This window comes from Catenulispora sp. MAP12-49 (assembly GCF_041262705.1).
Lineage (GTDB): Bacteria > Actinomycetota > Actinomycetes > Streptomycetales > Catenulisporaceae > Catenulispora.
The window spans coordinates 169,477-227,147 of sequence record NZ_JBGCCP010000016.1 but is presented as its reverse complement, the minus strand read 5'-3'; the positions used below and the strand labels follow the sequence as shown (position 1 = coordinate 227,147).

47 protein-coding genes and 1 tRNA gene (1 of these 48 running past the window's edge) are annotated in these 57,671 nt (G+C 71.7%); 28 read left to right on the top strand and 20 right to left on the bottom strand.

What is annotated here, in order from left to right; translation table 11 throughout:
• From mtrA to ABIA35_RS27450, 7 genes are all read left to right on the top strand, one after another.
• Positions 1-425, top strand: the 3' portion of a protein-coding gene (gene mtrA / locus ABIA35_RS27480) for an MtrAB system response regulator MtrA (RefSeq protein WP_194894868.1). It extends 253 nt beyond the left edge of the window; only the last 425 of its 678 coding nucleotides appear in the window; its start codon lies off the left edge, out of view; the stop codon is at positions 423-425.
• A 16-nt stretch (positions 426-441) separates the two neighbouring features.
• A complete protein-coding gene (gene mtrB, locus ABIA35_RS27475) occupies positions 442-2,289 on the top strand; it encodes an MtrAB system histidine kinase MtrB (RefSeq protein WP_370342109.1) in 1,848 nt (615 codons plus the stop codon).
• Entirely contained in the window at positions 2,289-4,358 is a 2,070-nt protein-coding gene (locus tag ABIA35_RS27470) for a hypothetical protein (RefSeq protein WP_370359815.1), read from the top strand. The genes mtrB and ABIA35_RS27470 overlap by 1 nt, the downstream gene beginning before the upstream one ends.
• Before the next feature lie 74 nt (positions 4,359-4,432).
• Positions 4,433-5,194, top strand: a complete 762-nt coding sequence (locus ABIA35_RS27465; protein ID WP_370359814.1) for a ComF family protein — start codon at positions 4,433-4,435, stop codon at positions 5,192-5,194.
• Positions 5,195-5,775: 581 nt separating this feature from the next.
• Complete coding sequence (gene hpf / locus ABIA35_RS27460; protein WP_370342105.1) at positions 5,776-6,504, top strand: ribosome hibernation-promoting factor, HPF/YfiA family; 729 nt, start codon at positions 5,776-5,778, stop codon at positions 6,502-6,504.
• Between the two features lie 132 nt (positions 6,505-6,636).
• Positions 6,637-7,347: a response regulator gene (locus ABIA35_RS27455; protein WP_370342103.1), complete on the top strand. Its 711-nt coding sequence runs from the start codon at positions 6,637-6,639 to the stop codon at positions 7,345-7,347.
• A 48-nt stretch (positions 7,348-7,395) separates the two neighbouring features.
• Positions 7,396-8,223 (top strand): hypothetical protein, encoded by an 828-nt coding sequence (locus ABIA35_RS27450; protein ID WP_370342102.1) that lies wholly within the window; start codon positions 7,396-7,398, stop codon positions 8,221-8,223.
• Between the two features lie 141 nt (positions 8,224-8,364).
• Here the strand turns inward: ABIA35_RS27450 and ABIA35_RS27445 are convergent, their stop codons facing one another.
• Positions 8,365-9,576, bottom strand: coding sequence for a winged helix-turn-helix domain-containing protein (locus ABIA35_RS27445; protein ID WP_370359813.1), 1,212 nt, complete (start codon positions 9,574-9,576; stop codon positions 8,365-8,367).
• A 29-nt stretch (positions 9,577-9,605) separates the two neighbouring features.
• Positions 9,606-10,235, bottom strand: coding sequence for a GNAT family N-acetyltransferase (locus ABIA35_RS27440; protein WP_370342097.1), 630 nt, complete (start codon positions 10,233-10,235; stop codon positions 9,606-9,608).
• Positions 10,236-10,406: 171 nt separating this feature from the next.
• Between ABIA35_RS27440 and secA the strand changes: the two genes are divergently transcribed.
• The gene (gene secA / locus ABIA35_RS27435) at positions 10,407-13,190 is read left to right on the top strand and encodes a preprotein translocase subunit SecA (RefSeq protein ID WP_370342132.1); all 2,784 of its coding nucleotides are present in this window, start codon (positions 10,407-10,409) and stop codon (positions 13,188-13,190) included.
• Between the two features lie 141 nt (positions 13,191-13,331).
• The gene (locus ABIA35_RS27430) at positions 13,332-14,135 is read left to right on the top strand and encodes an Rv3235 family protein (RefSeq protein ID WP_370359812.1); all 804 of its coding nucleotides are present in this window, start codon (positions 13,332-13,334) and stop codon (positions 14,133-14,135) included.
• 18 nt (positions 14,136-14,153) lie between these two features.
• Here ABIA35_RS27430 and ABIA35_RS27425 read toward each other — a convergent pair whose 3' ends face one another.
• Positions 14,154-15,956: a bifunctional lysylphosphatidylglycerol flippase/synthetase MprF gene (locus ABIA35_RS27425; RefSeq protein WP_370359811.1), complete on the bottom strand. Its 1,803-nt coding sequence runs from the start codon at positions 15,954-15,956 to the stop codon at positions 14,154-14,156.
• Positions 15,957-16,138: 182 nt separating this feature from the next.
• Here ABIA35_RS27425 and ABIA35_RS27420 point away from each other — a divergent pair, with 182 nt between their 5' ends.
• The 4 genes from ABIA35_RS27420 (at position 16,139) to pruA (ending at position 20,194) form a co-directional block, all read left to right on the top strand.
• Positions 16,139-17,131 carry a patatin-like phospholipase family protein gene (locus ABIA35_RS27420; protein ID WP_370342094.1) on the top strand — a complete coding sequence of 331 codons (993 nt, stop codon included), beginning with the start codon at positions 16,139-16,141 and terminating at the stop codon, positions 17,129-17,131.
• Between the two features lie 65 nt (positions 17,132-17,196).
• Positions 17,197-17,691, top strand: a complete 495-nt coding sequence (locus ABIA35_RS27415; RefSeq protein ID WP_370342093.1) for a hypothetical protein — start codon at positions 17,197-17,199, stop codon at positions 17,689-17,691.
• 105 nt (positions 17,692-17,796) lie between these two features.
• Positions 17,797-18,450, top strand: coding sequence for an HAD family hydrolase (locus ABIA35_RS27410; protein WP_370359810.1), 654 nt, complete (start codon positions 17,797-17,799; stop codon positions 18,448-18,450).
• Positions 18,451-18,535: 85 nt separating this feature from the next.
• Positions 18,536-20,194, top strand: coding sequence for an L-glutamate gamma-semialdehyde dehydrogenase (gene pruA, locus ABIA35_RS27405; RefSeq protein WP_370342089.1), 1,659 nt, complete (start codon positions 18,536-18,538; stop codon positions 20,192-20,194).
• Between the two features lie 13 nt (positions 20,195-20,207).
• On the opposite strand, the gene ABIA35_RS27400 is transcribed toward pruA, so the two are convergent.
• Positions 20,208-20,687, bottom strand: coding sequence for a MarR family winged helix-turn-helix transcriptional regulator (locus ABIA35_RS27400; protein ID WP_370359809.1), 480 nt, complete (start codon positions 20,685-20,687; stop codon positions 20,208-20,210).
• Positions 20,688-20,771: 84 nt separating this feature from the next.
• On the opposite strand from ABIA35_RS27400, the gene ABIA35_RS27395 reads away from it, so the two are divergent.
• Both ABIA35_RS27395 and ABIA35_RS27390 read left to right on the top strand, forming a co-directional pair.
• Positions 20,772-22,229 carry an MFS transporter gene (locus ABIA35_RS27395; RefSeq protein ID WP_370359808.1) on the top strand — a complete coding sequence of 486 codons (1,458 nt, stop codon included), beginning with the start codon at positions 20,772-20,774 and terminating at the stop codon, positions 22,227-22,229.
• A gap of 159 nt (positions 22,230-22,388) precedes the next feature.
• Positions 22,389-24,827, top strand: coding sequence for an ATP-binding domain-containing protein (locus ABIA35_RS27390; RefSeq protein ID WP_370359807.1), 2,439 nt, complete (start codon positions 22,389-22,391; stop codon positions 24,825-24,827).
• 30 nt (positions 24,828-24,857) lie between these two features.
• On the opposite strand, the gene ABIA35_RS27385 is transcribed toward ABIA35_RS27390, so the two are convergent.
• The 15 genes from ABIA35_RS27385 to ABIA35_RS27315 all read right to left on the bottom strand — a co-directional run bounded on the left by ABIA35_RS27385 (position 24,858) and on the right by ABIA35_RS27315 (position 45,282).
• Positions 24,858-25,799 (bottom strand): zinc-binding dehydrogenase, encoded by a 942-nt coding sequence (locus tag ABIA35_RS27385; RefSeq protein ID WP_370342084.1) that lies wholly within the window; start codon positions 25,797-25,799, stop codon positions 24,858-24,860.
• A 138-nt stretch (positions 25,800-25,937) separates the two neighbouring features.
• Positions 25,938-27,092, bottom strand: a complete 1,155-nt coding sequence (locus tag ABIA35_RS27380) for a ribonuclease inhibitor (RefSeq protein ID WP_370359806.1) — start codon at positions 27,090-27,092, stop codon at positions 25,938-25,940.
• Positions 27,093-27,106: 14 nt separating this feature from the next.
• Complete coding sequence (locus tag ABIA35_RS27375; RefSeq protein WP_370359805.1) at positions 27,107-28,549, bottom strand: SDR family NAD(P)-dependent oxidoreductase; 1,443 nt, start codon at positions 28,547-28,549, stop codon at positions 27,107-27,109.
• Positions 28,550-28,782: 233 nt separating this feature from the next.
• Positions 28,783-28,865: transfer RNA gene (locus ABIA35_RS27370), tRNA-OTHER, on the bottom strand.
• A 2-nt stretch (positions 28,866-28,867) separates the two neighbouring features.
• A complete protein-coding gene (locus ABIA35_RS27365) occupies positions 28,868-30,634 on the bottom strand; it encodes an AAA family ATPase (RefSeq protein ID WP_370342130.1) in 1,767 nt (588 codons plus the stop codon).
• A gap of 233 nt (positions 30,635-30,867) precedes the next feature.
• Positions 30,868-32,289: a hypothetical protein gene (locus ABIA35_RS27360; RefSeq protein WP_370359804.1), complete on the bottom strand. Its 1,422-nt coding sequence runs from the start codon at positions 32,287-32,289 to the stop codon at positions 30,868-30,870.
• Positions 32,286-33,698, bottom strand: a complete 1,413-nt coding sequence (locus tag ABIA35_RS27355) for a hypothetical protein (protein ID WP_370359803.1) — start codon at positions 33,696-33,698, stop codon at positions 32,286-32,288. The genes ABIA35_RS27360 and ABIA35_RS27355 overlap by 4 nt, the downstream gene beginning before the upstream one ends.
• Positions 33,695-36,250, bottom strand: a complete 2,556-nt coding sequence (locus tag ABIA35_RS27350) for a hypothetical protein (RefSeq protein WP_370359802.1) — start codon at positions 36,248-36,250, stop codon at positions 33,695-33,697. The genes ABIA35_RS27355 and ABIA35_RS27350 overlap by 4 nt, the downstream gene beginning before the upstream one ends.
• A gap of 196 nt (positions 36,251-36,446) precedes the next feature.
• A complete protein-coding gene (locus ABIA35_RS27345; RefSeq protein ID WP_370359800.1) occupies positions 36,447-37,268 on the bottom strand; it encodes a PadR family transcriptional regulator in 822 nt (273 codons plus the stop codon).
• Complete coding sequence (locus ABIA35_RS27340; protein ID WP_370342073.1) at positions 37,269-38,150, bottom strand: DUF4097 domain-containing protein; 882 nt, start codon at positions 38,148-38,150, stop codon at positions 37,269-37,271.
• A gap of 137 nt (positions 38,151-38,287) precedes the next feature.
• Complete coding sequence (locus tag ABIA35_RS27335) at positions 38,288-38,461, bottom strand: DUF6104 family protein (protein ID WP_370342071.1); 174 nt, start codon at positions 38,459-38,461, stop codon at positions 38,288-38,290.
• A gap of 104 nt (positions 38,462-38,565) precedes the next feature.
• Positions 38,566-42,381 carry a multifunctional oxoglutarate decarboxylase/oxoglutarate dehydrogenase thiamine pyrophosphate-binding subunit/dihydrolipoyllysine-residue succinyltransferase subunit gene (locus ABIA35_RS27330; protein ID WP_370359799.1) on the bottom strand — a complete coding sequence of 1,272 codons (3,816 nt, stop codon included), beginning with the start codon at positions 42,379-42,381 and terminating at the stop codon, positions 38,566-38,568.
• Between the two features lie 264 nt (positions 42,382-42,645).
• Positions 42,646-43,860 (bottom strand): ATP-binding protein, encoded by a 1,215-nt coding sequence (locus ABIA35_RS27325; protein ID WP_370359798.1) that lies wholly within the window; start codon positions 43,858-43,860, stop codon positions 42,646-42,648.
• Positions 43,857-44,681 carry a response regulator transcription factor gene (locus ABIA35_RS27320; protein WP_370359797.1) on the bottom strand — a complete coding sequence of 275 codons (825 nt, stop codon included), beginning with the start codon at positions 44,679-44,681 and terminating at the stop codon, positions 43,857-43,859. Before ABIA35_RS27320 ends, ABIA35_RS27325 begins: the two co-directional genes overlap by 4 nt.
• A gap of 94 nt (positions 44,682-44,775) precedes the next feature.
• Positions 44,776-45,282, bottom strand: coding sequence for a tetratricopeptide repeat protein (locus ABIA35_RS27315; RefSeq protein WP_370359825.1), 507 nt, complete (start codon positions 45,280-45,282; stop codon positions 44,776-44,778).
• 116 nt (positions 45,283-45,398) lie between these two features.
• On the opposite strand from ABIA35_RS27315, the gene pgi reads away from it, so the two are divergent.
• The 13 genes from pgi to rdgB all read left to right on the top strand — a co-directional run bounded on the left by pgi (position 45,399) and on the right by rdgB (position 56,682).
• The gene (gene pgi, locus ABIA35_RS27310) at positions 45,399-47,060 is read left to right on the top strand and encodes a glucose-6-phosphate isomerase (protein WP_370359796.1); all 1,662 of its coding nucleotides are present in this window, start codon (positions 45,399-45,401) and stop codon (positions 47,058-47,060) included.
• A gap of 150 nt (positions 47,061-47,210) precedes the next feature.
• Positions 47,211-47,309: a putative leader peptide gene (locus tag ABIA35_RS27305; RefSeq protein ID WP_317623733.1), complete on the top strand. Its 99-nt coding sequence runs from the start codon at positions 47,211-47,213 to the stop codon at positions 47,307-47,309.
• A 124-nt stretch (positions 47,310-47,433) separates the two neighbouring features.
• Positions 47,434-47,706 (top strand): MoaD/ThiS family protein, encoded by a 273-nt coding sequence (locus tag ABIA35_RS27300; protein WP_370342065.1) that lies wholly within the window; start codon positions 47,434-47,436, stop codon positions 47,704-47,706.
• Positions 47,707-47,740: 34 nt separating this feature from the next.
• Positions 47,741-48,688, top strand: a complete 948-nt coding sequence (locus ABIA35_RS27295) for a PLP-dependent cysteine synthase family protein (RefSeq protein ID WP_370342063.1) — start codon at positions 47,741-47,743, stop codon at positions 48,686-48,688.
• A gap of 112 nt (positions 48,689-48,800) precedes the next feature.
• Positions 48,801-49,658, top strand: coding sequence for a hypothetical protein (locus ABIA35_RS27290; protein WP_370359795.1), 858 nt, complete (start codon positions 48,801-48,803; stop codon positions 49,656-49,658).
• A gap of 98 nt (positions 49,659-49,756) precedes the next feature.
• Entirely contained in the window at positions 49,757-50,953 is a 1,197-nt protein-coding gene (locus ABIA35_RS27285; RefSeq protein WP_370342061.1) for a hypothetical protein, read from the top strand.
• Positions 50,954-51,024: 71 nt separating this feature from the next.
• Positions 51,025-52,041 carry a 3-methyladenine DNA glycosylase gene (locus ABIA35_RS27280; RefSeq protein WP_370359824.1) on the top strand — a complete coding sequence of 339 codons (1,017 nt, stop codon included), beginning with the start codon at positions 51,025-51,027 and terminating at the stop codon, positions 52,039-52,041.
• A 120-nt stretch (positions 52,042-52,161) separates the two neighbouring features.
• Complete coding sequence (murI, locus tag ABIA35_RS27275) at positions 52,162-53,058, top strand: glutamate racemase (protein WP_370342060.1); 897 nt, start codon at positions 52,162-52,164, stop codon at positions 53,056-53,058.
• Positions 53,055-53,828, top strand: a complete 774-nt coding sequence (locus ABIA35_RS27270; protein ID WP_370342059.1) for an MBL fold metallo-hydrolase — start codon at positions 53,055-53,057, stop codon at positions 53,826-53,828. The genes murI and ABIA35_RS27270 overlap by 4 nt, the downstream gene beginning before the upstream one ends.
• A gap of 73 nt (positions 53,829-53,901) precedes the next feature.
• Entirely contained in the window at positions 53,902-54,393 is a 492-nt protein-coding gene (locus ABIA35_RS27265) for an indole-3-glycerol phosphate synthase (RefSeq protein WP_370359794.1), read from the top strand.
• A 182-nt stretch (positions 54,394-54,575) separates the two neighbouring features.
• Positions 54,576-55,307, top strand: a complete 732-nt coding sequence (gene rph, locus ABIA35_RS27260; protein ID WP_370342057.1) for a ribonuclease PH — start codon at positions 54,576-54,578, stop codon at positions 55,305-55,307.
• An 80-nt stretch (positions 55,308-55,387) separates the two neighbouring features.
• Positions 55,388-55,990, top strand: coding sequence for a hypothetical protein (locus ABIA35_RS27255; RefSeq protein WP_370342056.1), 603 nt, complete (start codon positions 55,388-55,390; stop codon positions 55,988-55,990).
• Between the two features lie 74 nt (positions 55,991-56,064).
• Complete coding sequence (gene rdgB / locus ABIA35_RS27250; RefSeq protein ID WP_370342054.1) at positions 56,065-56,682, top strand: RdgB/HAM1 family non-canonical purine NTP pyrophosphatase; 618 nt, start codon at positions 56,065-56,067, stop codon at positions 56,680-56,682.
• A 119-nt stretch (positions 56,683-56,801) separates the two neighbouring features.
• On the opposite strand, the gene ABIA35_RS27245 is transcribed toward rdgB, so the two are convergent.
• The gene (locus ABIA35_RS27245; RefSeq protein ID WP_370359793.1) at positions 56,802-57,632 is read right to left on the bottom strand and encodes a DUF4190 domain-containing protein; all 831 of its coding nucleotides are present in this window, start codon (positions 57,630-57,632) and stop codon (positions 56,802-56,804) included.
• Positions 57,633-57,671: the final 39 nt, after the last annotated feature.

Genomic DNA, 57,671 nt, shown 5'->3' with positions numbered 1-57,671 from the left:
CGGTCGACGTGGTGGTCGGCCTGGAGTCCGGCGCCGACGACTACGTGATCAAGCCGTTCAAGGTCAAGGAGCTGGTGGCCCGGGTGCGCGCCCGGCTGCGCCGCGCCGACGAGCCCAAGCCCGAGACCCTGGCCATCGGCGACCTGTCGATCGACGTGGCCGGCCACTCGGTCAAGCGCGACGGCCGCCAGATCCCGCTCACGCCGCTGGAGTTCGACCTGCTGGTCGCCCTGGCGCGCAAGCCCTGGCAGGTGTTCACCCGCGAGGTCCTGCTGGAGCAGGTCTGGGGCTACCGCCACGCCGCCGACACCCGGCTGGTGAACGTGCACGTGCAGCGGCTGCGCAGCAAGATCGAGGTCGACCCGGAGAACCCGGAGATCGTGGTCACCGTGCGCGGGGTGGGTTACAAAGCCGGTCCGGCTTAACAGCGCGGGGAAGTAGATGCGGGTCTCGAAGTTCACCGGCGGTGCCCGGCGTTTCGGCCGCGCCGTCCTGGAACTGCCCGGGACCTGGCGCGGCTCGCTGCAGTTGCGTGTGGTGTCGCTCACCCTGCTGCTGTCGATCGTCATCGCGTTCATCCTGGGCTGGGTGCTGAACAGCAAGATCCGCGACGGTCTGGTGCAGGCCAAGGAGAGCTCGTCGCTGGCCATGGTCAGCAGCGGGTTCAGCGAGGCCAGCGCGTCCATCGCGGGGGCCTCGGAGGGGTTCCGGCAGGCCGGTGCCGCCACCGGCGGTGTGCCCCTGCACGACGCCGGCAGCGGCGCCTGGGTCAACAGCCTGGCCGACATGGTCCGGAACCTGTGCACCGGCGCCAACAGCGACACCTACCAGGTGATGCTGACCACGGACGGGTCCTCTCTCCCGGTGGCCGGCTACACCTGCGGCGGGATCCTGCCCAAGAGCATCCCGGACAAGCTGAGCAGCAAGGTCCAGGGCTACGGCTCGGACGGCTTCCAGGCCCAGATGCTCACCACGGACCTGGAGTACGGCGTCCAGACGGCCGGCGGAGACGTGGTCATGCTCGACGCCGCCTCCGGCGCCGGGGCGACCGACCACAAGACCCCGGGGCTGCTCTACGGCGGGGCCTTTCAGCTGCCGGGCCCGGGCGGCAGCACGGTCAAGCTCTACTACGCCTTCCCCTTCACCACCGAGAGCCAGGCCCTCAACTTCGACAACGAGATGATCGCGATCGCCGGCGCGGTGCTGGTCCTGGCCCTGGCCGGGGTCGCCTGGTTCATCACGCGGCTGGTGGTCACCCCGGTCCGGCAGGCCGCCGGGATCGCCGAGCGCCTGGCCGACGGCCGGTTCGACGAGCGGATGCGGGTGCGCGGCGAGGACGACCTGGCCGGGCTCGCGACCTCGATCAACACCATGGCCGGCAACCTGCAGCGGCAGATCCGCAAGCTGGAGGAGCTCTCGCGGGTCCAGCGCCGGTTCGTCTCCGACGTCTCCCACGAGCTGCGCACGCCGCTGACCACGGTCCGGATGGCCGCCGACGTCCTGCACGACTCCCGCCAGGACTTCAGCGGCCCGACCGCGCGCTCGGCCGAGCTGCTGCAGACCCAGCTGGACCGCTTCGAGGAACTGCTGGGCGACCTGCTGGAGATCAGCCGGTTCGACGCCGGCGCCGCGGTGCTGGACGCCGAGCCGGTGGACCTGCGCCTGCTGGCCCGCCGCGTGGTCGACAGCTGCGCGGTGCTGGCCGAGCGCAAGGGCTCGGACGTGCGCATCGTGGCCCCGGACAGCCCGTGCGTGGCCGAGATCGACCCGCGCCGCATCGAGCGGATCCTGCGCAACCTGGTGGTCAACGCCATCGAGCACAGCGAGGGCCGCCCGGTGGCGGTCAAGGTGGCCGCCTCCGGCGAGGCGGTCGCGGTCGCGGTGCGCGACTACGGCGTCGGCCTCAAGCCCGGCGAGTCCTCGCTGGTCTTCGGCCGCTTCTGGCGGGCCGACCCGGCCCGGGCCCGCACCACCGGCGGCACGGGCCTGGGCCTGGCGATCTCGCTGGAGGACGCGCACCTGCACCACGGCTGGCTCCAGGCCTGGGGCGAGCCGGGCGGCGGCTCGCAGTTCCGGCTGACGCTGCCGCGCACCGCCGGCGTGGAGCTGGTGCGCTCGCCGATCCCGCTGGAGCCGGACGACTCGCGCCACCACAAGCGCCAGGCCGAGGCCGCGCGGCTGGCCGCGGAGGGCGCGGTCGCGACCGCGGCGGCCCCGCGCCACACCGGCCCGGACCTGACCGGACTGACCGGGACCGGGCGCGGCTCGGACCGACTGGGGGAGCGTTGATGGCCACGGGGAATCCGGACGGCCGGGCGGCCGCCGGGGCGCGCCGCGCCGCCGGGAACCGGGTGGCCCGCTGGGCCGCCGGGCTGCTCGCCCTGATAACCGTGGCGGGCACCGCGGCGTGCGCGGGTCCGCCTTCCAAGGGCGACGTCCACGGCGTCACGCTGAACCAGAGCCGCAACAACGTCTTCATCCTGGCTCTGGAACCCAGCGCCGGCATGGCCCCGACGACGCTCGTGTCCAGCTTCCTGCAGGCGCTGACCGGCGACCAGAAGGACCCCACCTTCAGCGTCGCCCAGGAGTACCTCACGGCCCACGGCCGCTCCCAGTGGGACCCCGCCGCGACCACCACCCAGGTCGTGAACTACTCGACGTCGGCCCTGACCGCCGATCAGGGCTCGGACCAGAGCTCGGAGCACAGCGCGCATCCGGACGCCGCCGCCTCCAGCGCCCCGCAGGCCGTCCCGGCGACGCCGCCCGTCGGCACGGTGACGTCGGTGACGGTGAAGGGCAACGAGGTCGCCCAGATCGACCGCTACGGGTTCTTCCAGTACGTGAGCCAGCCCGTCACGCAGGTTTTCTCGGTGAAGTACCTCGGTGCGGACACCGGGTGGCGGATCGACAACGCGCCGAGCTACCGGTGGGTCACCCCCGACGCGTTCAAACGTGCCTACCAGACCTACCAGTCCGCGCTGCCGGTCTATCTGCCCACACACAGCGGGACCTCGCAGCTGGACCAGGTGTACCTGACCCAGGACACCGCCAAGCCCGACACCACCTACGACGCCCTGGCCCGTGCCGTGCTGCACGGCCGGTACCCCTCGCAGAACACCCGCCTGGAGCTGGCGGGCCCGGTGATCGTGGCGAACGGCGTGGCCCAGGTGGCCCTGAAGTCTCCGCCGGCCGGGATCACGGACATCGGCACCGTGCAGCACGCCCTGCTCCAGACGTTCCTGGCCGCCTCGGAGACCCAGCAGCTGCTCTCCCCGACCCCGCTCGGCTTCGTGAGCGTCACCTATCCCGGCTGCTCCGCGTGCCGCGGGGAGCCGGTCAACCCGGCGAACTCGGCGTCGTCGCCCACGGTGTACTGGGTGTGCCCGCAGCAGGGGCAGAGCGCCAGCGACGCGATCGTCGCCAAGCCGCTGACCGGTACCGCGAGCGTCTGCCCGCAGAACGGCGGGAAGGTCCCGTCGGTGGTCGGCCTGGCGAATCTGCAACTGGAGAAGAACGCGCCGATCGCGGTGATGCAGACCCCCGACTCCGCGGACGTGAAGACACCGTCCGGCACCACCGCGGTGGCGGCCGTCGAGCGCGACGGCTCGGTGGTCGTGGTCAACGACAAGAACGCCGACCAGCGGGTCTGGTACACCGCGAAGGACGCCGGGAAAGTGACGGACCTGGAGTGGGACCCGTTGGACGGCTCGCTCTGGGTGGTCGACGATTCCAACCTGTACCACGTGCAGGATCCCGGCGAAAAGGACTCCGAGGGCCAATACCAGCAGGCGATCCTGGTCCCCGGCGGGACGCTGACGCGTTTCAAGCCCTCGCCGGACGGACTGCGCGCGGTCGTGGTGAACGGGCAGGCCAAGGCGAGCAACCCCGCGGCCGTCGGCAGCCCGCTGCCGGCCTCGATGGTGGCCATCGACCGGTCCGGAACCACGCCGATCCTGGCCATGGACACGTTCTTCCAGCTGATGGAGGGGCCCCAGCAGACCGGGGACAGCCAGTCGGCCGCGCTGCAGAACGTCACGGACGCGGCGTGGGCCGACGGCCGCACCGTGGTGCTCCTGGGCACCCCGACCGACTCCAGCACGCCCAAGCTCTACAAGGTGTACCTGGACGGTTCGCAGGACTCGACGATCATCGACCCCGACGACGCCCAGCCCGGGGCGCGGCACATCGCCGCGGTGACCGGCATCGCGAACGGGCACGCCGCCCTGTGGACCTTCAGCGACGCCCCGGCGCTCAACGATCCGTCGAGTACGGTCACGTACTTCAAGCGCAGCGGCGGCCCGGACAGCTACACGGAGATCGGCTCCAGCCCGGTGGTCGCGACGGAGACCGCGGACTGATTCCGGTGGCGCACCGGGTCGGGCATAGCGGATAATTCCGCCACATTCCGACCACAGCGCACACCGGGGGTCCGATGCCGCTCGTCCGCCCGCTCTGGGCCGCCCTGATGGATCTGGCCGCCGAGCGCGACTGCGGCGGCTGCGGGCTTCCCCAGCCCTCAGGGGACCCGCTGTGCCCCGACTGCGACGGCCTGCTGGCCGAGAGCGGGCCGTGGCGCACGCTCGCCGCTGTGCCCGGCACGCCGCGCACGCACGCGGTGGCCCGGTACGAGGACCCGGTGCGGACCATGCTCATCGGCTACAAGGAGCGCGGGCGGACCGATCTGCGGCGGGTGCTGGGGCGGGCGCTCGCGCGGGCTGTCGCGCAGACGCTTGAGGCCGGCGAGATGGCCGGCGAGGCGCGGCCCCGCGTGGCGCCTGGCGCACCGCCGTGGGCCCCCGGGATGCCCGGGACGCCCGTGGCCCTGGTCCCGATGCCCTCGCGCCGCAAAGCCGTCCGCGACCGCGGCCAGGACACCACCGCCCGCTTGGCCGGGACCGCGGCGCGGGCCCTGCGCGAGGTCGGCGTGCCGGTCCGGGCCGTGTCCGCGCTGCGCCACGTCCGCTCGGTCGAGGACCAGGCCGGCTTGTCCCGCGAGGAGCGCTCCGCGAACCTCTCCGGGGCCCTGCGGGTCCGTCGCGCCGCCGCTGCCGCCCTCGCCGGATCCACCGTGGTCCTCGTCGACGACATCAGTACCAGCGGTGCCAGCCTGGCCGAGGCGGCCCGCGCGTTGCGGGCGGCAAGGGCGCAGGTGGCGGGTGCGGCCACGATCGCCGCCGCGCGGGTACGCATGTGATGCGCGAATCGGGTTATCCAGAAGGCGTGTCTCGTTCAATGAACCGCCGAAGAACCGCCGAAGAACCGCCGAAGAACCGCCGAAGAATCGGTACGAAACCCCGCACAAACCCCGGTCGAACACCGTTCCGATCACTCGAACGGTCCAACGCCGCCTTTGGCCTCTTCCGCCGGGCGCCATCGAGGGCTAGTTTTCAGCCATAGGCACTCGCCCACCGAACAGTGAGCAGGCACGATGCGCACCAGCACGCTCATAATCGGCCACCTTTAGCAGGTGGCTCCGGCCACCTTCGGGCCCGGCCCAAACCCCTCGAACACTCGCGTCGCGGCCGTACCCCCGGCGACTCCCGTCGGAACCCGTACCGGCTGTGACTTCCTCCACTCGGAAACCCGGGCACGAAGCGCATCCGGCGTACGTTGGAGATCTACAAGTCGATATCGAGCCGGAAGGTTCGGTATCGATCAACACAAGAGCAGTCCCCGATCACTTCGCGGAGGCGCCGCTGGTTGAACTCTCATCCGACGCCGAAGCCGGTAGCCCTGAGCCCGGCACAGATCTGAACGCGAGATTGGAGAACGCGCGTGGACATCGTCGTCAAGAGCCGCCATCACGAGGTGACCGACCGGTTCCGCCGGCACGTGATGGAGAAGTTGGCCAAGGTCGAGGAGATGGACGGCAAGGCCATCAGCCTCACCGTCGTGCTGGGCGAGGAGAAGAACCCCCGCCAGGCCGAGCAGAAGGACCGGATCGAGCTGACGCTGGACTGCCCCCGCTCCCCGGTGATCCGGGCCGAGGCGTGCGCCGGCGACCCGTATTCGGCGCTCGATCTGGCCGCGGCCAAGCTCCAGGCGCAGCTCCGCCGGGTCAAGGACCGGCGGAAGATCCACCGCAACCGCAAGGCGATCGCCGATTCCATCAAGCACATCCCGCCGATGGCCGATCTGCCCTCCGGCACCCAGCCGCTGCTCACCGCCGACGGCGCGACCAGCGACAACCCCGAGGTGGACCTGCAGCCCTACGGGGTTCCCGGCCAGGCCGGCGAGGGCCCGATGGTGGTCCGGGAGAAGACGCACGCCGCCTCCCCCATGACGCTCGACCAGGCGCTGTACGAGATGGAACTCGTCGGTCACGACTTCTACCTCTACGTGGACAAGGACTCCGGCCTGCCGGCGGTCGTCTACCGGCGCCGGGCCTACGACTACGGTGTGATCCATCTCGAAGCCTCCGAGGAGATGGCCGACGCGATGATGAACGGGTCGGCGATGAACGGTTCCTCACCCTCGGACCGGATGGCCGGCGCCAGGCGCTGATCGGCCGCCGCCCCGGCCGGTCCTTGATCGACAGGACTCTGATCTCAGGAAACTCCCGCGCGGAGCCGGTATCGCCGGCTCCGCGCGGCGGGTCCTCCCCTCAACGGGGTTCAACGATCACTCGGATGGGTAATGTCATGTGTCCTTCCGAGGTGTCATCATGGTTCTGTGTCGGAAGCCATAAGAGTCCTCATAGCCGACGACCACACGCTCCTGCGGCGGGGCCTGGCCGTCGTGCTCGACACCGAGGACGACATCGAGGTGGTGGGCGAGGCGTCGGACGGCGCCGAGGCCCTGCACAAGGCCCAGGAACTGGTGCCCGACGTGGTGATCCTGGACGTCCGGATGCCCGACACCGACGGCCTGGCCGCGTGCGCGGCGATCAAGCGCTCGGTCCCGGGCACCAAGGTCATCATGCTGACCTCGAGCGACGAGGAGACCGACCTGTACGAGGCGGTCAAGTCCGGCGCCTCGGGGTACCTGCTCAAGAGCGTGCTGCCGCACACCATCCCGGACGCGCTGCGCGCCGTCCAACGCGGTGAGTCCCAGGTCAGCCCCTCGATGGCGGCCAAGCTGATGACCGGCTTCGCCGCTCTGGCACGCGGCGCGGACGCCGCCCCCGCGGGCCCGTCGGCCCCGGCGCCCAAGCTCACCGACCGGGAGATGGAAGTCCTCAAACTGGTCGCCACCGGGCGCAACAACCGGGAGATCGCCAAGGAACTGTTCATCACCGAGAACACGGTGAAGAACCACGTCCGCAACATCCTTGAGAAGCTGAACCTGCACTCCCGCATGGAAGCCGTTGTCTACGCCGTGCGCGAGAAACTCCTGGAGATCACCTAGCGTTAGCGGCTTGACATGGCAAGACGCCTCCCGCGTAGGTTCGTGACCATGGACATATCCGTGACGTTGCGAGACGCCGCGGACGGCGGGGTGATAGCGCGCACGACGGTTCCGACGCAGAACCTTCCCCCGGCGTTCGACGGAACCCAGTTGCTGGAGGCCGCGGGCCGGGTGTGGCGGGTGGTCCGGGCCGAACCGGCCTTCCGCGAGGAGTACGAGCTGATCGGCGAACTGGAGCTCACCCTCCGCCTGGTCGAACAGGAACCGCGGGTCGACCTGCTGCCGGCCCGGGACATCCACTTCAGCATGTCCAGCATCAGCGACCGCCTGCCGGATATCGCAGGGCCCTTGGACGGCCGCACGGTCCTGCTGGTCAAGGACGACCTGTGGCGCGACGTGGAACTGGTCGGACCGCACGGCGCCGCCGCGGTCGAGGAGAACCTGCTGGCCATCCGCCGTATCCAGGAGGAGTTCCGCTCCGGCCCCGGCTTCACCGAGATCCACCTGCGCGAAACCCCGGCCGACCCGCTGGCGGGCGTGACGCTCACGGTCGAGGACCTGGCCGCGGGCCTGGGCACCACCACCCACTTCGTCCGCCCGGTCGCGATCGAGGGCCGCGGCGTGGTGCTCGGCGGCTTCGCCCTGACGGTCGCGGACGGCGTGCACGTCTACGGACTCGTCGACACCGCGAGCCGGGTGACGGTCGCCGGCGTCCACCGCACCGGCATCGCCGGACCGGAGGTCGCCGGCGCGTTCGGAGCGCTGCTGCGGGAGCGCGGCCTGGACCTGGTCGACTGGCGCGGCGGGCTGCGCACCGACGACGCCGAAGTGCTGGTCGCCTGGTTCGGGACGCCGCCGCAGCCGTTGTGGCGCTAGGGGGAACAGCTCGGCTTGGCTCAGCGCGATCCGCAGTGCCGCCGCCGCATCGGCAGGCGCTCGCGCGGCGCCAGTACGTCAACTCGGCTCGGCCCGCAGCGCCGGTGCCGCACCGGCAGGCGTTCGCGCGGCGCCGGACCGTCAGCTCACCGCGGCCCGCAGCGCCGCCGCCGCACCGGCCGGCGTCACCTGCTCCACGGCGACCGCGTCGCAGCCGACCCACCCCGCGGCCTCGCGGAGCGCGTCGGCCATCGGCTGGATCGCGTTCGCCGTGTCCAGTGACACCTTGCGCGCCACCAGTGTCTTGCCCTCGCGCTTGGGGTCCACGCGGCCCAGCAGCTTGCCGCCGGCCAGCAGGGGCATCGCGAAGTAGCCGTGCACCCGCTTCGCGGCCGGGGTGTAGGCCTCGATGCGGTGGACCATGCCGAAGATGCGCTCCATCCGGTCGCGTTCCCAGATCAGGGAGTCGAACGGGGACAGCAGTGTGGTCCGGTGGCGGCCGCGCGGGCCGCCGGCGGCGAGCAGGGTCAGGGCCGCGGGATCGGCCCATGCCTGCTGGCTCCAGCCCCGGACCGTCACCGGGACCAGGCCGGTCTGGTCCATCAGGGGCTTGGCGTCAGGGATCTTCAACCGGTAGTAGTCCGCCAGGTCGCCTATCGTGCCCACGCCCAGGCGCCGGCCGGCCTGGGCCAGCAGGCGGACATGCGACTCCTCGCGGGTCGGTTCCGGGGCGTCCAGCACGGCCTTGGGCAGGGCGCGCTCCGGCAGGTCGTAGACCCGGCGCCAGCCGCGCCGCTCGACACACACCACGTCGCCGGTCGCCAGCATCTTCTCGACCGCGACCTTGCTCTCCGACCAGTCCCACCACTCCGCGCTCTTGCGCGCTCCGCCGAAGTCCGAGGTCATGCAGGGGCCTTCGTCACGCAGCTTGCCGAGCACCATCGCCTCGGCCTCGCCGGTGGTCGGCATGCCCCAGCCGCCGTTGGCCCGGTTGCGGTAGTTCGTGCGGCGGTAGGCGAAGGTCGGCCACTCCTCGACCGGCAGGATGCAGGCGGCGTGCGCCCAGTACTCGAAGGTCGAGGCGCCGTGAGTCTCGTGGTTCCAGTACGCCTTCTCGATCGCCTCGCGTCCGACCGCTCCGAGGCGGGCGTAGGGCACCAGCTCGTGCGAGCGTGCCAGGACGCTGATGGTGTCCAGCTGGACCGCCCCGAGGCTGTGCAACACGCCGGAGACCCCGCCGCGGCGGTCCGGCGCGCCGATCAGTCCCTGCGCGTGCAGGGCCAGGCGGCGGGCCTCGTCGGCGGACAGGTCGGCGTGCGGAGCTGGTACTGGTACGGACGTCACATCCGTCACGCTAGCGGTCGCCGCCGACAGGGGCGGCCCTACCGCAGTTCGCCGGGCAGGATGTCCGCCAGCCACATGTCGCGCAGCCGGCCGCGGTGCGCGTGCGAGGAGCGCTGGCGGCCGACGATCGTGAAGCCGGCCTTCTCGATCACTTTGCGTGACGCCGCGTTGCCGTCGAAGGCCTGCCAGGTGATCCGGCCGAGCGCGGCCTCTTCGAAGCCCCACCGCACGACTTCGCGCACACCCTCCGTGATGTAACCGCGCCCGCGCGTGTCGGGGTTGGCCCAGTAGCCGATCTCCGCGGCGCGCATTCCGCGGTTCGCCACGGAGGCCGTGATCCCGGCGAGTCCGATCGCGCCGGCGACTTGCCCGGTGTTTTTTACGAAGATCCCGAACGTCGCCTCGTCTCCGCTCTGGAATCCCCTGGGCGTGTGGTCCCGGACGAACCATTCCGCGTCCTTCATCTGATAGGGGGACGGCACGGTGGTCCAGTGCTGGACTTCCGGGTCCTGGCAGATCCGGAAGATCTCCGGGATGTCCGCGTCGCGCCACGGCCGCAAGAGCAGCCGCGCGGTCTCCAAAGGGCCCTGGGGCAGCGGCGGAGCGGCCGGAACGAGACCCGGTACGGGAACCGGTTCGGGGCGCTCGCGCGTTCGCTGTATGTCCATCGCCCCACCGTAGGCGAGCCGGATCGGCCGTCTCCAGGGAATATGCCGATGATCATCACGCCGCGGTCTTCCCTTGGAGTGCGGGCCGTCGCATAACATGTTGGAAAAGGCGGGGCACACACCTGCCTGCCCGGAGCCGTAATCGAGGAGTTGTCTGCCGTGGCGCGTCTGATGGACAAGGTCTTGCGGGCCGGCGAGGGGAAGATCCTGCGCCGGCTCGAGGCCATCGCCGACCTCGTCGAGGAGATCGAGGACGATTACGTCCAGATGAGCGACGCCGAACTGCGTGCTCAGACCGACGAGTTCCGGGCCCGCCTGGAAGACGGCGAGACGCTGGACGACCTGATGCCCGAGGCCTTCGCGGTGGTTCGCGAGGCGGCCAAGCGCACCCTGGGCCAGCGCCACTACAAGGTGCAGCTGATGGGCGGCGCCGCGCTGCACCTGGGCAACATCGCCGAGATGCGCACCGGCGAGGGCAAGACGCTGGTCGGCACCCTGCCGGCGTACCTGAACGCGCTGGCCGGCGAGGGCGTGCACATCGTCACCACCAACGACTACCTGGCCGAGCGCGACTCGTCCTGGATGGGCCGGGTGCACCGGTTCCTGGGCCTGCAGGTCGGCGTGATCCTGGCGAACATGACGCCGGCCGAGCGCCGTGAGCAGTACAACTGCGACATCACCTACGGCACCAACAACGAGTTCGGCTTCGACTACCTGCGCGACAACATGGCGTGGTCCAAGGAGGAGATGGTCCAGCGCGGCCACTTCTACGCCTGTGTCGACGAGGTCGACTCGATCCTCATCGACGAGGCCCGGACCCCGCTGATCATCTCCGGCCCGGCCGACCAGGCCACCAAGTGGTACACCGACTTCGCCAAGATCGTGGACCGGCTGGCCCCGGACGCCGACTACGAGGTCGACGAGAAGAAGCGCACCGTCGGCATCCTGGAGCGCGGCGTGGAGCGGGTCGAGGACCTGCTCGGCATCGACAACCTCTACGAGTCCGTGAACACCCCGCTGGTCGGCTACCTGAACAACGCCATCAAGGCCAAGGAGCTGTTCAAGAAGGACAAGGACTACGTCGTGATGAACGGCGAAGTCATGATCGTCGACGAGCACACCGGCCGCATCCTGGCCGGCCGCCGCTACAACGAGGGCATGCACCAGGCCATCGAGGCCAAGGAGCAGGTCGAGATCAAGGACGAGAACCAGACGCTCGCCACGATCACCCTGCAGAACTACTTCCGACTGTACGACAAGCTGGCCGGCATGACCGGTACCGCGATGACCGAGGCCGCGGAGTTCCAGCAGATCTACAAGCTGGGCGTGGTGCCGATCCCGACGAACAAGCCGCTGGTCCGCATGGACCAGCAGGACCTGATCTACGTCTCGGAGGAGGCGAAGTTCGAGGCGGTCGTCGAGGACATCGCCGAGCGCAGCGCCCTGGGCCAGCCGATCCTGGTCGGCACCACCTCGGTGGAGAAGTCCGAGCGCCTCTCGCAGATGCTGCGCAAGCGCGGCGTCCCGCACGAGGTCCTCAACGCCAAGTACCACGAGCGCGAGGCCGCGATCGTGGCCCAGGCCGGCCGCAAGGGCGCGGTCACCGTGGCCACCAACATGGCCGGCCGAGGCACCGACATCCAGCTCGGCGGCAACCCCGACGACATGGCCAACGCCGAGCTGATGCAGCGCGGCCTGGACCCGGAGGGCACCCCGGACGAGTGGGTGGCAGCGCTGCCCGACGCGCTGGAGAAGGCCAAGCGCAAGGTGAAGGCCGAGCACGACGAGGTCCAGGACCTCGGCGGCCTGTACGTGCTGGGCACCGAGCGCCACGAGTCCCGCCGCATCGACAACCAGCTGCGCGGCCGTGCCGGCCGCCAGGGCGACCCCGGCGAGACCCGTTTCTACCTCTCCCTGGGCGACGACCTGATGCGCATGTTCAAGGCCGGCATGGTCGAGCGCGTGCTGGCCATGGCCAACGTCCCGAAGGACGTGCCGATCGAGCACAAGATGGTCACCCGGGCCATCGCCAGCGCGCAGACCCAGATCGAGCAGCAGAACTTCGAGATCCGCAAGAACGTCCTGAAGTACGACGAGGTCCTCAACCGCCAGCGTCTGGTGGTCTACGAAGAGCGCCGCAAGGTCCTGGACGGCGCGGACCTGGAGGACCAGGTCCGGCTGATGATGGACGACACCATCGCCGGCTACGTCGACGCCGCCACCTCCGAGGGCTACGCCGAGGAGTGGGACCTGGACAAGCTCTGGACCGCGCTGGAGACGCTGTACCCGATCTCGGTGACGGTCGAGGAGATCGAGGACGCCGCCGGCGGCGCCGACAAGGTCACCCGCGACGTCCTGTCCGACGAGCTGACCGCCGACATCCGCAGCGGCTACGACAACCGCGAGGAGCAGCTCGGCGAGCAGATCACCCGCGAGCTCGAGCGCCGCGTCGTCCTGTCGGTCCTGGACCGCAAGTGGCGCGAGCACCTGTACGAGATGGACTACCTGCAGGAGGGCATCGGCCTGCGCGCCATGGCGCAGCGCGACCCGCTGGTGGAGTACCAGCGTGAGGGTTTCGCGATGTTCCAGGCGATGATGGACGCCATCAAGGAGGAGTCCGTCGGCTACCTGTTCAACCTCAAGGTCGAGGTCGAGGCCGTGAACCAGGACCCGGAGGCGCAGGCCCAGGCCGTGGCCACCGCGAACGCCCTGGCCGGCGGCCAGAACGGGGTCCAGGACGCGGTCCCCGGCGCCCCGCACCTGCTGGCCAAGGGCCTGGAGGCCCCGCGCCGCCCGGACCACCTGAGCTACACGGCCCCCACGGTCGACGGCGAGGGCGGCGTCCTGAAGCGCGACGTGACCTTCAGCTCCGACTACGGCGACGACGTGGTCCCCGAGCCGGTCGAGGACGAGGCCCCGCGCCGCCGCTCCTCGGGCAAGCGCAAGAAGCGCTGAGGTAATCCCGTGCCCTGAATGCGTCAGGACACGGCGAAGCTGGGCCGAACGGCTGACTTTCCCCGGGAAGTCAGCCGTTTCGCATGGTCCTGTGATCTGCTGGGACCTCGGTTCCGGCACGACAGGGGGAGGCGGTGGCCCGTGGCGCCGGTGCGTGCGGTCGGGACGGTCGAGGTCGGCGCGCGCTGGCGGCGGGATAACAGGCCAGACTTCCCGGGCGTCGCGGTGTGGGTGGACGCGGTCGCGGAGATCGAGATCGCCGCGGAGTGCTTCGAGGACCTCGGCAGGGTCGGCGAGGTCGGCGGCCGTTCGCAGGGCTCGATGCCGTGGGGCGTGGAGTCAGACCTGGCCGTGGACCTAGACCTGGGTCTGGACCTGGACCTGGACCTGGACGTGGACGTGGACGCGCCGTCGCCGGAGTGGGGGACGGTGTGGAGTCCGCTGTCGGGGAGCGGCCGGGAACCGCGTCCCGGGCTGTTGCTGTCAGTGGTGCGGGCCGGAGCAGTGGTCGCCTATCCGACACCGTTGCCCGACCCGCCGGCCGGTGTGCTGGCACGGTCCTTGTCCGGCCTGCGGCCGATCGCCGAACACCGGTCCGATGTGCTTCCCGTGGAAGCGGTGCCACCACGACCCCGCCGCGCCGCCACGCCCCAGAAGGCTCATAGCGACGTCAGAGCCCTGGTAGGCGTCCTGGTCGAGATCCTCGTCGGCCGACGCGCCGCAGTCCACGCGGCCCGCTGGACCGCTCCCGAGGTCCGCGGCAAGCTCCGTATCCCGCGCTACGCCCGGACCGCGGCGCTGAAATCCGTCCGCCTGGCCGAGAGCGGCGAGGGCGTCGAAGCCCTCGCGCTGCTCCAAGACAGTGGCCGTACTCGCGTCATCGCCCTGCGCTTCGACCGGAGCGAGGATTCGCGCTGGCAGTGCACCGCGCTTCAGGCCGGCTGAGGTACGCGACCGGGCCGGCTACCAGCCCCGCCGCCGCACAGCCTGCCCGACGGCGTCCTCGTCCCGGACCGCTCCGTCGCCGTGCGCGCGGCCTCGAGCCCGCGCCCGCGCTTCTTCTCCGGCCGGCGCCACCCGCCGCCGGTCCAGCGGCAGCGAGAACTCCATCGCCAGCGCCGAGGCGGCCAGCCAGCCGACCTCGCCCCAGGACCGGAACATCACGGATCGCGGTTGCCAGCCGGGCCGGAACTTGGCATTGAACCGGTACAGGCTCTCCAGCATGATCCACGGGTCCAGCAGGTGGATCGCGCGATACGCGGCGCTCTGCAACGGCGTGCGGTCGCTGCCGGCGTCCAGGATCGGGCGGAAGGCCGCGAAGTTCAGCGAGATCTCGGCGACTCCGCGCTCCCGGGCCCAGGCGGCCAGGTCGACGATCAGGCGCTCGTTCACGCCGTTCGGGCTCTGCGGGTCGCGCGGCATCACGTCCAGCGACAGCGCCGTCGGACGGCCGGAGGGCTGGTCGGCGCCGACCGGGTGGTAGCGCTGGAAGCCGACCGCGCGGCCGTCGGCGTCGTAGGCGACGATCAGCAGCGCTTCGGGGTGCCGGGCCGAGGTGATGGCGTCCAGGTTCATCGCGAAGCCGTGCTCGGCGTGCCCCTTCAGCCAGCGCTGGTGGATGCCGAGCAACTGGTCGGCCTCCTGCTCGTCCAGCGCCGTCTCCCGCAGCACGCGCGTGGTGATCCCGGCCTTATGCGTGCGCCGCACCGCCTGCCGCACGTTGCGGATCGACCGGCCCTCCAGCGAGAAGGCGGCCACGTCCAGCATGACCTCGTCCCCGATCCCTATCGCGCGGCGCATCCCGTGCTCCCGCCACAGCGGCAGCAACTCCTCGCGCGCGCCCAGGACGGCGGGCCGCCACCCCCGGCGCCGGCACAGCGCCAGGAACTCGGCCACCGCGGCCTCCCGTGCGTCCGCCGCGCCGAACGGGTCGCCGCCCACCACCGCGGTGCCCAGGAAGACGCGGTACCCGATGGCGGCCCGGCCGTCGGGGGAGAAGACGTAGGACTTGTCATGGCGCAGCGCGAAGGGGGCCAGCGTGTCCGAGTCCGGATGCTGCACCAGCCGCCGTATCCGGTCGCGTTCGGTGTCCGTCCCGGGAAGCGGAGCGCGCGCCGGCGCCAGCAGGAACGTCAGCACCAGCAGCAGCGTGACCCCGCCGAGCAGTGAGAGCCCGTGCAGGAACCACGAGCGCCCCTCGATCGTCATCGGCTCGGAGTTCGCGGTCAGGCCGTCGAACAGCTCGCGCCCCAGTCCGACCGGGGTCAGCGAGGAGCTGAGCCGGCCGCGCTGCAGGAAGATCCCGCCGCCCCCGACTACGAGCGCGACGATGCCGAACCCGAGGAGCCAGTGCAGCGCGGTGCGTACCCGCGCGGCGTCGGGCACGGCCGTGAACCGCATCCGCGCGCCCCACAACGACCACGCGAAGGCCGCCATCGGCACCAGCCGCCACGGCTGGTCCCAGGTGATCAGCGACATCGCCGTCGACCACACGACCGCCGCAGAAGTCAGATACAGCGCCATCAGGCGCCGCATGTACAGGCCGCGTCCCAGAAGCAGGAAGGCGAGGCCGATGTGCACCGCGTGGCCGCCGGAGGGCGTCGTGCCGACGATCACGATGACCGTCCTGGCGAGCCAGGACGGCGGGCCGGAGACGGCCGCGTACCCGAACAACGTCGCCGCCGCGGCCAATACCAGGGCGGCGAACGGCCACACCGTCAGCCGGTCCTCAGGGACCGGCACCTCGCTTCGATTCCGGGCAGCCATGGGCACTACCTCCCGCGACACACGAACGGCCCCGCCTGTCACGGTATTCCCGCTAGAAACCGCTGTGTATCCGACTTTTGTCGGTATCGGCGGCGGGAAGAGCTCCGTTCGCGCCGTTACAGTCAAGGGAAGTCCGGGGAAACGGATCACAGGAGCGGACCACCGGCGAGGGGAGAGACACCATGGCCTCCACGGTGCGGCGCGGCCTGATCCTCGGCGGCGGCGGCATGCTCGGCGCGGCCTGGATGGTCGGGTCGTTGTCCGTGCTCAGCGAGGCGATCGGCTGGGACCCGCGCGAGGCCGAGATGATCGTCGGGACCTCCGCCGGCTCGGTGCTGGCCGCGCTGATCGGCGCCGGCGCCGGCCCCGCGGACCTGTACGAGCACCAGCTGACCGGGCGCATCGAGCGGGGACCGCTCACCGGCCTGGAGTTCGACTACGCCACCGCGGCCGGCGGCGCGCACCCGGAGCGGCCCAAGCTGCGCCTGGGGTCCGGCCCGCTGCTGGCCCGGACCGCACGCCATCCGCGTTCCGTGCCCCCGACCGCCGTCATGGCCGCCGCGATGCCGCCGGGCCGGGGCTCGCTCGGGGGCGTCGGCGAGCTCGTCGAAGCCCTGCCGCACGCCGCCGACGGCTGGTCGCCGCACAAGGCGCTGCGGATCGTGGCGCTGGACTTCACCACCGGCGAGCGCGTCACCTTCGGCAACCCCCGGGCCCCGCACACGACGCTGGCCGAGGCCGTGACCGCCTCCTGCGCGATCCCCGGCTGGTTCGCCCCGATCATCATCGACGGCCGCCGGTACGTCGACGGCGGCATGTGGTCGGCGACCAACGTGGATGTGGCCGCCAAACAGAGCTTCCAGGAGATCGGCGAACCGCCCCTGGACGAGCTCTACGTCCTGGCGCCGATGGCGGTGCGCGGCTTCAACGGCCCGCCGCACAGCGTCATGGAACGCGTGGCACGCCGCTACCGGCGGGGCGTGACGCGGCGGATGCTGGTGGAGGCGCAGCGGGTGCGCGCGGACGGCACCAAGGTCATCGTGTTCTGCCCGACCGCGGACGACTTCGAGGCCATCGGCCTGAACGTGATGGACGGCGACCGCCGCCCGCACGTCCTGGAGACCGCGATGCGCACCACCCGCGAGCAGATAGAAGCCCAGCGGACCCTGGCGTAGAAGTTCGCTGTAGCGCTCCCCGGCGCGGCGCGCTCCACCGCACCGCCGAAGGGGATAATGGCGCAATGCGCGTCTACCTTCCCGCGACCCTGTCAGTGCTCGCCGAGCTCCACAAGACGGGGGTGGTCGCCCCGGCTCCGCTGACGGCGTACGCCGTCACGCCGGCACTGCGCGAGTGGTACACCGAGGGGGACAGCGAAGAGCTGGAGTACGCCGCCATGACCGACGCCGCGCGCGCCTCGCTGCGTCTGCTGGCCGACGCCCCGGACGCGCCCCGCCGCCGCGTGGTGGTGGCCGCCGAGGTGCCCGACGCGCACGCCCAGCCGGTCCTGGAGGGCGCCGAGCCCGGCCTGGTCCGGGTCGCCGCCGAGATCCCGCTGTCCTGGGTGGCCTCGCTGCACGTCGACGACCCCGCGGTAGTCGACGAGGTGGCGCTGGCCGTGGTGCTGCTCGGCGCGGCCGAGGCCGGGGACGAGGACGCGTCGTTCACCGTGGACGGGATCGACGACCACGAGCTGCTGTGGTACGCCACACAGGAGCTTCCTGACCTGCTGGGTTAAGGAGGCCGCCATCCCCGCTCCACAAAACCGGTTGGCCTCCGCCGATAGCCTGTCCGGGTGACCGTGCCGCAGATTCAGAAGCCATTGCACCAGGTTCAGAAGCCATTGCACCTCGTCTGGGACTGGAACGGCACCGTCCTGAACGACTTCGAGATCATCCTGCGTTCGACGAACGACTCCTTCGCCGACCACGGCCTGCCGCCGATAACGGCCGACCAGTACCGCACGCAGATCAAGATGCCGATCCGGGCCTTCTACGCCGACATCATCGGCCACGAGCCCGAGGACGAGGAATGGGAGGCGCTCGACGCCACCTTCCACAAGTACTACGTCGCCTACGAGCGCGAGGCGCGGCTGTCCGACGGTCTGCCGGACCTGTTCAAGGACTGGTCCGGGCGCGGGCACTCGCAGTCGCTGCTGTCGATGTACCACGACGACAAGCTCGTCCCGGTGGTCCGGCACCACGGCATCGCGGGCCACTTCGCGCTGGTCCAGGGCACCACGCCACCGCGTCCGGCGCGCAAGGGCCTGCACCTGCTGGACCACCTGACCCGGCTGGACATGGACCCGGCGCGGGTGGTGCTGATCGGCGACTCGCCGGACGACGCGGCGGCCGCCGCCAGCGTCGGCGCGCAGGTGATCCTGTACTCCGGCGGGTTCGCCGCCGCGCAGTCGCTGCAGGCCGCCGGGGCGCCGATCGCGGACAGCCTGACCGCCGCGGTGGCGCTGATCGACGAGGTCATGGCCGCGCGCGACTGATTCCACCGGTCCATCGATTTCCATCGGTCCATCGATCGGCGCACCCGTGTGGCAGCCCCAGCGGCGCCGCGATGGGATGCGGATCATGGCCGCGCACGCGAACGAGGACGTCACCGGCGTCACGAAGGTCCCCGTCCCCTCGAACGAGCCGGTGCTCGGCTACGCGCCCGGCAGCCCCGAGCGCGCGGCGCTCACCGCGGAGCTGGCCGGGCTCTCCGCGCTGCGGCACGACCTGACCGCGACCATCGGCGGCCACCAGCGCCACGGCGGCGGCGAGCCGGTCGACGTCGTCCAGCCGCACAACCACAAGGCCGTCCTGGGCACCCTGCACAACGCCACGCAGGACGACGCCCGCGCCGCCGTCGCCGCCGCCCGGGAGGCCGCCCCGGCCTGGCGCGCTCTCTCTTTCGACGACCGCGCCGCGATCCTGCTCAGGGCCGCCGACCTGCTGTCCGGGCCTTGGCGGGCGAGGCTGAACGCGGCGACCATGCTCGGCCAGTCCAAGACCGCGGTGCAGGCCGAGATCGACAGCGCCTGCGAGCTCATCGACTTCTGGCGCTTCAACGCCGGGTTCGCCCGGCAGATCCTGGCCGAGCAGCCGCCGGAGAACGCCCCCGGCGTCTGGAACCGCACCGACCACCGGCCGCTGGACGGCTTCGTCTACGCGATCACGCCCTTCAACTTCACCGCGATCGCCGGCAACCTGCCGACCGCCCCGGTCCTGATGGGCAACACGGTGATCTGGAAGCCGTCGCCCACGCAGCAGCTGGCCGCGCACTTCACCATGCGGGTGCTGGAGGCCGCGGGGCTGCCGCCCGGGGTGATCAACATGCTGCCCGGGGACGGCCTGGCGGTCTCCGAGGTGGTGCTGGCCGACCCGCACCTGGGCGGCATCCACTTCACCGGCTCGACCGCCACCTTCCAGCACCTGTGGCGGACCGTCGGCGAGAACATCGCGGCCTACCGCGCCTACCCGCGCATCGTCGGCGAGACCGGCGGCAAGGACTTCGTGCTGGCGCATCCCAGCGCGGACAAGGCGGTGCTGAAGACGGCGCTGACCCGCGGTGCGTTCGAGTACCAGGGCCAGAAGTGCTCGGCGGCGTCGCGCGCGTACGTCCCTCGTTCCATCTGGAAGGACCAGGGGCTGCGCGAGGAGTTCTCCGCCGAGGTCGACGGACTGAGCATGGGCGACCCGACCGACCTGGCGAACTTCATGGGCGCGGTCATCGACGCGCGGGCGTTCGCCAAGCACCGCCGGGTGTTGGACATCGCGCACAGCGACGACACCATCCGCATCACGGCCGGCGGCAGCGCCGACGACTCGGTCGGGTACTTCGTGCGGCCGACGGTGATGGTGTGCTCGAACCCCGAGCACGAGATCTTCTCCACCGAGTACTTCGGCCCGCTGCTGTCGGTCTACGTGTACGACGACAACGACTACGACCGCGTCCTGCACGGCGTCGAAGGCGTCACCGACTACGCGCTCACCGGCTCGATCATCGCGCAGGACCGCGCGGCCGCGGCCGAGGCGATGAGCGTGCTGCGTTTCGCCGCCGGCAACTTCTACATCAACGACAAGCCGACCGGCGCGGTCGTCGGCCAGCAGCCCTTCGGCGGCTCGAAGTCCTCCGGTACGAACGACAAGGCCGGGTCGGCGCAGAACTTGATGCGGTGGACGTCCACGCGCTCGATCAAGGAGACGTTCGTCCCGCCGACGGACTACCGCTACCCGTCCATGGGCTGAGCGGCCGGGAGCGCTATGCGCCCCACTCCTTCGAGGCGTCCTTGGCCATGGCCACCACGGAGGTCAGGAAGTCCGCGATGGTCTCCAGCTGCGGTGTGTCGTAGCGGTCCAGCATCTCGGTCGCCAGGTTGTTCATCCCGGCGAACAGCCGCACGATCTCCCCGACGCGCTCGCGGACCGGCTTGATCAGCACCACGCGGCGGTCGTCGGGGTCGCGCTCGCGGGTGACCCAGCCGGCCTTCTCCAGCTTGTCCAGGATCCCGGTCATGGTCGCGGGGTGCATGCCGAGGCGCTGGCCGAGGGCCTTGGCGCTCATCGCGCCGTCGCGCATCAGGACGTCCAGGGCCTTCATCTCGACGTCCCGCAGCCCCACCTGCTCGCCGGCCCGCAGGTTGAGCACCGTCATCACCACACCCATCTCGCGGATGGTGTCCGTGATCTGGTTCATCGTGCGCCGGCGCTCGCGGGAGCCCGCGGCGTCGGGCTCCGGCATCCGGCTCGATGATACGGAACTCATATGATACCTTCTTCGTAACGTACGAAACTCAAAGTAAAAGCGTACCGGAGGGGGTCTCCCGTGTCTGCATCCTTCCTATCAACCGGCAGAGGCAAGCTCATTCTGCTGCTCTTGTGCGGTGTCGCGTTCCTGGATCTGGTCGACGCCTCGATCGTGAACGTCGCGCTGCCCTCCATCCGCCAGGATCTGCACTTCAGCACCCAGGGTCTGCAGTGGGTGCCCAGCGGCTACCTGCTCACCTACGGCGGGTTCATGCTGCTCGGCGGGCGTGCCGCCGACCTGTTCGGCCGGCGCCGCGTGCTGGTCACGGGGACCGTGGTGTTCGGAGTGGCGTCGCTGGCCGGAGGCTTCGCCGACAGCGCCGGCCTGCTTGTCGGCGCCCGGCTGGTCCAGGGCGTCGGCGCCGCCTTGATGATGCCCGCCGCGCTGTCGTTGCTCACGACCACCTTCAAGGAGGGCGCGGACCGCACCAAGGCGTTCGGCGCGTGGGGCGCGGTGGCGGGCCTGGCCTCCGCGGTCGGCGTGCTGGCCGGCGGACTGCTCACCGACGGTCCCGGCTGGCGCTGGGTGATGTTCGTGAACCCGCCGTTCTGCGTGGTGATCCTCGTCGGCGCGTTCCGGATGTTCGAGACCGACGGCAAGCGGGTCTCGCTCAAGGGCCTGGACCTGGTCGGAGCCTTCCTGGTCACCGCCGGGATGCTGCTGCTGGTGTTCGGCCTGGTGAAGGCGCCCGACCAGGGCTGGGGTTCCAGCCGGACGGTGCTGGAGCTGGCCGGGGCCGGGGTGCTGCTGGTGGTGTTCGTCGTCAACGAGCGCTTCAGCCGCGATCCGCTGCTGCCGCTGTCGGTCTTCCGGATCCGCGGTCTGGTCGCCGCGGACGTCACGCAGCTGGTCGGGGTGGCCGGCTTCATCTCCATGTTCTTCTTCCTGACCCTGTACATGCAGAACGTCGAGGGCTGGTCGCCGATCCGCACGGGCCTGGCCTACCTGCCTATCACGATCGGCGTCGGGATCGGGGCCGGCATGGCGCCGAAGGTGGTGGCCAAGGTCGGCACCCGGCCGGTGGTGGTGTCCGGGGCGGCGATCGCCTCGGTCGGCATCTTCCTGCTGGCGCGGCTGAAGGTGCAGGGCTCCTACGTCAGCGGCCTGCTGCCGGGCATGGTGATCATGGCGGTCGGACTCGGCCTGCTGTTCGTGGCGATCTCCACGGCGGCCAACGCCGGCGTCCCGCACCACCAGGCGGGCCTGGCCGCGGCGCTGCTGAACGCCTCGCAGCAGATCGGCGGCGCGCTGGGGCTCGCGGTCTTCGCGGCGGTCTCCACGGCGCGGCTGAACCATGAGCTGAAGCAGGGCGCGCAGCCGTCGGCGGCGTTCACCTCCGGGCTGTCCTGGGCGCTGACGTCCTGCGCGATCGCGGTGGCGTGCGCGGCGGTCATCGCGCTGCGGACCCGCAACGTGCACAGCGAGGCCGAGGCCGAAGCGCTGGCGGAGGTGGAGGAACTCGTCACAGCCCGCTGAACCGGCAAGCCCCGCGCAGGAGCAAGCCCTGGAAATCAAGACGAGAAACAAAACGAGCCCGAAGGCTCTGCGACGGCATCTGCTATCGTAGAGTTTTCGGGCACACTTGTTTAACCAGAAAACTGGTACGTGCTTGAGTCTGAGGCATCGGGAGGCGTTTTGTCAAGGGGCACGGAAGAAATCCTCCACGAACAGCGGTACCTGGACTTCCTGTACAAGCGTCTCGACGCTCTGCGCGGCCACGCCGAGGACCAACTCTCCGGCGTGTTGCTCGCCGGCACCGGCACCCAGCAGGCGCGCACCGAGCGCGACACGCTGGCCACCGCCGGGTCGGTGCGGATCGCGCAGCTGGACGCGGCCGAGGAAGGACTCTGCTTCGGCCGGCTGGACCTGGTCGAGGGCGAGCGCCGCTATGTCGGCCGGATCGGCATCCTCGGCGACGACGGCGATTTCGAGCCCCTGCTGGTGGACTGGCGGGCGCCGGCGGCGCGGCCGTTCTATGTGGCGACCTCCGCGGCCCCGCAGGGCGTGCGGCGGCGGCGCAGCATCCGGACCCGGTTCCGGACCGTCGTCGGGATCGACGACGACGTGCTGGACCTGGACATCGCGGCCGAGGGCGACGCCTCCGGGCTGGTCGGCGAGGGCGCGCTGCTGGCCGCGCTGACCGCCGGCCGCACCGGCCGGATGCGCGACGTGGTGGAGACCATCCAGGCCGAGCAGGACCACGCGATCCGGTCGGAGCTGCGCGGGGTCCTGGTCGTGCAGGGCGGGCCGGGCACCGGCAAGACCGCCGTGGCGCTGCACCGCGCGGCCTACCTGCTTTATACCTACCGCGAGCGGCTGGCCAAGCGCGGTGTGCTGATCGTCGGGCCGAACCCGACCTTCCTGCGCTACGTCTCGCACGTGCTGCCGGCGCTGGGGGAGACCAGCGCGGTGCTGGCCACGGTCGGGGAGATGTTCCCGGGGGTGCGGGCCTCGCGCGCCGACGCGCCGGAGGTCGCCGAGATCAAGGGCCGGGCGGCGATGGCGGACCTGGTCGCCGGCGCGGTGCGGGCCCGGCAGCGGGTGCCCGAGGACGTGCTGGAAGTGGTCTACGAGGGCGTGAAGTACCGGCTGGACCGCCAGACCTGCGAGGCCGCCCGCGAGCTCGGCCGCAAGACCAGCCGGCTGCCGAACCTGGGCCGCAAGGCGTTCGCCGAGTACGTCATCGACACCCTCGCCGGGCAGGTCGTGGACCGGCTGAACGACGACCCGCACCGCCAGGAGACGCTGGCGATGGTGAACCTGATCGCCGAGGAGCTCGGCGAGGACCCCGCGGAGATGGCCGACGGTGTGTTCCTGGGCCGGGCCGACCGCGACCAGATCGCGGCGTCGCTGGCCGACGAGCCGAGTGTGCAGGAGGCGCTGGACTGGCTGTGGCCGCAGCTGACGCCGCAGCGCATGCTCGCGGAGCTGTTCGCGACGCCGGAGCTGCTGCGCGAGGCCGTGGAAGAGGTCGGCAAGTCGGTCGGCAATTCGGTCGGCACGGTCGGCGATTCGGTCGGCACCACGGCCGGCGGAGCGCCGCTGTTGACGGACGCTGAGATCGACCTGCTGGTCCGCACCCCGGGCGGCTGGTCGGCGGCCGACATCCCGCTGCTGGACGAGGCCGCGGAGCTGCTGGGCGACTCCGACACCGCCGAGGCCGCGGCCCGCGCCGAGGCCGAGCGCCGCGCCCGGATCGCCTACGCGCAGGGCGCCCTGGAAGTAGCCGAGGGCTCGCGCTCGATCGACCTGGAGGACCCGCGCGAGGAGATTGTCACCGCCGTGGACCTGGTCTCGGCCGAGATGCTGGCCGAGCGGTTCGAGGAGGTGGACGGCCGCAGCGTGGCCGAGCGCGCGATGGCCGACCGGACCTGGACCTTCGGGCACGTGATCGTGGACGAGGCGCAGGAGCTCTCGCCGATGGCCTGGCGGCTGCTGATGCGGCGCTGCCCGGCCCGCTCGATGACGCTGGTCGGCGACGTGGCGCAGACCGGCGACCCGGCCGGGGCGGCGTCCTGGGGCGGGGCGCTGGCCCCGCACGTCGGCGACCGCTGGCGGCTGGCGGAGCTGACGGTGAACTACCGCACCCCCTCGGAGATCATGGCCGTGGCCGCCGAGGTGCTGGAGCGCATCGATCCCGGGCTCAAGCCGCCGCGCTCGGTGCGCTCCAGCGGCGAGGAGCCCTGGCGGGTGTCGGTGCCGGCCTCCGGGCTGGCCGCGAAGGTCGCCGAGCTGGCGCTGGCCGAGGACTCCGCGCTGGCGTCCGGGGCGTCCGCGGCGGTCGGGGACACCGGCGACACCGGGCGCATGGCGGTGCTGGTGCCGGCCGAACGCCTCGCCGAGGTGGCGGCGGCGGTGGCGGCGCGGCTGCCCGAGGCGGGGTACGGCTCCGACCCGGATCTGGAGCGGCGCACCGTCGTGCTGCCGGTGCGCCAGGCGAAGGGGCTGGAGTTCGACACCGTGCTGGTCGTCGACCCGGCGGCGATCGCCACCGCCCGGCACGGCGAGAACGACCTCTACGTCGCGCTGACCCGGGCCACGCAGCGGCTGGGGATCATCGAGGTCGAGGACTGATCCCCACCCGGCCGCGGCGGCGGGGCCTTCTCAGACCGTGAAGACGATCTTCCCGAAGGCCTCGCCCTGCTCCATCCGCTCGAAACCGGTCCGGGCCTGGTCCAGCGGCAGCACCGAGTCCACGACCGGCCGGACGTCCGTGGTGTCGCACAGCCGGGCCAGCGCCTTGAGTTCGTCCAGCGAGCCCATGGTCGAGCCGACGACGCGCAGCTGCAGGAAGAAGATGCGGGTCAGCTCGGCCGGGGGCATCGCGCCGGAGGTGGCGCCGGAGATGACGATGGTGCCCTCGGGGCGCAGCGACTTCACCGAGTGCGCCCAGGTCGCGGCGCCGACCGTCTCCATCACCGCGTCCACGCGCTCGGGCAGGCGGGCGCCGGACTCGAAGGCGGCGTGCGCGCCGAGCTCCACAGCCCGCGCGCGCTTCTCCTCGCTGCGCGACGTCGTCCAGACCCGGAACCCGGCGGCCCGCGCCAGCACGATCGCCGCGGTCGCCACGCCGCCGCCGGCGCCCTGGATCAGGACCGTGTCACCGGGGCGCAGGCCGGAGTTGCGGAACAGCATGCGGTAGGCGGTGAGCCAGGCGGTCGGCAGGCACGCGGCCTGCTCCCACGACAGCGAGGCCGGCTTGGCGACCAGGTTGGCCTTGGGCACCAGCACCTTCTGCGCGAAGGTGCCGTCGTAGGCCTCGGTGAGGATGGACGGCTTGCCGTCGCGCGCGTCGATCACCGAGTGGATGATCACCTCGTTGCCGTCCTCGTCGAGCCCGGCGGCGTCGCAGCCCAGGATCATCGGCAGCTTGTCCTCGGTGATGCCCACGCCGCGCAGGGTCCACAGGTCGTGGTGGTTCAGGGCCGCGGCCTTCACCGTGACCGTGGTCCAGCCCGCGCGGGGCTCGGGCTCGGCGCGTTCCCCGAGCTCGAGGCCGGAGAGGGGGTCCTTGGAGTCGATGCGCACGGCGCTCACTGCGAACATGGGCCGAGCATAGACCGCGGGTGGCCGCGGGCCGCCGTGGCTGTGCGCGCCGTCACGGCGTCGTCGGCGGGGTCGAGCAGCCGGGTCGGACAGCGAGGTCCGGTAGCGGGGTCAGGCAGCAGAAGTCAGGCAGCAAGGTCAGGCCGGCGGCGCGGTCCGGTAGACGCTGCGGATCGCCCGGACGTCCGGCGCGACGTCGAACACTGATGCCGGGATGCCGGCGGCCAGCGCGGTGAGCTCCTTCTTGACCCGCTTGGCGATCCCGGTGCCGAGCGTGTAGCGGGTCGGTGTGGCAGCCCGCTGGGCGCCGGCCAGGAGCTTCAGCGCGCCGGGGCTGCCGAGGCCGGTGTAGCGCAGGTTGACGAACGCGAGACCGTGCGGCGCAGCGGAGAGGGCTTCGGCGATCGTCGCCGCGCCGGACTCGTCGAGCCGGTTGTCGTCGGCGGCCAGCACGGCGGCGGCCTTCACCCGTCCGGCGTCGAAGAGCTCGACGCCGGCTTCAGCAGCGGCCGCGACCAGTTCCGCGAGCGCCGCCGGACCGATGCCGTTGCTGGCCACCGAGACGCGGCGCAGCGCTGCGGGCGGTGCGGCGCGCAACGCCGCCGCCAGCGTCTGGGCCCCGGCGTCGCCGAGGTGCGCGGCCGAGACGTAGAGCTCTGCGACCGCGCCGGCGGCCAGCAGCCGGGCCAACTCCTGCGCGCCGTCGGCGCCGAGCCGGTTGCCGCTGACGTAGAGGCGTTCGATCGCGTGGGCTCCGCCGCCGGCCGCGATCATCGCGTCGACGAGCGTGGCGACGTCCGGCGCGGCCAGGCCGGTCTGGGTCAGGTCGATGGTGCGCAGCACGGTGCCGGCGCGCACCGTCTCAGCGACTGCGCGCACGCCGTCCGGGCCGATCGGATTGCGCTTGAGCCACAGCGCCTTCACCACGCCGGGGGAGGCGATCAGCTGGTTCGCGATCTCGCAGACCCCGCCGCCGCCGATGGTGTTGCAGCCCAGGTAGAGCGTCTCGACCCGGGACGCGACCGCCTTCGGGGCGACCGCGGCCACGCCGCCGTCGCCGAGCCCGTCGGTGCCCAGCAGCAGATGCTTCACCGGGCCGCCGCCCTCGGGCAGCGCGTTCGCGACCGCGGCGGCGCCGAGCGGCCCCAGGTCCTGCTTGCACATGTCCAGCCGGCCGTCGGGCAGCGCGGTCCCGGCCGGGAAGGCGGTCCGGGCGCTCACCGCCTCGCCGCGCCGCAGCCACGCCAGCACCGGCGCCAGCTCGTCGGCGGGGCGCGCCTGGAACCCGCTCATCCCGCTCACCCCGCTCACCAGGCCACCGCCCGGTAGTCCTTCAGGAACACGCCGGACAACGGCTCGCCCGCCTCGCCGCTGACGATCGGGTGATAGATCCGCGCCGCGCCGTCGATGATGTCCAGCGGAGTCCGGAAGCCGCTCTCGGCGTGCCGGGCCTTGCTCGGCATCGGCTTCTCGTCGGTGATCCACCCGGTGTCCACGCTGCTCAGGTGGATCCCGCGCCGCGCCAGCGCCTCGGCGCTGGTCCGGGTCAGCATGTTGAGCGCGGCCTTGGCCATGTTGGTGTGCGGGTGCCCCGCGGTCTTGTTGCGCACCTCGAACCGCCCCTCGACGGCCGTGACGTTCACGATGTAGCGCCGGGAGAACGGCGAGGCGGCCATCAGCGGCAGCAGCCGGTCGGCCAGCAGCGCGGGCGCGACGGCGTTGACCAGGTGCACCTCCAGCACCTCGACCGGATCCAGCTCGCCGAGCCTGGCCGACCACGAGTTGTGCGGCGAGGGGTCCGGGAGCAGGCCGTTCTCGTCGACGGCGAGCTCAAGACCCTGCGGAACCACCTCGGCACCGACGCCGTGATAGCCGGTGATCGGTGCCAGCTCCCGCAGCCCGCCTCGCAAAACAGCCGCCGCGGCCCGGTCGGCCGCGATCAGCGGCGCGTAGGAGGCTTCCGGCCGCCGCACCGTCTGCGCGGCGTTGTTGATCAGGATGTCCAGCGGCTCGCCGGCGGCCAGCAGACCGTCACAGAGCTCGATGACCTGGCGCGGGTCGCGCAGATCGAGGCCGGTGACGCTCAGCCGGTCGAGCCACTTGGCGCTGTCCTCGACCTCCCGGAAGCGGCGTATCGCGTCATGCGGGAAGCGGGTGACCACCCGCACCGAGGCGCCGTCCCGCAGCAGCATCAGCGCGACCTGGAACCCGATCTTCACCCGGCCGCCGGTGACCAGCGCGCGGCGGCCGTCCAGCGGGGTGCGGGCCGAGCGCCAGGCCAGGTTCTCGGCCGCGCAGGGAGGACAGAGCTGGTGGTAGAAGGCTGAGACCTCAGTGAAGTGCTGCTTGCAGACGTAGCAGCGGCGGGGGCGCAATAACGTTCCGACCGACGCCGCATCGCTTGCCGGGGCCGCCAAGTCATTCGCCACAGAGACATCACCCGGCGCCATCACCGGCATGCCAGCCTGCTGGTTCGCCTGCCCGATCGCCGCCGCCGGTCCACCCGCGGACGCCTCGCCGCCTGGCGCCACCAGCGCCGCATCCTCCCGCCGCCCCGCGGCCCCGGTCGCCGAAGCCGCCAGCACCGCGCGGTCGGCGGCCTCGCGCCGGGCCCGCAGTTCCTTCTTGCGCCGGGTCCGGCCGTAGCGCACGAAGGACTCCGCGATGCGTTCGGCGCGCAGCCGGGCCGGGTCGTCGATCGGCAGGCCCTTCAGGTCCGCCAGTGCACGGCTCAACTCGTCCAGGCCCATGCCGACCCCTTCCCTAGACGATTGATTCCTGGGGGTTCCGGCAAGCAGCACCGTACCTGACAAGCAGTCTCGCGAAACGGTTCAGCAGCAAGCATGGGCGTCACGGACGACCTCCCTCATCCTGGTTGGCTGTGGGTGGTCGGCCGGGGCGGCCAGGCGCCGCTGATCAACCACTGCGCCGAAGGCGCCAACGGATACAGCGCGCCGGTACCCCCAGGAACCAATCGTCTAGGTGGCCCCGGCCGGATTCGAACCGGCGTTCCCCGCGTCGCTTGAGTGGATCTGAGCGGTGCGCCTGCCTCTGCGCTACGGGGCCGCTCACGGAATCCTGGCGGAAGCCTGCCGCGCTCGGCAAGCCGCCAGCACACCGACCCAGAAGGCCTGCGCGTCCTCCGAGGCGCCGACCAGGTACGTGGCCCGCAGTTTCGGCGGCAGGTGCGCGGCCAGGCGGATCACCACCTCGCGCTGCTTCTTCAGCTGCGACAGCTCGGCGTTGGCGAAGACCTGGTGGACCACGTCGGAGGCGTCGTCGCCCTCTGCGTTGCCGGCCACCGCCAGCGCCAGGCGCCGTTCCCAGGAGTCGACGTCGGCGGCCAGCTCCTTCAGTCCGGTGCGCTGGGAGCCGGCCAGGCGGGCGGTCAGGGCGCCCAGCGGGACCGGGGCGTACTCGCCGTCGCCGAGGTAGACCAGACCCTGCTGGAGCGGCAGGCCGCGGCCGTGCAGCCGGATCAGGCGCTCCAGGGTGCGCTTGGTGATCCAGGCGCGGCCCTCGTCGTCGATGTCGTTCTTCCACCACTCCAGGACTGTCTCGGCGATCGGGCCGTACTTGGCGATCAGCCATTCGTTCGCCGGGATGTCCTCCGGGGTGATGTCCAGCGACGCGGTGAAGCGCGAGGCCTGGGCGATGTTGTTGCGGGACACCAGGAGCTTGCGGCCCACGTGGTACGGCGGGTTCTGCAGCGCGATCTGGGCGCGCAGGCCGCGGATCGGGCGGCCGGCCACCGACCATTCCTGGGTGATCTCCATCAGCCGGGCGAAGGCCGCCTTGTCCTTGGGCCGGTTGTACTCGTCCCAGACCACGGCCTTGGGCTCGTCCCCGGTGAAGCCGGCGGCCAGCAGGTTGTCCAGGGTGCCGTCGGGGGAGGGGACCGGGGCGCACAGGTCCTCGACGTTGGTCACCGGCAGCGAGAAGTACAGCGGGTCGCGCCGCAGCACCTCCTGGATCAGCGTCCTGACCACCTCGGTCTTGCCGCAGCCGGGCGGGCCCTGGACCAGCACGCACCACCGGTTCTTCAGCGCCGCGCGCACCAGGCGCCGCACCGGGTCGGCGATCGTGGCGCGGTTCGGGACGTTCAGCGCCCCGGCGATCGCGTCCAGGATCTCGGCGGTGCGGTCCACCTCCTTGGCCCGGGTGCCCTCGGCGGCCGGCAGCGCCAGCCGCAGCCGGGTGCCGTTGAGCAGCGGCAGGCCCCAGACCAGCGGGAAGCCCTCGGCGGCGTTGGCCAGGACGTGCTCCAGCGTGCGCGGGGAGAGCAGCCGGCGGATCTCCGGGGGCTGCGCGGCCCAGACCCGGAAGACGCCGGTCAGGTCGAACTGGCCGAACTTGCGGCGCAGCGCGTCCCGCCAGGCCGTGTCGTTCGCGGTCACCTTGATGGTGACCATCCGGTCCAGGATCGCGAAGTCGCTGCGCCGCGCCGCGGTCTCGGCCAGCGACTCGTTGTCGGCCAGGAAGACGCCGATGCAGCCCAGGGCCCGCAGGTCGTGCTCGCCGAGGGTCCAGTTGCAGGCGATCTGCATCAGCTGCGACTGGATCGCGGGTCCGGCCTGCAGCGAGTCGTCGATCAGCAGCACGAACCGGCGCCCCGGCTTGAGCTGGCGCATCACCAGCTGGCGCAGCACCAGCTCGCCGGTGCGCGGATCGCGGACCGGGGCGTTCACCAGCAGGTCGTCCGGGGCCAGGTTGGCGGCCGGGACGTAGACCAGCTCGGTGTCCTCGTAGGCGGCCTTGATGTGCGCGGCGAACGTGGCCGTCTTGCCGATGCCGTGCTCGCCGAAGATCTGCCCGGTCTGGCCCAGGTCGATCATGGCGTCGATGAACGCCTCCAGGGCCGAGGGCCGGGCCGCGGCGGCCCGGGCGCCGGCGGCGTCGCCCACACCGTCGCCCACACCGACGGTGTCGCCGCCGTTCTGGCGCGGCAGCGCGGGGTCGTCGCCCAGCCCGATGCCGATGCCGGCGCCAATGCCTATACCGGCGCCGGCGCCGAGGCCGAAGCCGTCGGCCTCCGGCGGCAGCGCGGTCTGGCCGGTGGTGTGCTCGCTCAACGGTCCCCCGTTCGTACCTTGTGACAGGCCATCTGCGGCGCATGGCCCTCGGGCCAGTCGTCGCCGTGCTCGGTGATCAGCCAGATCCACTTGTCGGGCTCGGCCGGCGTGATGTGCGGGGCCATTCCGTCGGTCACCATGATGACGGCGTCCAGCGTCTCGTCGAACGGCTCCCCGGTCCGGGCCGAGGGCGCGCGCCCCTCCAGGTAGTCCGCGACCGCTTGGAAGCTGGTCCCGCCGCCGCCGACCAGCGGGTCGCCCGGGGCGAAGGGCACCACCTCGGCGTCGAAGGACAGCCAGTGCGCCTCCACCCCGTCCAGCTGCCCGACCAGCGAGGCGATCCAGTCCACCACCGGCGGCGGCATCGACCCGGAGGCGTCCACCGCGATCGCCACCACCCGGTGCCGCTCCGGGCCGCGCCGGGACAGCGTCGGGTCCTCGCCGAGCGCGGCCAGCACCGCCCCGCGCTTCTTCGGGTACACCAGCCGCTCGCCCTCGGCCAGCTTGGAGGCCAGCACGTCGACCATCCAGCGCTGCCACCAGTCCACCCGCCGGGTCTTCTGGGTCTGGCCGCGGATCATCCCGGCGCCCATGTCGCCCCACAGCTTGGCGAGCCGGTCGGTGGCACCCTCGGTGCGGTCGATGAGGTCCAGCAGCTCCGAGCGCGCCTCGCGCACCCCGCGCTTGCCGGCCAGCAGCACGTTCGCCAGCACCTCGTTGCCGATCCGCTCGATGGTCTCGGCGTCGGCGAGCTCGTCCTGCAGCTCCTGCAGCAGCTCGTGGACGCACACCGGCGCCGGCGTCGGCGGGTGCTTCATCCGCCGCAGCTCGGTGTAGCAGCCCATGTCGGTGCGGATGAACTCCTCGTAGGAGAACGGGCTCAGGCCCTGCGCGGTGAGGTCCGCGTGGTAGCCGGCGAAGATCTTGCGCGGATCCACCCCGGTCGGCTCGCCGCCGTACACCGGCAGGCTGTCGCGGCGCAGCCGGGTCAGCGCGACGTGGTTGATGGTGCACTCGATGGCGATGTCGAAGACCGGGTCCTCGCGCAGCTCCGGCTCGGTGAACAGGTGCCGCTGGATCAGGTGCCGGGCCTCGTGGAAGAGCACGAACTTCACCCCGTCCAGCCCCAGCTCGACGAAGAAGTCCGGATTGAACAGCAGCAGGCAGGTGCCGTCCCCGGCCGCCATCACCGCAGCGGTCTCGATGGCGGTGGTGGGTATCTGGTGCGCGCACTTGGAGTAGATCCACCCGGCGATGGCCGAGGACTCCATGCCGAAGTCGACGAGCGCCGCCTCCTTGAGCCGCACCGCCTCCGCGATGGTCTCCGGCTCCGCCGGTTGCCACGCCGCCAGGGCCTTGCGGTCGGTGGCGCTGACCGGCAGGCGCCGCGAGCGGCGGTCCGACTCGTTGGTCTTCATGTGGCGTCCTCCTCGGCGGTGTACTCGGCGGCGGTGTTCTCGGCGGTCGGCGGCGTGGTTTTCGTGCTCTGGCTCAAGTCTTCTCTCTCGCGGCCCGCCGGTCGAACCGATTGCCCCGTTGCCCATTGCGCGAGTCCGAGAACCGCCGCGGCTTCCTCATCCGATGATCCGAGCAGCGCCCGCCACCGATCCAGCCGGCCGTCGAGCCGGCCGCGCACCGCGTCCTCCACCGGCCACTCGGTCAGCGAGTCCTGAGGCGGCGTCGGAGGCGGGCCCGGCGGGTTGACGGCTTCGGCGGCGGCGATCAGCGGCGCGACGCCGCCGCCGGCCATGGACTCCCGGACCGCCGGGTGCACCAGCAGCTCCAGGCCGCCGGCGGCGGCCAGCTCCAGGCTCCACACCGGCTCCGGTCCGGCCAGTTCCGCGAGGCGGCGGTAGGCGATCATCCGGAACGGCGCAGACGTCGCCTTGCGCCCCAGGACGGTGAGCAGCCAGTACAGCTCCTCGGCCGTCTCGGCCTCCGCCAGCACCGCGTGGACCTGCTCGGGCGTCGACTGGCCGAGTCTGCTGGTCTTCCACGGGTCGGCGGACGCGTCGAGGCTGCGGTAGACGCGCAGCCGCAGGGCGAGGTCGTCGTGCGCGATGGCGATGTCCTGCGTGATCTCCGGGCCCAGGTCGCGGTCCAGCAGCTCGTGGGCGACCGCCACGGGCTTGTCGCCGTTCGAGCACAGCGAGCGGCGGGCGAAGTCGGATCCCTCGGGCCCGAAGGCGTACTCCAGATAAGCGGGGTGATAGGGAGCGTGCTTGAGGAGCCCTTGGAGCATCCCCTCGGACCGGGGCTCGGTGTGGATGAGAACGTCCGTGACGACATCCGGCGGCGCGAGGGCGAGCAGCACACCCGGCAGGAACAACTGACCCGGCAAGCGGAATCGCATGACGCCTGCGGGCATCTCGGACTCCGAGGCCCAGCCCGCAGCCTGGTCGAGCAGGTCGGTGAGGGACCGCGGCCAGGTATCGACCAGTCTCAGGACGCCGTACCAGCGCCACGGGTCGGATCCGAGCGCCGTCGCGAGCGCGGCGGACAGCCGCCGGTTCAGCTCGGCCCGCGGGCGGCCATAGGGGGTGATGCCGCCGTGCAGCAGAACCTCATAGGGCGCGCGAGCCGCGAGGCGCACTGCGTCCTGGGTGGCGCCGGGCTTGTCCAGGACAGGCTCGGTCTCCCGGCGCGGGCTGAGCAGGGCGTGGCGGAGGGCGTCACGGTCCGGCGGGACGGTGCTCAGCTCGGGATCGCAGTGTTCGCAGGCCAAGCCCGCGGCCAGTTCGGCGTCGGACAGCAGGGACAGGACCGGGGCGACGTCCTCGGGACGCGCCGCGTGCAGCAGGTTCAGGACCCGGGCCGGGGCGTTCACGCGGTGGAAGGCTTCGGGGGCTCGCTGCGGGGGAGTGGCGGCAGCAGAGTCGGGGTCTGGCTCAGGCGGGGCCGTGCCTGCCGTGCCGCCTGTGCCTCCCATGCCTCCCATGCCTCCCGTGGCGCACGAGCCGGCGGCACGGCCGCGTCAAAGCCCTGCCGAGGCTGCGGTACCTGCGGCGCTTCGCTTCCCTCGAACTCCGCGAGCAGCCCGTACAGCGTGACCCCGGGCTCGGCGAGCCGCGCCCAGCGCTCGGGGCGGCCGTCCAGATGCCTGCGGACGCGCTCGGCGGTGTCGGGCCGGGACGGTTGGAAGCCCGCGTCCCACTCCGCGCTGACGCGCTCCGGCTCCGGCCGCGCTATGCCCTCCGCCATGGCGCGCAGAGGCTCGTCGCTATGCGCGTTCATGGAGGCGCGGACGGCCTCGTGCATGCGCTCCAGGCTCCCGGCACGCTCCAACTCCAGCGCCCACACCGGCTCCGGCCCGGCGGCCTCGGCCAGGCGCGCGTAGGCGACGATGCGCCGGTCGGTCTGCAACGAGCGGTTGCTCCGCCGCAGGACGGTGTGCAGCAGCTCAGGGTCACGCGATTCCAGCACCGGCTGCAACAGCGCCGGCTCCGCATAGCGCGTCACCAGCCGGCGCACCAAGCCCGGATACACCCCGCCCACGGCCTCGGACCGCACCACCGCCGCGATCCGCAACTCCAACGACGCCAACGGATGCAGATACACCGCGGCCAAGACGCCGGGCTCCGCGGGCTCCCGATCGGCCAGCCGCCACAACGTCCCGACCGTCGCCGCCGGATTGCGCGCCGCCGCCAGCCGCATGGCCGACGTCCCATGCGGGCCGAGCGCCAGGTCGAGCAGCCAGCGCGGCTCGGGGCCGCGGTCCAGGACGCGGGTGAGGACGCCGATCAGCGCACGAGTCTCAGGGTCGGATGCTTCCGCCGCGCCAGCCGGCGACTGCTCCTCCGCCGCGCCGGCTGGCAACTGGCCCTCGACCGCGCCAGCCGGCGACTGCTCCTCGGCCACCGCCAGCGCCGCCGCGACCACCTTCGCGATCACCTCCGCCGGCGCGACCTCCAACACCACCGCCGCCGCATCCACCCCGCGCGGCCACCGCGTCCCGCGCCGTTCCGGCAGCGGGGCTCCGGCGTCGACCGCCTCCAGCAGTCCGCCCGGTCCGCCCAGGCTCCCCTCCCAGGCCGCCACCCGGGTCAGCACCTTGAGCCAGCGCGCCGGATCCGGCCCGATCGTCTCGGCTATCGCAGCGCGCAGGTCGGCCTGGTACCGCTCCTCGGCCTCTGGCGGGATGCGGACGAAGTGCGGGGCGAAGCTGTTCTTGCCCTTCGCCGTGTAGTACTCCGTCAGCCCCGGCGGCGTGGGCAGCGCCAGGGCCAGCACGTCCGCCGCCGGCTCCGCGTGCGCCACCACCTCCGGTGCGCTCAGCGAACCGTGCAGGAGGCCGCGCCGCAGTAGTTCGCGCGTCGCGAAGTGCCGCGTCGCCGGGTTCAGGCTCCGTGCGGCCTCGCTCGCCCGCCGCAGCGTCCCGGTGTCCGGCCGCGCCGTCCAGAACACCGCGCGCGGGTATCGCTCCTCGAACGTGGGCCGCACGTCCGCCGGCACGTCCTCGCGCGCCGCCGCCTCGTCCAGGCCGCGGGCCGTGCCCTGTCCGGCCTGGGTGTCCTCGTCGCCCTCGCCGACCACGTCCGCGTACGCCAGCACCTCGTCCCACGGCACCGCGTAGAGCTGCGAGCCGATGTTCGGGGCGGTCCAGGACTCGGCCTCGTCGATCCGCGGCAGCAGGGCGATGCGCAGCCGCCGCGAGGCCTTCGCCAGCTCCGCGTCGTCGCCGGTGTCCCCGAACGCGAGGACCGCCTCCCACCCCGGGACGTAGTACGACGACCCCGAGGCCATCGCCGCGGTGATGATCTCGCGCAGGCCGTCCTCCCACAGCGAGCTGAGAAGCCCGTGGTCGCGCAGCGTCCGCAGCCCGCGCGCCACGGCCGCCATCTGCCCCAGCCGAGCGGCCAGTGGCAGCGCGGTCGCCGCCAGGCCCGGATCGTCCGCGGAGCACGCGGCGACCGTCAGATCGGTCTCGACCCGCGCCGGCATCGGCGTGTGCCGTCCCGCGTGCCGCCGCTCGGCCCGCGCCACCTGGTTCCGCAGGAACCTCTTGACGCCCGGGGCGATCACCGCGTTGCCATCCGCGTCGCGCCGGTCCCGCACCAGCGCCGCCAGGATCCAGGCCCGGGGCCGCTTGCCCACGGTCCGCACCAGCGCCTCGTCCACCGCCGGGTCCGCCAGCCGGATCAGCGCGCGCAGCACCGCGTCCGGATCGGCCGCCGTCTCGTCGTTCACCGCGCGCCGGGCGAGCGCCACCGCCGGTGCCGAGGCACGCCGGCCGAGCACCGCGTCGCTCACCGCCACGGACAAGGGCAGCGAAGCATCCGCGATCCCCGCGGCGAGTTCCTCGTCGCCGAGGCCGCGCAACAGCGCCGACGCCTCGTCCCGGCCCGCGAAGTGCACGGCGTCGATGAGTCCTGCGACCACGATGGCTCCCTCCCAGGAGTCATGATGCCGCATGGGCCCGACGGCCGGACAAACGGCGACGGCGCGCGCCGCGGGACCGAAGTCCCGCGGCGCGCGCCGCCACCCCCTCCTGCTTTCCGGGCCGTCCTGGAGAACCTGTGGGCCCGGTTCGGCCTGGCGCCCGAACCGGGCCCGGCCTGCTCGTGTCCGGCGGGTGTCAGCCCCGGAAGATGTCCCGCAGCTCCCGGGCCGCCCGCTCCAGCACCTCGCGCGCCGCGTTGAGCTGGTCCTGGGTCACCGGGATGTCGGCCTGGTGCTCGCGCGCCATGGTCCGCACCTCGTCGCGGAAGCGCATGAACGTCGCGCGCAGCTCGTCCAGCTGCTCGCGGTCGGCCCGGTCGCGGGTGCGGCGGCCGGTCCAGTCGTCCACGCTGTCCTGCGCGAAGCGCTGCCAGCGCGAGGCCTCGTCCTGCCAGTGCTCGCGCCACTGCGCGGCCCACTGGTCCTTCCACTGTTCCTTCCAGTCGTTCTGCGCGCGCTTCCACTCGCGCCACTCGTCCTTGCCCCACTGCGAGCGGTCCGCGGGCGGGTGCGGGAGCGGGCCGCGGCCCTTCTTGGACTCGCTGCGGGACTCGTTGCGAGCTTCGGTGCGGGCCTCGGCGGCGGCGGCGCGCAGCTCCTCCTGGATGTGCCGGGCGGATTCCTTGACCTCGTCGCGGATCTCCTCGGCCAGGCTGCTGACCGACTCGCGGATCTCGGTCTCCAGCGCGTCCATGTCGTCGGCGCGCGCGGCGAGCTCGGTCCGGCCGGCGTCGGTGATGTGGTACACCTTGCGGCCGCGCTCGTCGGTCTCGTGCCGGATCAGGCCCTCGCTCTCCAGGCGCGACAGGCGCGGGTACACCGTGCCGGCGCTGGGCGCGTACAGGCCCTGGAACCGCTCCTTGAGCTGCTGGATGATCTCGTACCCGTGCTTGGGGCTCTCGGCGAGCAGCTTCAACAGGTACAGCCGCAGCCGTCCGTGTCCGAAGACGGGTGCCATCTAACGATCCTCTCCATCTTCGCCGTCGGCGTCCGCGCCCAACAGGGCGGGGTCGACGGCCCTTCTCAGCAGCGTCATGTCACCGGACACCGCCCGCGCCTTCAGCCTGCCCTGTCCGGTGCCCAGACGTCCGGACAACTGCCGCGGCTTGGTGAAGGGGATCTGCTTGTTCCCGAACAGCGCCTGGGAGTCCAGCCCGTCGAAGGTGGTGACGGTGCGGCCGCTCATCGTGGACATGTCCACCTCCAGGTTCGCGTTCTCCGGGGCGCGCACGATGACCTGGCCGGAGACCACGTTCAGCTCCAGGCGCGGGGCGTCGCTGCCGTCCTCGAGGTCCACCGTGATCGCACCCGACGTGGTGCCGGCCTTGATCGTGTTCTGCGTCCCCAGGGCGATCACGGTGATCGGCCCGGAGACGGTGTGCGCGCTCAGGTCGTCGGTGACGCTCTCGGCGGTGATCGCGCCGGAGACCGTCTTGACGTCGGTGGGCCCGTGCAGCTGGGCCAGGGTGATCTCGCCGGACACGCCCTGGACCCGGGTCCGCTCGTGCAGGTTGGACACCACCAGGGGCCCGGACACCACGGTGACGTCCACCAGGCAGTCCGGCGGCACCTGGATGGAGATGTCGGCCTCGATCTTGCGGCCGTGCATCAGCCAGCCGAGCACGTTCGGCCGGAACTCGCCGTGCCGCACCGTCAGCTCGCCGTCCTCGGCCGCGACCACCAGGGGCTCCTCGCCCTTGACCCGGGTCACGTCCACCACGGCCGCGCCGTCCTCGCCGGCGCCGACCACGTCCACCCGGCCCGAGGTGGTGACGACTTTCAGCCGGTGGATCCCCTCGAAGGCGAGCCTGTCCGGCCCGCTCAGCTCGTGTCTCGTCATCACCTGGGCCCTTTCACGATGTATCGCGTCTCTGGAGAAGACGATATATCGCGTTCGTCGCGAGGGCAAGTGCCCACCCGTCTCCCACCGCCGCCCGTTACGGAGACGCTACGCGTCGCAGAGATTTCTGGGGGGCCTCAGTCCTCGTCGTCCAGCCGCGCCAGCCAGGTGGCCAGCCGGTCCACCGCCGTCTCGAACTCCGGGTTCAGATCGGTGAAGGTGCGCAGCTGCTCGGCCAGCCAGGAAAGCGACACCTCCTCGTCTCCGCGGCGCTTGTCCAGCTCCTCGATGCCCCGGTCCGTGAAGTACATCGTTCTTCCGTTCCCTATGAAAGAGCTCTGAGTTTCTATGCGTTTCTATACAAAGGGGTGGGACCCGCGCCGCAGCGCGGATCCCACCCCGTGTCGGTTTTCCGTCAGCCGGTGAAGGCGTCCTCGACCAGCTGACCCTGCTCAACGGCGTGCCGCTTGCCCGAGCCCACCGCCGGGGACGAGGCGGCGGCCCGCGAGACCACCGTCAGGCCGCGGCCCAGGGCCGCCGGCAGGTTCATCGCCACGAACGGCCACACGCCCTGGTTGGCCGGCTCCTCCTGGACCCAGCGCAGGTCCACGTCCGGGCCGTAGGCGGCCAGCACCGCGGCGATCTCGGCGGCCGGCAGCGGGTGCAGCCGCTCCACCCGCACGATCGCGGTGTCGGTGATGCCCGCCTTGGCGCGCTTGGCCGCCAGCTCCCAGTAGAGCTTGCCGGAGACCAGCAGCACCCGGCGCACGCCGGCCGGGTCGACCGTGACGTCCGGCAGCACCGGCTCGAAGCGGCCGGAGGTGAAGTCCGCGACCGGCGAGACGGCGTCCTTCAGGCGCAGCATCGACTTGGGCGTGAAGACCACCAGCGGCTTGTGCGCCGGATTGTGCGCCTGCCAGCGCAGCAGGTGGAAGTACGACGCCGGGTTCGAGGGCATCGCCACGGTCATGTTGTTCTGCGCGCACATCTGCAGGAAGCGCTCGGGGCGGGCCGAGGAGTGGTCCGGGCCCTGGCCCTCGTAGCCGTGCGGCAGCAGCAGCACCACGCCGGAGCGCTGGCCCCACTTCTGCTCGCCGCTGGAGATGTACTCGTCGATGACCGACTGCGCGCCGTTGACGAAGTCGCCGAACTGCGCCTCCCACAGCACCAGGGCGTTCGCGCGGGCCACGGAGTAGCCGTACTCGAAGCCCAGGGCCGCGTACTCGCTGAGCAGCGAGTCGTAGACGGTGTACTTGGCCTGCTCGGAGCTCAGGTTCGACAGCGGGGTGTACTCGGTGGCGTTCTCCCGGTCCACCAGCACGTGCTGGCGCTGCACGAAGGTGCCGCGCCGGGAGTCCTGGCCGGCCATCCGGACCGGCACGCCCTCCATCAGCAGCGAGCCGAAGGCCAGGGTCTCGCCCATGCCCCAGTCGATCTTGTCGTCGGTGATCATCTGCGCCCGCTTCTGCAGCGGCTGCAGCACCTTCGGGTGCGGGGTGAAGCCGTCGGGCAGCGAGACCTGCGAGTCGGCGATGACCTTGACGGTCTGGTCGGTGATCGCGGTCTCCACCTGCGCCGGGTAGGGCTGCACGTCCACGGCGAAGGTCGCCGACACCGGGGCCTTGGAGACCTCCTTGGTCTCGGCGAACACCCGCTCCAGCTGGCCCTGGTAGTTGCGCAGGGCCTCCTCGGCCTCTTCCAGGGTGATGTCGCCGCGGCCGATCAGGCCCTCGGTGTACAGCTTGCGGACGCTGCGCTTGGCCTCGATGAGGTTGTACATCAGCGGCTGCGTCATCGACGGGTCGTCGCCCTCGTTGTGGCCGCGGCGGCGGTAGCAGATCATGTCGATGACGACGTCCTTGTTGAACGCCTGGCGGTAGTCGAAGGCCAGCTTGGCCACCCGGACGCAGGCCTCGGGGTCGTCGCCGTTCACGTGGAAGATCGGCGCCTCGATCATCCGGGCCACGTCGGTGGCGTAGATCGAGGAGCGCGAGGAGGTCGGCGAGGTGGTGAAGCCGACCTGGTTGTTGATCACCAGGTGCACGGTGCCGCCGGTGCGGTAGCCGCGCAGCTGCGACAGGTTCAGGGTCTCGGCCACCACGCCCTGGCCGGCGAACGCGGCGTCGCCGTGGATCAGCAGCGGCAGCACGGTGAAGCCGGCCGAGGCCTTGTCGATGATGTCCTGCTTGGCGCGGACGATGCCCTCCAGGACCGGGTCCACGGTCTCCAGGTGAGAGGGGTTCGCGGCCAGGGTGACGGCGATCTCCGAGCCGTCCAGCGCGGTGAAGCTGCCCGAGGCGCCCAGGTGGTACTTCACGTCGCCGGAGCCGTGCATGGACTTGGGGTCCAGGTTGCCCTCGAACTCGCGGAAGACCTCGGCGTACTCCTTGCCGACGATGTTCGTCAGCACGTTGAGCCGGCCGCGGTGCGCCATGCCGATCGCGACCTCGTCCAGGCCGGACCGGGCGGCGTCGGCCAGGATCTCGCCGAGCAGCGGGATCGCCGACTCCCCGCCCTCCAGCGAGAAGCGCTTCTGGCCCATGAACTTGACCTGCAGGAAGGTCTCGAAGGCCTCGGCGGCGTTCAGGCGCTCCAGGATGCGCAGCTGCTCGGTGCGGTCGGGCTTGGCGTAGCCGTGCTCCACCCGGTTCTGGATCCACTTGCGCTCGTCCGGGGACTGGATGTGCATGTACTCGATGCCGATGGTGCGGCAGTAGGAGTCGCGCAGCACGCCCAGCACGTCGCGCAGCTTCATCAGCTTCTTGCCGCCGAAGCCGCCGGTGGCGAACTCGCGCTCCAGGTCCCACAGGGTCAGGCCGTGGCTGACCACGTCCAGGTCCGGGTGCCGGCGCTGCTTGTACTCCAGCGGGTCGGTGTCGGCCATCAGGTGGCCGCGGGTGCGGTAGGACTCGATGAGCTCCTGCACGCGCGCGGTCTTGTTGATGTCGTCCTCGTGCGAGGCCGAGATGTCCTGGATCCAGCGGACCGGCTCGTAGGGGATGCGCAGCGACTCGAAGATCTTGTCGTAGAACCCGTCCTCGCCCAGCAGCAGCTGGTGGATGATCCGCAGGAAGTCGCCGGACTGCGCGCCCTGGATGATCCGGTGGTCGTAGGTCGAGGTCAGGGTCATGACCTTGCTGACCGCCAGCCGGGACAGGGTCTCCTCGCTGGTGCCGGAGTACTCCGCCGGGTACTCCATGGCGCCCACGCCCAGGATGGTGCCCTGGCCCTTCATCAGGCGCGGCACGGAGTGCACGGTGCCGATGGTGCCCGGGTTGGTCAGCGAGATCGTGGTGCCGGCGAAGTCGTCCGGGGTCAGCTTGTTGTTGCGGGCGCGGCGGACCACGTCCTCGTAGGCCTGCCAGAACTCGCGGAAGTCCATGAGCTCGGCGCCCTTGATGGAGGGGACCAGCAGCTGCCGGGTGCCGTCCGGCTTCACCTGGTCGATGGCCAGGCCCACGTTGACGTGCGCCGGGGTCACGACCGCCGGCTTGTTGTTCTCCGTGGTGAACGAGCGGTTCATCTCCGGCATGGCCTTGAGCGCCTGCGCCAGGGCGTAGCCGATGATGTGGGTGAAGGAGACCTTGCCGCCGCGGGCCCGCTTCAGGTGGTTGTTGATGACGATCCGGTTGTCGATCAGCAGCTTGGCCGGGACGGCGCGCACGCTGGTCGCGGTCGGGACCTCCAGGGAGGACTCCATGTTGGTGACCACGCGGGCCGCCGGGCCCTTCAGGACCGCCGTGGTGGTGCCCGCGGCGCCGCCGGCCGGGGCCGGGGCGGCGGTGGTCGCCGCGTCGCGCGGGACCTGGACCGGGGCGGGGGCGGGGGCGGGGGCGGGGGCGGCCGGGGCCGGGGCCGGAGCCGCGGGCTGCGCGGCGGGGGCCGGAGCCGGGGCCGGCACGGTCGCCGTGGCGGCCGGGGCAGCGGCGGCGGGGGCGGGAGCGGTCTGAGAGGCGGCCGATGTGTCGGAGGTCACAGTCACTTCGGGGTTATCAACCTTCGCAACGGGGGCAAGAGCCTGCGCGGCGGCAGAGCTGTCCGTGGGCTGGTAGTCGTTGAAGAAGTCCCACCACGCGCGGTCCACGCTCTCGGGGTCGCGCAGGAACTGCTGGTAGATCTCGTCCACCAGCCACTCGTTCGGGCCGAACTCGGCCAGGGTGTGCCCCGGCGTGGAGCCCGGCGTACCGGCAGTCTGATCGGTGGTTGCCTGCTGCGACGGCTGTGGCGACACGGCGGTTTCCGCCCTCTTCCGCGTGGGTGCGTATAGGAGTGCACGGCGGCTACGACCGGGGCTCGGTCGTAGACGTATAGCGGTCATCCAGGCTACGCCGATGTGCGGCCTTATTGCAGTCGCGCCCCGGGTTCGAGGCACTGATCACACCGGCCGACGCGGAAAATCCCTCTATCTGACTAGGGCCAGGTGGCAGGCGCCTGGTCAGGAGTGACCAGATTCACACCTGGGTCGTACATCAGTACGTGTGACTTGTGGGGCCGGTTACGGCAGATCGACGCGGATGACACAGCCGGGTGACGCGCTGACGGCCACGGGATGGCCGGAATGGCCGGGATGGCCGGGTTGGTCGGCCGCGGCCGCGACGGGCTCGGCGGCTTCGGCGGCTTTGTCGGCGTCGTCGGCGAGCACCGGCACCGCGGGCTCGGCCACCGAGATCCGGCCGCCGTGCAGATCCACCACCCAGCGCGCGATGGCCAGCCCCAGCCCGGTGCCGCCGTCCGCGGCCTGCCGCGAGCCGCGGTCGAAGCGGTCGAACACCCGGACCCGCTCGCCGGGCGGGATGCCCGGGCCCTGGTCGCAGACCTCGATCCGGACGCCGCCCTCCTCCAGCCGCCGGGCTCGCAGCGTCACCTTGCCCCCGGGCGGGGAGTGGCGGACGGCGTTGTCCAGCAGGTTCGCCGCGACCTGGTGCAGCCGCTCGCGGTCGGCGCGCACGGTGAGCGCCGGCGGGACCACGTCGACCACGGTGTAGGGGCGCTGGTCGGCGCCGTCCCGGGTCAGCATCGAGACCGTGGCCTCGCGGGCCACGGTGCCCAGGAACTCCTCCAGCGCCACGTCCTCGCGGTCCAGCTCGACCGCGCCGGCGTCGATCCGGGACAGGTCCAGCAGGGTGCTGACCAGCCGGCCCAGCCGCTCGGCCTGCTCCAGGGCCAGCCGCATGGTCGGCGGATCGGGCTCGGTGACGCCGTCCACGACGTTCTCCAGCACCGCGCGCAGCGCCGAGATCGGCGTGCGCAGCTCGTGCGAGACGTTCGCGATCAGCTCCTTGCGCTGCCGGTCCACCGCCTCCAGGTCGGCGGCCATCAGGTTGAACGCGGCCGCCAGCTGCCCGACCTCGTCGCGGGAGTTGGAGGCGGCGACGCGGCGGCTGTAGTCGCCGCGGGCGATGCGCTCGACGGCGTCGGCCATGGAGCGCAGCGGACTGGTCATGCCGTGCGCCAGGAACTGCGTGACGCCGAGCGAGAGGATCACCGCGACGCTGACCACGTACCGGGCCTGGATGCCGGCCGTGACCCCCAGGGCGGTGAACACCCCGACCACCGACACCGAGGCCACGACCAGCACGCCGAGCTTGACCTTGATGCTGTGGAAGCGGTCCAGCGGGCGCACCTCGCGGGCGCGGGCGACGGCGGTGCCGCCGACCCTGCGCGAGGCGGCGTTCAGGGTGGTCACGTTCAGCGAGACGCGCGAGCTCATCGGCCGGCCGCCTCCAGCGCGTCGCCCAGGATCGGCTCGGCCTCCAGCGCGTAGCCGACGCCGTGCACGGTGCGGATCCAGTCCGCGCCGATCTTGCGGCGCACGGCCTTGACGTGGCTGTCGACGGTGCGGGTGCCGGAGGCGTCCAGCCAGTCCCACACCTCGGCCAGCAGCTTCTCCCGGGTCAGGACGGTGCGCGGCTGCCCGGCCAGGCAGGCCAGCAGGTCGAACTCGGTGGGCGTCAGGTGCGCCTCGTCCTGCGAGCGCCCGGCCCCGACCCGCACCCGCCGCTGGGCCGGGTCGATCTCCAGCAGCCGGGTGCCGGCGCTGGTGCCGATGGCCATGAAACGCAGCGGCTGGGGCTTGCGCACGGCGGTGGTGCCCGGCCCGAAGCCGGTCCCGATCGGCACGACGTTGCTCTCGGCCGGGGCGCCGCCGTTGGAACCGATCTCCGCGGCGCGCTCCACGCGCCGGAGCAGGGCGTGCACCCGCGCGATCAGCTCGCGCATCGAGAACGGCTTGGTCAGATAGTCGTCGGCGCCGGTGCGCAGCCCCTCGATCAGATCGCTCTCGTCGTCACGCGCGGTGACCATCAGCACCGGGACGGCCCGCTCGGCCTGGATGCGGCGGCACACCTCCAGGCCGTCGAAGCCGGGCAGCATCACGTCCAGGACGATCAGGTCCGGCAGCTGCTCCTGGGCGGTGCGCACCGCGGCCGGACCGTCCCCGGCCAGGTGGGTGGCGAAGCCCTCGGCCCGCAGCCGGGCCGCGATCGCCTCGGCGAGAGTCGGTTCGTCCTCCACAACGAGAATGCTGGTCACCGCTTCAGCATAGGCATCGCGCGTCCACGCACCGAGACCGTGACGTGGCGCGCACAGTTTCGGCACAGGGTGTGCGGCGACCTGCGCGATCTTGCTATTCGACCGCGTCGAGGTCCTTCGCGTAGTGCTCGATGGCGGCGCGGTAGCCCTGGATCCCTGCGTCGGAACTCGTCCCGGCGATCACCTCCAGCAGCGTCCGCATCGCCGCGTGGTGCTCGCCGACGTTGTACAGCGCCATCGCCGAGAAGGTCCGCAGAGCATTGTCGTCCGGGAACTCCGCGGCCCCGCGCCGGAACACCTCGACCGCCTTCGAATACCGGCCCAGGCCCCGCAGGGTGCTGCCGTAGCCGAGGAACGCGCCGCGCCGGTCCTTCTCTGACAAGCCTGCGCCGTTGTCGGCGAGTGCGAGTTCGTAGAACGGCACCGCCTCGGCCTCCAGGCCGAGGACGTCGTGGGCCCACGCGGTCTGATACGCCACTTCGGCGTCGGCGGGGGAGTCGGCACTCAAGGCGAGCAACTGTTGCCGGGCCTTCTCGCGCTCGCCGCTGGCGCGCAGCGCCACCGCCTCGGCCAGTCGCTCGTCGCGGTTTCCTTCGATCATCGCCATACCGGAATCATCTCTGTATCCCCCGCTGTTCACCGCTCTGGCCGGGCCCCGAACCGGACACGGCGATAGGGTCGTCAGCAGTATGAAGAATGCCCGCTAGGAGGACGCCGATGACCGAGAAGCTCACCGATCTGCCGCAGTGGAAGGCGCTGGAGACGCACCACGCGGAGTTCGACCGGGTGAACCTGCGCGAGCTGTTCAAGACCGACCCGGGCCGCGCCGAGCGCTACTTCGCACAGGCCGGCGACCTGTCGGTGGACTACTCCAAGCAGCTGGTCACGGACGAGACCCTGCGGCTGCTGCTGGACCTGGCGCGCGAGCGCGGGGTGTTCGAGCTGCGCGACAAGATGTTCGCCGGCGAGAAGATCAACCTCACCGAGGACCGCGCGGTGCTGCACGTCGCCCTGCGCGCCCCGGAGACCGAGCGCATCGAGGTCGACGGCGAGGACGTGGTGCCGGAGGTGCACGAGGTCCTCCACCGGATGGCCGCCTTCTCCTCCCGGGTCCGCAGCGGGGAGTGGACCGGCGCCACCGGCAAGCGCATCAAGACCGTCGTCAACATCGGCATCGGCGGCTCGGACCTGGGCCCGGCGATGGCCTACGAGGCGCTCAAGCCGTACAGCATGCGCGACATGCAGTTCCGCTTCGTCTCCAACGTGGACGGCGCCGACCTGTACGAGGCCACGCACGACCTGGACCCGGCCGAGACGCTGTTCGTCGTCTCCTCCAAGACCTTCACCACGGTCGAGACCGTCACCAACGCCACCTCCGCCAAGAAGTGGCTGCTCGCAGGCCTGGGCGGCGACGCGATGTCTGATGGCGGCCCCGCCGCAGGGGCTATCGCCAAGCACTTCGTGGCCGTCTCCACCAATGCCGAGGCGGTCTCCGCCTTCGGCATCGACACCGACAACATGTTCGGGTTCTGGGACTGGGTCGGCGGGCGCTACTCCTACGACTCGGCGATCGGCCTGTCGCTGATGATCGCGATCGGCCCGGAGCGCTTCGAGGAGATGCTCCAGGGCTTCCACACCATCGACGAGCACTTCCGCACCTCGCCGGCCGAGAAGAACCTGCCGCTGCTGATCGGCCTGATCGGCCTGTGGTACCGCGACTTCTGGGACGCTCAGACCCTGGCCGTCCTGCCGTACTCGCACTACCTCTCCAAGTTCACCGCCTACCTGCAGCAGCTGGACATGGAGTCCAACGGCAAGTCGACGCGCCGCGACGGCGAGCCGGTGGAGTGGGAGACCGGCCCGATCGTCTGGGGCACCCCGGGCACCAACGGCCAGCACGCCTACTACCAGCTGATCCACCAGGGCACCGCGCTGATCCCGGCCGACTTCATCGGCTTCGACCGGCCGATCGAGGGCACGGACCCGTTCGGGCAGCACGACGCGCTGATGGCGAACTTCTTCGCCCAGACCGAGGCCCTGGCCTTCGGCAAGACCCGCGAGCAGGTCGAGGCCGAGGGCGTGGCGGCCGCGCAGGTCCCGCACCGCACCTTCCGCGGCAACCACCCGACCACCACGATCACCGCCCGCCGCCTGACCCCCTCGATCCTGGGCCAGCTGGTCGCGCTGTACGAGCACAAGGTGTTCGTGCAGGGCGCGATCTGGGACATCGACTCCTTCGACCAGTGGGGCGTGGAGCTGGGCAAGGTGCTGGCCAAGAAGATCGTCCCCGAGCTGTCGTCGGACGGGGACCTGGGCCACGACTCCTCGACCAACGCCGCGATCGAGCGCTACCGCGCCGACCGCGAGCCGGGGAAGTGACACGCGCCACCCGGCAGCCGCTGTGACCGCCGAGGGCCCGCCCACGCCTCCTCCAGGCGCCGGCGGGCCCTCGGCGCGTGCCGGGCGGCCCCGGTCTCACCGCTCGGGAACCGGGCTCCGCTCGCCGGCCGGGATGAATATCATGGGGGTATGCGTTCTCCCGGCATGGACCCGACGGTGCTGCTCGTCGCGCGCCGCCATGTCGACTTCGGCCGGCTGGCCAGCGCGCTGTGTCGCCGGGGCGCCTGAACCCGCGACCCGCACCGTCCCCCGCGATCGAGCCGCGGCCCCGGCAGCCGCGTGCCTTCCCGCGGGGCCTCCCATACGCCCTGCTCGCCTGTTCCGCCCTTTTCCCACGAGGAGATGACCGGCCATGTCCGTCAGCGTGTCGATCCCGACCATCCTGCGCACCTACACCGACGGCGCCAAGCGCGTCGAGGCCGAGGGGACCACCCTGGCCGCCCTGATCACCGACCTGGACGCCCGGCACCCCGGGCTCGGCGACCGGCTGCTGGACTCCGGCGAGCTGCGCCGGTTCGTGAACGTCTACAAGAACGACGAGGACGTGCGCTTCCTCGGCGGCCTGTCGACCCCGCTGACCGACGGGGACGCGGTCACCGTGCTGCCCGCCGTCGCCGGCGGCTGAGGCGGGACCCCGGAAAGCCCCGAGGGCGCCGACCATGCGCTACGACTCGCTCCTGGACTCCGTGGGCCACACCCCGCTGGTGGGCCTGCCCAACCTCTCGCCCTCGCCCGAGGTGCGGCTGTGGGCCAAGCTCGAGGACCGCAACCCCACCGGCTCGGTCAAGGACCGCGTCGCGCTGGGGCTGATCGAGTCCGCCGAGAAGGAGGGCAGGCTCAAGCCCGGCGACACCATCCTGGAGCCCACCTCCGGCAACACCGGTATCGGCCTGGCGATGGTGGCCAAGCTCAAGGGCTATCACCTGATCTGTGTGATGCCGGAGAACACCTCCGAGGAGCGGAGGCAGATCCTGCGCATGTACGGCGCCGAGATCATCTCCTCGAACGCCGCCGGCGGCTCCAACGAGGCGGTCCGGGTGGCCAAGGAGCTGGCCGCCGAGCACCCCGACTGGGTCATGCCCTACCAGTACGGCAACCCGGCCAACGCCCTGGCGCACTACCACGGCACCGGCCCGGAGCTGCTGGCCGACCTGCCCACCATCACCCACTTCGTCGCGGGCCTGGGCACCACCGGCACCCTGATGGGCGTCGGCCGCTACCTGCGCGAGCAGAAGCCGGACGTGCAGATCGTCGCCGCCGAGCCGCGCTACGACGAGCTGATCTACGGCCTGCGCAACCTCGACGAGGGCTTCGTCCCGGAGCTGTACGACGAGTCGGTCCTGACCACCCGCTTCTCCGTCGGCGCGCACGACGCGCTGCGCCGCACCCGCGAGCTGCTGGCCGCCGAGGGCGTCTTCGCCGGCATCTCCACCGGCTGCGCGCTGCACGCGGCGCTCGGCATCGCGCGCAAGGCGGTCGAGGCGGGCCAGGGCGCGGAGATCGCGTTCATCGTCGCCGACGGCGGCTGGAAGTACCTGTCCACCGGCGCTTACGAGGGGACCCTCGACGAGGCCGAGGACCGGATCGAGGGGCAGCTCTGGGCTTAATGAGCTCTGGGCTTAATAAGATCTGGGCTTAATGAGATCTGGGCGTAGTGCCGGTAGTGCCCGTTGCCCGTGGTTAGGATGTCGCAGTCCTGACTTACGGGGGGTGGGTGCGATGGGCGCGAAGTCCTGGGTTCGGTGTGTCGCGACGGCGGCGGCGGTGACCACGGTCATGGCCGCCGCCGCTTGTGCGTCCAAGGGTGGCGCCGCGGGCACGACCGTCGATCTGAACACGGAGAGCGCCGCTCAGGCGGTCCTGGAAGGCCAGAGCGCCGGCGGGGCGCAGCACACGGTGCACAACCACGCGACGATCACCGAGAAGGCGTTCACCATCACGATGGACGGGGTCCAGCGGACCGACGCCCTCGAGGAGGACCAGACCTCCGCGACGACGACGGCCGCCACCAACACGACGGTCCATGGTGAGATCCGCGTTGAAGGGAACGCGGTCTACCTGAACGATCCCGGACTCCCGGCGACCTATCGGCAGGGCAAGACGTGGGTGAAGATCGATCTCACGCATCCGCTGTCGGCGGCCCCCGGCGCCCCGGCGTCGGCGTTGTTCGCGACGCTGAGCTCGACCTACCGGCACTGGGATCCGCGCCAGGCGTCGGCCTTCACGCTGGCGTTCTCCGACCTGCACCGGGTCGGCGTCGAGACCAGGGACGGCGAGCGGGCGCTGCACATCGCCGGGACGCTCACCCTGGCCACGTTGCCGGCGACCCCGCCCGCGGGGTCCGGGCTGACGCAGGACTACCTGGACTACCGCCGGCAGCAGCTGCAGGCGGTGAAGGCCACCAAGGTCGGCATCGACTGCTGGTACGGCGCGGACGGCCGGCTCATCGAGTCCATCGAGGTCGACTCCACGGCCGACGGCGACACCGTCATCGACCTGACCGCGGTCAAGTGGGGCGTGCCGCTGACGGTGTCCGTGCCGCCCGCCGCCGACTCGTATGTGGTGCCCGTCACCTGAGGAGACGATCTTCACCGGCCCCCGATCATCGGCCTGAAGTGCGGCGACGCTAGGATTCCTCCGCTCTTCGGCTTTCACGATCAAGGGTTGGGAAACACATGCCCCGCAAGCAGATATGGTCCGGCGCCGTGCTGGCGGCCGTGGCCGCGTCCTCGCTCACCGGCTGCTCCCTGAAGGGGTCCGACGGCACGCCGCAGTCCTTCACGCAGCTGTCCTCGCTCACCGCCGGGCAGGCGATCCAGGCCGCGGACCGCGCCGTCTCCTCGCACCCCAGCGCCAAGGTGCACACGGTGCTGACCACCGCGACCGCCTCGGAGACCGACGACGTGGTGGCGAGCTTCGACGAGCACCCGTCGCTGCAGGGCACGCTGAGCACGAGCTCGGCCGACCCCTCCAACCCGGGCTCGCAGGCCTCCGGCCCGGCCGTCCCGATCCGCTACGCGGACGACGTGATGTACATGCAGATGGGCGGCGACCCGCAGATGGCCGCCCAGATGAACGGCAAGCAGTGGCTGAAGCTGGACCTGCAGGCCATGGCCCAGGACCCGAACACCGCCTCCTTCGGCATCGGCGCCGATGTGGTGGAGAACACCTCCCCGAGCAAGGGCCTGACCATGCTGGCGGCCAGCAAGGACCTGCACACGGTCGGCTCCGAGCAGCACGGCGGCGTCCAGACCATGCACTACGCCGGCACCCTCACCAACGACGACGTCACCGACCCCAACATCGCCGGCCGCAACGGCCTGACCGCCGACGACGCCGCCACCGTCAACGACGCGCTGGCCCAGGGCCTGGTCACCAAGCTGGGCTACGACGTCTGGCTGAACGCCGCCGGCCTGCCGGTCGCGATGACCTTCACCGAGACCACGCCGAACGGCAGCATGACCGGCGAGATCGACTACAGCGCCTGGGGCACCTCGGTCGACGTGGCACCGATCCCCGACACGCAGAGCGCGGATTTCGTCGCGATGGTGAAGCAGGCCGAAGCGGCGCAGAGCGGCTCGCAGGACTCCGGGAGCTCGACGCCGACGAGCCCGGCGAGCTCGCAGGGGTCCTCGGCGCCCAGCACGCCCAGCACCCCGAGCACTCCGAGCACGCCGAGCAGCCCGAGCACGCCGGGCGCCCCGACGACGCCGAGCGTTCCCTCCACGCCGGGCGCCCCGACGCCGACCGGTCCGGCGAGCTCCTCCTCGACCTCGTCGAGCGGCACGTCGAGCAGCTCGTCCAGCGGCTCGTCGGCCTCGAGCAGCGCCTCGTCCTCGGCGCCGTCGGGCACCTCGAGCTCGGGCGCGTAAGCACGCCGCTGCCGCCGGGCGAACAGCGATTCGGCCCGGCGGCGGTCACCGGATACCGTCGAGGTGTGAGCGTGGACCAGGCCGAGCAAGAAGTCGCGACTACGGCTGTCGTCCTGCCCGAATCCGTCTGGCAGGCCCGCGAAACCGCGCACCGCACCCGCGTCGCCGCCTGGACCGATCCCCACCTGCGCCGCCGCGCTGACAACGAGGCGCACCCGGTGATGGACTTCCTGTTCACCTACTACTCGCACCGCCCCGCGCGCCTGCTGCGGTGGCATCCCGGCGCCGGCGTCGTGCTGGCCGGGGCGGCGGCTCGCGAGCGGCTGGCCTGGCGCGGCTATTGCGAGACTCCTGAAGGCGTGGCCCTGGATCCCGCCGAGTTCACCGATGGCCGGCGCCGCACCGCCGAGTTCGTCCGCGCGCTGCTCGCCGCCACCGCCGGGCGCGAGCCTCGGCTGGCGTGCTTCGGGCTGCACGAGTGGGCCATGGTCTACCGCCTCGAGCCCGAGCAGGTGCGGCACTCCGCGCGGCGGCTGCGGCTGGGGCCGGCTGGTACCGACGAGGTCGTCGAGACCCAGCACATCCGCTGCTCGCACTTCGACGCCTACCGCTTCTTCACTCCCGACGCGGTTCCGCTGAACACCCTGCGCCCGACTCGCGACGAGCAGGTCGCCAACGAGCAGCCGGGCTGCCTGCACGCCGGCATGGACCTCTACAAGTGGGCCTACAAGCTGGACCCGTTCGTGCCCTCCGAGCTGATCGCCGACTGCTTCGCGCTGGCCGCCGAGATCCGCGAGATGGACATGCGTGCCAGCCCTTATGACCTCGCCGAGCTTGGCTACCCGCCGATCGCCATCGAGACCCCCGCCGGCCGCGCCGAGTACGCCGGCATGCAGGCCGAGTTCGCCCGCCGCGGGGCCCCGCTGCGGCGCCGGCTGATCGACGTCTGTGACGCCCTGCTCGCCTGGGCTGGGCCGACCGCCCAGGCCCCGGCCGCGACGGCGCCGTCTCCGACCGCCCCGGCCCTGGCCCCGCCGGTGCCGTCCCCGGCCGCCCCGGCCCCGGCCCCCCAGGCCCCGACCGCCTGACCCCGCAACCACCCCGCCGCACGTCAAGCGCCCCGTGAGCAAAACCACCGCTGAGACAGTGGCCACATCGACCCGCCCGATCGCGGACGCTCTGCGCGGGGAGCCGTACTCTTTTCCCTCATGGCCGCACCACTGCCTCCGTTCATCGACCCGGCCTCCCGGGACGCGCCCATCGGCATCTTCGACTCCGGCTTCGGCGGGTTGACCGTCGTCCGGGCCCTGCTGGATCAGCTGCCCCACGAGGCCGTCAGCTACTTCGGCGACACCGCGCGCCAGCCCTACGGCCCGCGGCCGATCGCGCAGGTGCGCGCGTACGCCCTGGAGTGCATGGACAAGCTCGTCGAGTCCGGGGTGAAGATGCTGGTCATCGCGTGCAACTCGGCCTCCGGCGCGGTGCTGCGCGATGCCCGCGAGCGCTATGAGATCCCGGTGGTGGAGGTCATCCGGCCGGCCGTGCGGCTGGCCGTGGCCGCCACCCGGAACCAGCACGTCGGCGTGATCAGCACCCGTTCCACCCGGCGCTCGATGGCCTATGTCGACGCCTTCGCCGCGGCGCCGCAGATCCAGCTCACCACCCAGGAGTGCCCGCGCTTCGTGGAGTTCGTCGAGGCCGGGGAGACCGCCGGCGAGGAGCTGCTGAAGGTCGCGCACGAGTACCTGGACCCGGTCGTGCAGGCCGGCGTCGACACGCTGATCCTGGGCTGCACGCACTACCCCCTGCTCACCGGCGTCATCTCCTACGTGATGGGGGACGACGTGATCCTGATCAACAGCGCCGAGGAGACCGCCAAGGACGTCTACCGCGTCCTGGCCGAGAACGCGCTGATGCGCCCGGCCGACCTCCCCGAGCCCACGCACAGCTTCACCACCACCGGCGACCCGGACCAGTTCCTCCAGATCGGGCAGCGCTTCCTCGGCCCCGAGATCGGCCACGTGCACCAGGGACAGCTCCCCGCCGCATCACAAGATGCCGCCGCCACCGAACCCCGATACGCCACAGTTGCGGAGACCCCATGAAGCTCACCGTGATCGGTTCCTCCGGCTCCTTCGGAGGCCCCGGCAACCCGTGTTCGAGCTACCTGGTCGAGCACGACGGCCACCGGGTCCTGCTCGACTTCGGCAACGGCGCGCTCGGCGAACTTCAGCGGTACGGCGACATCTACGACCTGCAGGCCGTGATCCTGTCGCACCTGCACGCCGATCACTGCGTCGACATGTGCGGGTACTACGTCGCGCGCAAATACCGGCCCGGCGGCGAGCCGCTGCCGCTGCTGCCGGTGTGGGGCCCGGCCGGCACCCGCGAGCGCATCGCCAAGGCCTACGACACCGACGATGTCGAGTGCGAGTCGGTCTTCGACTTCCGCAACGTGCTGGAGGGGGCCCCGGAGGGTGCGACCGGCAACACCTTCGAGACCGGTCCGTTCACCGTGCGCGTGACCCGCGTCGACCACCCCGTCGAGGCCTACGCGATCCGCCTGGAGGCCGGCGGGAGCACCCTGGTCTACTCCGGCGACACCGGCCCCTGCCCGGCGCTGGACCACCTGGCCAAGGGCGCCGACCTGCTGCTGGCCGAGGCCTCGTTCCAGGAGCCGCGCGACGACGGACTGCTGGGCCTGCACCTCAACGGCCGCGAGGCCGGCGAGAGCGCGACCGCCGGCGGTGTCAACCGCCTGGTGCTGACCCACATCCCGCCGTGGACGGACGCCGAGCTCAACCTGGCCGCGGCCAGGGCCGCCTTCGACGGCCAGGTGAACCTGGCCACGCCGGGCGCGGTGTTCCAGATCTGAGACCATGATGGGGAGATGAGGGGAGCGGCGCCCGGCGCCGCCCCCGGGCAGCAGCACCTGAGAGGACCCGACTGTGCCGACCACCATGCTCGTCGTCGAGAAGACGATCAACCAGCACGACCTGGAGTACGTCGTCGGTCTGCACGACGACAACGTCGAGGAGGGCATGGAGGCCGAGAACTACGTCGTCGTGGTGCCTGTCGGCAAGGAGAACGGCAAGGTCCTGGCCACCTTCGACGACCTGGCGCTGGGCAACTTCAAGGGGGCCGAGGAGGACTCCCACGACGAGCCGCTGAACGAGGCCGTCGTGGAGGCCCGCACGATCATGACCGCGACCGTGGAGGCCTTCCAGAAGGCCGGCAGGCAGGCCGCCGGCGAGCTGCTGGCCGGCCCGCCGGTGGAAGGGCTGAAGGAGATCGCGGCCAAGTACGTGGTCGACGAGATCATCGTGCTGACGGTGCCGCACCTGGTCGAGGAGTTCTTCCACCGGGACCTGGCCTCCCGGCTGCGCAAGGCCACCGACCTGCCGACGCTGCGGCTGCTGGCCCACGTGCCGCTCGACTGATCGCGCCGGGCACACCCGCTGGGCACACCCGTCGGGCACCCCGCCGCGCACGCCCCGCACACCAAACCCCCGCCTTCACCCCCGCCTCCACCCCCGGCGCGGCCGGGGCGGAGCCCGGCGACGGTCCCGCGCGCGCCGCACCGTCGGCCGCGCCGGCCCCGGGGGTGGGCTAGGGTCTTCACATGTCAGCAGCACGCGTCGACGGCCGCAAAACAGGCCAGCTCCGTCCGGTCACCCTGACCCGCAAGTGGTCGATCCACCCCGAGGGCAGCGTCCTCGTGGAGTTCGGCCAGACCAAGGTGCTGTGCACCGCCAGCGTCACCGAAGGCGTCCCGCGCTGGCTGCGCGGCACCGGCAAGGGCTGGATCACCGCCGAGTACGCGATGCTGCCCCGGGCCACCAACACCCGCGGCGACCGCGAGTCGGTCAAGGGCAAGGTCGGCGGCCGCACCCAGGAGATCTCCCGGCTGATCGGGCGCGCGCTGCGGGCCGTGGTGGACACCAAGGCCCTGGGCGAGAACACCATCGTCGTGGACTGCGACGTCCTGCAGGCCGACGGCGGCACCCGGACCGCGGCCATCACCGGCGGGTTCGTGGCGCTGCAGGACGCGGTCACGTGGATGCGCGACAAGAAGATGATCAAGGCCTCCAAGGAGCCGCTGACCGGTTCGGTCTCGGCGGTCAGCGTCGGCATCATCGACGGCGTCCCGATGCTCGACCTGTGTTACGAAGAGGACGTCCGCGCCGAGACCGACATGAACGTCGTGTGCACCGCCGACGGCAAGTTCGTCGAGGTCCAGGGCACCGCCGAGGGCGCCCCCTTCGACCGCGCCGAGCTGGACGCCCTGCTCGACCTGGCCGCCGCCGGCTGCCGCGAACTGGCCTCGCACCAGGTCAAGGCACTGCTGAGCTGACCGCAGGCAACCACCTCCTATATTGTTCGGAGCCCCGGCGAAAGCCGGGGCTCCGAATGCTTTCCACTGGGGGTGGGCTCATGACCGTGCGGCTGCGCACGAGCGTGATACCGGGACTGCTGGCCCTGACCGCGCTGTCGCTGGCGGCGTGCGCATCGCAGGGCACGATCGGGGCGGGCACGGCGGGCGGGACGGTCCCCGGTACGGGGAACTCCACGAGCGCGTCGGGCTCGGCGAACGGTTCCTCCACGGGCGGCACCGGCGGCACCAGCGCCCCCTCCTCCGCCGACACCGGCTCCTCGGCACCGTCGGCCGCCACCGGCTCCTCCCCGGCCGCACCGAGCTCCCAGGACCCCTCGGTCCTGGCCTCGTCGCTGAAGGAACTCAACAGCACCTGGACCGACCAGGGCTGCAAGACCGCCCTGGCCGGCTTCGGCGACTACGTGACCGCGCAGCAGAAGAGCGTGCTGCAGGCCGTCGCGACGATCCCCGCCTCGGTCCAGAAGATCCACATCGGCGCCCAGCAGACCAAGAAGCCCGGCGCGGCCGACGCGATGAACAAGCTGGCCACCGATATGCAGACGATCTTCACGCAGGCGCAGCAGGGCCAGACTCCGAACAACGGACCGGTGAAGTCCGACTTCCAGGTGATGGGCAACATCTGCTCGGCCGGCAACCAGTAGAACGGCCCGTCGGCCCGTCGGCCCGCAGGCCCGCAGGCCACGCCGATGGCCGGCTGCCAAATAGACTGGCGCCCATGCGCCAGATCGTGCTCGCCACCCGCAACGCCAAGAAGATCACCGAACTCCAGCGGATCCTGCTCGCCGCCGGCCTGACCGACGTCGAACTCGCCGGCCCCGAGTTGTACGCGGCCCTGCCGGAGATCCCCGAGACCGGCCTGACCTTCGCCGAGAACGCCCTGATCAAGGCGCGCGCGGTGGCCGCCGCGACCGGCCTGCCCGCCGTCGCCGACGACTCGGGCCTGTGCGTGGAGGCGCTGAACGGCATGCCGGGCATCCTGTCCGCGCGCTGGTCGGGCCGCTTCGGCGACCTGCCGGCCGGCCCCGGCCGCGACGTGTCGAACCTGCAGCTGGTCCTGGACCAGGTCGCCGACGTCCCCGACGAGGCCCTGGGCGCCAACTTCACCTGCGCGGCGGCCTTGGTCCAGCCCGACCATACCGAGCATGTGGTCGAGGGCGTCGTCACCGGCCGCCTGATCCGCGCCCCCCGCGGCGACGGCGGCTTCGGCTACGACCCGATCTTCGTCCCCGAGGGCGAGACCCGGACCACCTCCGAGCTCAGCCCGCAGGAGAAGGACGCGATCAGCCACCGCGGCCGCGCGTTCCGGGCCCTGGTGCCGCTGCTGAAGGGCTGACCGAGAACGGCGGCGGCCACCGCCGACCGGGAACTCCGGTCGGCGGTGGCCGTCGTGTGTTGCCGGGGTTCGGCGCGCGGTGTGCTGGCACCTGGCCCTTTGCCTGCCGCTACCTGCCGCTACTTGCCGATGGTGCAGAGGTGGTCCATCTGCTGCAGATCGGAGGCGAGCTTGCCCTGGTTGCCCTGGCCGCCGGCGATGGCGGCGTAGTCGTCGTGCACGGCTTGCACCGTCGCGCGCACATCACTGCGCTTGGACTCGGACGCGGCCTTCGCCAGATCGTCGACGAGCGTCCCGAGGTCGTTCTGCACGGCGGTCGTGTCGCCCTTCGCCGAATCGGCGTCGATCTGCTTGGACTGCTCCAGCACCGCCGTCTTCCCGCGCGTACACCCCGGATCCAGCGCCGACGGCTTCGAAGCGATCGCGGCCCCCACGAGCACCGCGCCGAGGGTCACCAGAATGGACAACACCAGAGCCGCGATGGCCAGCCCGCGCCCCCGCGCCTTCCCCTTGGCGGTCTTCACCATCCCGATGATGCTCAGCACCAACCCGGCCACCGGCACCCAGAACAGGCACAGCGCGACGATCGCGACGGCACTGGTCACCGTCGGCTTCGGCGGGGGATAGCCGTAGCCGTAGGGCGGCGGCATGGACCCGGGCCCCGGCATCGGCCCGGGCATCCCGCCCGGCACCGGCCCCGACGGCTGCATGCCACCCGGCCCGAACTGCGGCCCCGGCCCGGGCGCTCCGCCCGGCGGCACATACGGCGCGTACTGCGAATCCGGCTGCCCGCCGTACACCGGCGCGGTCTGCGTCGGCATACTCTGCTCGGGCGTCGCCGGATACCCGGGACCCTGCGCACCCGCCGCCCCGAACTGCCCCGGCAGCGGCGCCTGTCCAGGCGGGGCCGGGGTGCCGAACGGATTGGGATCGTTCGTCGGTGTGCTCACGGTCGGGCGTCCCCCAGGCTTCGTCGTGATCTCCAGTCG

Coding starts and splice junctions, on each gene's coding strand:
- ABIA35_RS27255 (WP_370342056.1), top strand. CDS start 55,388: ATGACCGTGCGGCTGCGCACGAGCGTGATACCGGGACTGCTGGCCCTG.
- ABIA35_RS27470 (WP_370359815.1), top strand. CDS start 2,289: ATGGCCACGGGGAATCCGGACGGCCGGGCGGCCGCCGGGGCGCGCCGC.
- ABIA35_RS27295 (WP_370342063.1), top strand. CDS start 47,741: ATGCGCTACGACTCGCTCCTGGACTCCGTGGGCCACACCCCGCTGGTG.
- ABIA35_RS27380 (WP_370359806.1), bottom strand. CDS start 27,092: ATGAGCGGGTTCCAGGCGCGCCCCGCCGACGAGCTGGCGCCGGTGCTG.
- ABIA35_RS27340 (WP_370342073.1), bottom strand. CDS start 38,150: ATGACGAGACACGAGCTGAGCGGGCCGGACAGGCTCGCCTTCGAGGGG.
- ABIA35_RS27415 (WP_370342093.1), top strand. CDS start 17,197: ATGCGCGTCTACCTTCCCGCGACCCTGTCAGTGCTCGCCGAGCTCCAC.
- secA (WP_370342132.1), top strand. CDS start 10,407: ATGGACAAGGTCTTGCGGGCCGGCGAGGGGAAGATCCTGCGCCGGCTC.
- ABIA35_RS27315 (WP_370359825.1), bottom strand. CDS start 45,282: ATGATCGAAGGAAACCGCGACGAGCGACTGGCCGAGGCGGTGGCGCTG.
- ABIA35_RS27465 (WP_370359814.1), top strand. CDS start 4,433: ATGCCGCTCGTCCGCCCGCTCTGGGCCGCCCTGATGGATCTGGCCGCC.
- ABIA35_RS27420 (WP_370342094.1), top strand. CDS start 16,139: ATGGCCTCCACGGTGCGGCGCGGCCTGATCCTCGGCGGCGGCGGCATG.
- ABIA35_RS27325 (WP_370359798.1), bottom strand. CDS start 43,860: ATGAGCTCGCGCGTCTCGCTGAACGTGACCACCCTGAACGCCGCCTCG.
- murI (WP_370342060.1), top strand. CDS start 52,162: ATGGCCGCACCACTGCCTCCGTTCATCGACCCGGCCTCCCGGGACGCG.
- ABIA35_RS27305 (WP_317623733.1), top strand. CDS start 47,211: ATGCGTTCTCCCGGCATGGACCCGACGGTGCTGCTCGTCGCGCGCCGC.
- ABIA35_RS27300 (WP_370342065.1), top strand. CDS start 47,434: ATGTCCGTCAGCGTGTCGATCCCGACCATCCTGCGCACCTACACCGAC.
- ABIA35_RS27425 (WP_370359811.1), bottom strand. CDS start 15,956: ATGGCTGCCCGGAATCGAAGCGAGGTGCCGGTCCCTGAGGACCGGCTG.
- ABIA35_RS27365 (WP_370342130.1), bottom strand. CDS start 30,634: ATGATCGACCTGGGCCAGACCGGGCAGATCTTCGGCGAGCACGGCATC.
- ABIA35_RS27270 (WP_370342059.1), top strand. CDS start 53,055: ATGAAGCTCACCGTGATCGGTTCCTCCGGCTCCTTCGGAGGCCCCGGC.
- ABIA35_RS27385 (WP_370342084.1), bottom strand. CDS start 25,799: ATGTTCGCAGTGAGCGCCGTGCGCATCGACTCCAAGGACCCCCTCTCC.
- rph (WP_370342057.1), top strand. CDS start 54,576: ATGTCAGCAGCACGCGTCGACGGCCGCAAAACAGGCCAGCTCCGTCCG.
- ABIA35_RS27335 (WP_370342071.1), bottom strand. CDS start 38,461: ATGTACTTCACGGACCGGGGCATCGAGGAGCTGGACAAGCGCCGCGGA.
- ABIA35_RS27455 (WP_370342103.1), top strand. CDS start 6,637: ATGTCATGTGTCCTTCCGAGGTGTCATCATGGTTCTGTGTCGGAAGCC.
- ABIA35_RS27450 (WP_370342102.1), top strand. CDS start 7,396: ATGGACATATCCGTGACGTTGCGAGACGCCGCGGACGGCGGGGTGATA.
- pruA (WP_370342089.1), top strand. CDS start 18,536: ATGGCCGCGCACGCGAACGAGGACGTCACCGGCGTCACGAAGGTCCCC.
- rdgB (WP_370342054.1), top strand. CDS start 56,065: ATGCGCCAGATCGTGCTCGCCACCCGCAACGCCAAGAAGATCACCGAA.
- mtrB (WP_370342109.1), top strand. CDS start 442: ATGCGGGTCTCGAAGTTCACCGGCGGTGCCCGGCGTTTCGGCCGCGCC.
- ABIA35_RS27440 (WP_370342097.1), bottom strand. CDS start 10,235: ATGGACATACAGCGAACGCGCGAGCGCCCCGAACCGGTTCCCGTACCG.
- ABIA35_RS27375 (WP_370359805.1), bottom strand. CDS start 28,549: ATGGGCCTGGACGAGTTGAGCCGTGCACTGGCGGACCTGAAGGGCCTG.
- pgi (WP_370359796.1), top strand. CDS start 45,399: ATGACCGAGAAGCTCACCGATCTGCCGCAGTGGAAGGCGCTGGAGACG.
- ABIA35_RS27400 (WP_370359809.1), bottom strand. CDS start 20,687: ATGCCGGAGCCCGACGCCGCGGGCTCCCGCGAGCGCCGGCGCACGATG.
- ABIA35_RS27345 (WP_370359800.1), bottom strand. CDS start 37,268: ATGGCACCCGTCTTCGGACACGGACGGCTGCGGCTGTACCTGTTGAAG.
- ABIA35_RS27285 (WP_370342061.1), top strand. CDS start 49,757: ATGCCCCGCAAGCAGATATGGTCCGGCGCCGTGCTGGCGGCCGTGGCC.
- ABIA35_RS27290 (WP_370359795.1), top strand. CDS start 48,801: ATGGGCGCGAAGTCCTGGGTTCGGTGTGTCGCGACGGCGGCGGCGGTG.
- ABIA35_RS27360 (WP_370359804.1), bottom strand. CDS start 32,289: ATGAAGACCAACGAGTCGGACCGCCGCTCGCGGCGCCTGCCGGTCAGC.